General features: G+C 39.1%; 71 protein-coding genes, 2 pseudogenes and 2 other annotated features (1 of these 75 only partly in view). Of the genes and pseudogenes, 3 read left to right on the plus strand and 70 right to left on the minus strand.

Annotation, left to right across the window (positions count from 1 at the left end):
- Positions 1-273: 273 nt before the first annotated feature.
- Positions 274-930, plus strand: a complete 657-nt coding sequence (locus ACP3VS_RS12380; protein ID WP_036217758.1) for a hypothetical protein — start codon at positions 274-276, stop codon at positions 928-930.
- A 39-nt stretch (positions 931-969) separates the two neighbouring features.
- Here the strand turns inward: ACP3VS_RS12380 and ACP3VS_RS12385 are convergent, their stop codons facing one another.
- Positions 970-1,644 carry a KinB-signaling pathway activation protein gene (locus tag ACP3VS_RS12385; protein WP_012296040.1) on the minus strand — a complete coding sequence of 225 codons (675 nt, stop codon included), beginning with the start codon at positions 1,642-1,644 and terminating at the stop codon, positions 970-972.
- Between the two features lie 151 nt (positions 1,645-1,795).
- On the opposite strand from ACP3VS_RS12385, the gene gerD reads away from it, so the two are divergent.
- Positions 1,796-2,410: a spore germination lipoprotein GerD gene (gene gerD, locus ACP3VS_RS12390; RefSeq protein ID WP_031416707.1), complete on the plus strand. Its 615-nt coding sequence runs from the start codon at positions 1,796-1,798 to the stop codon at positions 2,408-2,410.
- A 55-nt stretch (positions 2,411-2,465) separates the two neighbouring features.
- Here gerD and ACP3VS_RS12395 read toward each other — a convergent pair whose 3' ends face one another.
- From ACP3VS_RS12395 to ACP3VS_RS12405, 3 genes are all read right to left on the minus strand, one after another.
- A complete protein-coding gene (locus ACP3VS_RS12395; RefSeq protein WP_012296042.1) occupies positions 2,466-3,521 on the minus strand; it encodes a P-loop NTPase in 1,056 nt (351 codons plus the stop codon).
- Positions 3,522-3,593: 72 nt separating this feature from the next.
- Positions 3,594-4,307, minus strand: a complete 714-nt coding sequence (locus tag ACP3VS_RS12400; protein ID WP_012296043.1) for an N-acetylmuramoyl-L-alanine amidase — start codon at positions 4,305-4,307, stop codon at positions 3,594-3,596.
- Between the two features lie 131 nt (positions 4,308-4,438).
- Complete coding sequence (locus tag ACP3VS_RS12405) at positions 4,439-5,386, minus strand: DUF4822 domain-containing protein (RefSeq protein ID WP_373561626.1); 948 nt, start codon at positions 5,384-5,386, stop codon at positions 4,439-4,441.
- Between the two features lie 446 nt (positions 5,387-5,832).
- Here ACP3VS_RS12405 and ACP3VS_RS12410 point away from each other — a divergent pair.
- Positions 5,833-6,116, plus strand: a pseudogene (locus ACP3VS_RS12410) (nucleoside deaminase); the annotation flags it as partial.
- A gap of 201 nt (positions 6,117-6,317) precedes the next feature.
- Here the strand turns inward: ACP3VS_RS12410 and rpsI are convergent.
- The 66 genes and pseudogenes from rpsI to ACP3VS_RS12740 form a co-directional block, all read right to left on the minus strand.
- A complete protein-coding gene (gene rpsI / locus ACP3VS_RS12415) occupies positions 6,318-6,710 on the minus strand; it encodes a 30S ribosomal protein S9 (RefSeq protein ID WP_004233744.1) in 393 nt (130 codons plus the stop codon).
- A gap of 25 nt (positions 6,711-6,735) precedes the next feature.
- Positions 6,736-7,173 (minus strand): 50S ribosomal protein L13, encoded by a 438-nt coding sequence (rplM, locus tag ACP3VS_RS12420; protein ID WP_004233742.1) that lies wholly within the window; start codon positions 7,171-7,173, stop codon positions 6,736-6,738.
- Between the two features lie 179 nt (positions 7,174-7,352).
- Entirely contained in the window at positions 7,353-8,093 is a 741-nt protein-coding gene (gene truA, locus ACP3VS_RS12425) for a tRNA pseudouridine(38-40) synthase TruA (RefSeq protein ID WP_012296047.1), read from the minus strand.
- A 13-nt stretch (positions 8,094-8,106) separates the two neighbouring features.
- Complete coding sequence (locus ACP3VS_RS12430; RefSeq protein WP_012296048.1) at positions 8,107-8,904, minus strand: energy-coupling factor transporter transmembrane component T family protein; 798 nt, start codon at positions 8,902-8,904, stop codon at positions 8,107-8,109.
- Positions 8,901-9,773 (minus strand): energy-coupling factor ABC transporter ATP-binding protein, encoded by an 873-nt coding sequence (locus ACP3VS_RS12435; protein ID WP_012296049.1) that lies wholly within the window; start codon positions 9,771-9,773, stop codon positions 8,901-8,903. Before ACP3VS_RS12435 ends, ACP3VS_RS12430 begins: the two co-directional genes overlap by 4 nt.
- The gene (locus tag ACP3VS_RS12440; protein WP_012296050.1) at positions 9,749-10,594 is read right to left on the minus strand and encodes an energy-coupling factor ABC transporter ATP-binding protein; all 846 of its coding nucleotides are present in this window, start codon (positions 10,592-10,594) and stop codon (positions 9,749-9,751) included. The genes ACP3VS_RS12435 and ACP3VS_RS12440 overlap by 25 nt, the downstream gene beginning before the upstream one ends.
- Before the next feature lie 424 nt (positions 10,595-11,018).
- Positions 11,019-11,399: a 50S ribosomal protein L17 gene (gene rplQ / locus ACP3VS_RS12445; RefSeq protein ID WP_012296051.1), complete on the minus strand. Its 381-nt coding sequence runs from the start codon at positions 11,397-11,399 to the stop codon at positions 11,019-11,021.
- A 56-nt stretch (positions 11,400-11,455) separates the two neighbouring features.
- A complete protein-coding gene (locus ACP3VS_RS12450) occupies positions 11,456-12,400 on the minus strand; it encodes a DNA-directed RNA polymerase subunit alpha (protein WP_004233733.1) in 945 nt (314 codons plus the stop codon).
- A gap of 139 nt (positions 12,401-12,539) precedes the next feature.
- A complete protein-coding gene (gene rpsK / locus ACP3VS_RS12455; protein WP_004233731.1) occupies positions 12,540-12,929 on the minus strand; it encodes a 30S ribosomal protein S11 in 390 nt (129 codons plus the stop codon).
- Positions 12,930-12,954: 25 nt separating this feature from the next.
- The gene (gene rpsM, locus ACP3VS_RS12460; RefSeq protein ID WP_004233729.1) at positions 12,955-13,320 is read right to left on the minus strand and encodes a 30S ribosomal protein S13; all 366 of its coding nucleotides are present in this window, start codon (positions 13,318-13,320) and stop codon (positions 12,955-12,957) included.
- A 24-nt stretch (positions 13,321-13,344) separates the two neighbouring features.
- Positions 13,345-13,458, minus strand: a complete 114-nt coding sequence (gene rpmJ / locus ACP3VS_RS12465; RefSeq protein ID WP_000868344.1) for a 50S ribosomal protein L36 — start codon at positions 13,456-13,458, stop codon at positions 13,345-13,347.
- Between the two features lie 37 nt (positions 13,459-13,495).
- Entirely contained in the window at positions 13,496-13,714 is a 219-nt protein-coding gene (gene infA / locus ACP3VS_RS12470) for a translation initiation factor IF-1 (RefSeq protein WP_004233690.1), read from the minus strand.
- A gap of 86 nt (positions 13,715-13,800) precedes the next feature.
- Positions 13,801-13,878, minus strand: a pseudogene (locus ACP3VS_RS12475) (type I methionyl aminopeptidase); the annotation flags it as partial.
- 249 nt (positions 13,879-14,127) lie between these two features.
- Positions 14,128-14,781 (minus strand): adenylate kinase, encoded by a 654-nt coding sequence (locus tag ACP3VS_RS12480; RefSeq protein ID WP_012296052.1) that lies wholly within the window; start codon positions 14,779-14,781, stop codon positions 14,128-14,130.
- A gap of 70 nt (positions 14,782-14,851) precedes the next feature.
- Positions 14,852-16,147: a preprotein translocase subunit SecY gene (secY, locus tag ACP3VS_RS12485; protein WP_031416715.1), complete on the minus strand. Its 1,296-nt coding sequence runs from the start codon at positions 16,145-16,147 to the stop codon at positions 14,852-14,854.
- Entirely contained in the window at positions 16,147-16,587 is a 441-nt protein-coding gene (gene rplO / locus ACP3VS_RS12490) for a 50S ribosomal protein L15 (protein WP_008181708.1), read from the minus strand. Before rplO ends, secY begins: the two co-directional genes overlap by 1 nt.
- A 34-nt stretch (positions 16,588-16,621) precedes the next feature.
- Complete coding sequence (gene rpmD / locus ACP3VS_RS12495; RefSeq protein ID WP_004233668.1) at positions 16,622-16,804, minus strand: 50S ribosomal protein L30; 183 nt, start codon at positions 16,802-16,804, stop codon at positions 16,622-16,624.
- A gap of 15 nt (positions 16,805-16,819) precedes the next feature.
- Positions 16,820-17,323: a 30S ribosomal protein S5 gene (rpsE, locus tag ACP3VS_RS12500; RefSeq protein ID WP_008181711.1), complete on the minus strand. Its 504-nt coding sequence runs from the start codon at positions 17,321-17,323 to the stop codon at positions 16,820-16,822.
- 21 nt (positions 17,324-17,344) lie between these two features.
- Positions 17,345-17,704 carry a 50S ribosomal protein L18 gene (rplR, locus tag ACP3VS_RS12505; RefSeq protein WP_012296055.1) on the minus strand — a complete coding sequence of 120 codons (360 nt, stop codon included), beginning with the start codon at positions 17,702-17,704 and terminating at the stop codon, positions 17,345-17,347.
- A gap of 32 nt (positions 17,705-17,736) precedes the next feature.
- The gene (rplF, locus tag ACP3VS_RS12510) at positions 17,737-18,276 is read right to left on the minus strand and encodes a 50S ribosomal protein L6 (protein ID WP_031416716.1); all 540 of its coding nucleotides are present in this window, start codon (positions 18,274-18,276) and stop codon (positions 17,737-17,739) included.
- A 30-nt stretch (positions 18,277-18,306) separates the two neighbouring features.
- Complete coding sequence (rpsH, locus tag ACP3VS_RS12515) at positions 18,307-18,705, minus strand: 30S ribosomal protein S8 (protein WP_008181717.1); 399 nt, start codon at positions 18,703-18,705, stop codon at positions 18,307-18,309.
- A 29-nt stretch (positions 18,706-18,734) separates the two neighbouring features.
- A complete protein-coding gene (locus tag ACP3VS_RS12520) occupies positions 18,735-18,920 on the minus strand; it encodes a type Z 30S ribosomal protein S14 (RefSeq protein WP_004233656.1) in 186 nt (61 codons plus the stop codon).
- Between the two features lie 21 nt (positions 18,921-18,941).
- Complete coding sequence (gene rplE, locus ACP3VS_RS12525; protein WP_004233654.1) at positions 18,942-19,481, minus strand: 50S ribosomal protein L5; 540 nt, start codon at positions 19,479-19,481, stop codon at positions 18,942-18,944.
- Between the two features lie 29 nt (positions 19,482-19,510).
- Positions 19,511-19,819 (minus strand): 50S ribosomal protein L24, encoded by a 309-nt coding sequence (gene rplX, locus ACP3VS_RS12530; protein WP_004233652.1) that lies wholly within the window; start codon positions 19,817-19,819, stop codon positions 19,511-19,513.
- Positions 19,820-19,854: 35 nt separating this feature from the next.
- Entirely contained in the window at positions 19,855-20,223 is a 369-nt protein-coding gene (gene rplN, locus ACP3VS_RS12535; RefSeq protein ID WP_004233650.1) for a 50S ribosomal protein L14, read from the minus strand.
- 42 nt (positions 20,224-20,265) lie between these two features.
- Positions 20,266-20,529, minus strand: coding sequence for a 30S ribosomal protein S17 (gene rpsQ, locus ACP3VS_RS12540; protein ID WP_008181723.1), 264 nt, complete (start codon positions 20,527-20,529; stop codon positions 20,266-20,268).
- Positions 20,530-20,547: 18 nt separating this feature from the next.
- Positions 20,548-20,748, minus strand: coding sequence for a 50S ribosomal protein L29 (gene rpmC / locus ACP3VS_RS12545; RefSeq protein WP_004233646.1), 201 nt, complete (start codon positions 20,746-20,748; stop codon positions 20,548-20,550).
- Positions 20,738-21,172 carry a 50S ribosomal protein L16 gene (gene rplP / locus ACP3VS_RS12550; protein WP_012296060.1) on the minus strand — a complete coding sequence of 145 codons (435 nt, stop codon included), beginning with the start codon at positions 21,170-21,172 and terminating at the stop codon, positions 20,738-20,740. The genes rpmC and rplP overlap by 11 nt, the downstream gene beginning before the upstream one ends.
- A gap of 1 nt (position 21,173) precedes the next feature.
- Positions 21,174-21,827: a 30S ribosomal protein S3 gene (rpsC, locus tag ACP3VS_RS12555; protein WP_025116438.1), complete on the minus strand. Its 654-nt coding sequence runs from the start codon at positions 21,825-21,827 to the stop codon at positions 21,174-21,176.
- 3 nt (positions 21,828-21,830) lie between these two features.
- Positions 21,831-22,175, minus strand: a complete 345-nt coding sequence (gene rplV / locus ACP3VS_RS12560) for a 50S ribosomal protein L22 (RefSeq protein ID WP_004233639.1) — start codon at positions 22,173-22,175, stop codon at positions 21,831-21,833.
- Positions 22,176-22,197: 22 nt separating this feature from the next.
- Positions 22,198-22,476 (minus strand): 30S ribosomal protein S19, encoded by a 279-nt coding sequence (gene rpsS / locus ACP3VS_RS12565; RefSeq protein WP_008181911.1) that lies wholly within the window; start codon positions 22,474-22,476, stop codon positions 22,198-22,200.
- A gap of 60 nt (positions 22,477-22,536) precedes the next feature.
- On the minus strand, positions 22,537-23,367 hold the full coding sequence (rplB, locus tag ACP3VS_RS12570) for a 50S ribosomal protein L2 (protein ID WP_008181913.1): 831 nt from the start codon (positions 23,365-23,367) through the stop codon (positions 22,537-22,539).
- A gap of 47 nt (positions 23,368-23,414) precedes the next feature.
- Positions 23,415-23,699 carry a 50S ribosomal protein L23 gene (gene rplW, locus ACP3VS_RS12575; RefSeq protein ID WP_004233628.1) on the minus strand — a complete coding sequence of 95 codons (285 nt, stop codon included), beginning with the start codon at positions 23,697-23,699 and terminating at the stop codon, positions 23,415-23,417.
- Positions 23,699-24,322, minus strand: coding sequence for a 50S ribosomal protein L4 (rplD, locus tag ACP3VS_RS12580; RefSeq protein WP_012296062.1), 624 nt, complete (start codon positions 24,320-24,322; stop codon positions 23,699-23,701). Before rplD ends, rplW begins: the two co-directional genes overlap by 1 nt.
- A gap of 26 nt (positions 24,323-24,348) precedes the next feature.
- A complete protein-coding gene (rplC, locus tag ACP3VS_RS12585) occupies positions 24,349-24,978 on the minus strand; it encodes a 50S ribosomal protein L3 (RefSeq protein ID WP_031416717.1) in 630 nt (209 codons plus the stop codon).
- Positions 24,979-25,024: 46 nt separating this feature from the next.
- A complete protein-coding gene (gene rpsJ / locus ACP3VS_RS12590) occupies positions 25,025-25,333 on the minus strand; it encodes a 30S ribosomal protein S10 (protein ID WP_004233624.1) in 309 nt (102 codons plus the stop codon).
- Positions 25,334-25,675: 342 nt separating this feature from the next.
- Positions 25,676-26,986: a Na+/H+ antiporter family protein gene (locus ACP3VS_RS12595; RefSeq protein ID WP_200990755.1), complete on the minus strand. Its 1,311-nt coding sequence runs from the start codon at positions 26,984-26,986 to the stop codon at positions 25,676-25,678.
- 153 nt (positions 26,987-27,139) lie between these two features.
- Positions 27,140-29,119 (minus strand): FtsX-like permease family protein, encoded by a 1,980-nt coding sequence (locus ACP3VS_RS12600; protein WP_200990756.1) that lies wholly within the window; start codon positions 29,117-29,119, stop codon positions 27,140-27,142.
- On the minus strand, positions 29,106-29,870 hold the full coding sequence (locus ACP3VS_RS12605) for an ABC transporter ATP-binding protein (RefSeq protein ID WP_012296070.1): 765 nt from the start codon (positions 29,868-29,870) through the stop codon (positions 29,106-29,108). The genes ACP3VS_RS12600 and ACP3VS_RS12605 overlap by 14 nt, the downstream gene beginning before the upstream one ends.
- Before the next feature lie 96 nt (positions 29,871-29,966).
- Positions 29,967-30,929: a sensor histidine kinase gene (locus ACP3VS_RS12610; protein WP_230586032.1), complete on the minus strand. Its 963-nt coding sequence runs from the start codon at positions 30,927-30,929 to the stop codon at positions 29,967-29,969.
- A 60-nt stretch (positions 30,930-30,989) separates the two neighbouring features.
- Positions 30,990-31,679 (minus strand): response regulator transcription factor, encoded by a 690-nt coding sequence (locus tag ACP3VS_RS12615; protein WP_031416722.1) that lies wholly within the window; start codon positions 31,677-31,679, stop codon positions 30,990-30,992.
- 158 nt (positions 31,680-31,837) lie between these two features.
- Positions 31,838-33,025 (minus strand): elongation factor Tu, encoded by a 1,188-nt coding sequence (gene tuf, locus ACP3VS_RS12620; RefSeq protein ID WP_004233614.1) that lies wholly within the window; start codon positions 33,023-33,025, stop codon positions 31,838-31,840.
- Positions 33,026-33,161: 136 nt separating this feature from the next.
- Positions 33,162-35,240, minus strand: a complete 2,079-nt coding sequence (gene fusA, locus ACP3VS_RS12625; RefSeq protein WP_012296073.1) for an elongation factor G — start codon at positions 35,238-35,240, stop codon at positions 33,162-33,164.
- A gap of 80 nt (positions 35,241-35,320) precedes the next feature.
- Positions 35,321-35,791, minus strand: coding sequence for a 30S ribosomal protein S7 (gene rpsG, locus ACP3VS_RS12630; protein ID WP_025116448.1), 471 nt, complete (start codon positions 35,789-35,791; stop codon positions 35,321-35,323).
- 147 nt (positions 35,792-35,938) lie between these two features.
- Entirely contained in the window at positions 35,939-36,358 is a 420-nt protein-coding gene (gene rpsL, locus ACP3VS_RS12635) for a 30S ribosomal protein S12 (protein ID WP_010860613.1), read from the minus strand.
- A gap of 98 nt (positions 36,359-36,456) precedes the next feature.
- Positions 36,457-36,705, minus strand: a complete 249-nt coding sequence (locus ACP3VS_RS12640) for a ribosomal L7Ae/L30e/S12e/Gadd45 family protein (RefSeq protein WP_036165052.1) — start codon at positions 36,703-36,705, stop codon at positions 36,457-36,459.
- A 138-nt stretch (positions 36,706-36,843) separates the two neighbouring features.
- Positions 36,844-40,527, minus strand: a complete 3,684-nt coding sequence (rpoC, locus tag ACP3VS_RS12645) for a DNA-directed RNA polymerase subunit beta' (protein ID WP_031416724.1) — start codon at positions 40,525-40,527, stop codon at positions 36,844-36,846.
- Between the two features lie 202 nt (positions 40,528-40,729).
- Positions 40,730-44,305: a DNA-directed RNA polymerase subunit beta gene (rpoB, locus tag ACP3VS_RS12650; RefSeq protein ID WP_012296077.1), complete on the minus strand. Its 3,576-nt coding sequence runs from the start codon at positions 44,303-44,305 to the stop codon at positions 40,730-40,732.
- A gap of 242 nt (positions 44,306-44,547) precedes the next feature.
- Positions 44,548-45,150 (minus strand): class I SAM-dependent methyltransferase, encoded by a 603-nt coding sequence (locus ACP3VS_RS12655; protein ID WP_031416726.1) that lies wholly within the window; start codon positions 45,148-45,150, stop codon positions 44,548-44,550.
- Positions 45,151-45,226: 76 nt separating this feature from the next.
- A complete protein-coding gene (gene rplL, locus ACP3VS_RS12660; protein ID WP_012296079.1) occupies positions 45,227-45,586 on the minus strand; it encodes a 50S ribosomal protein L7/L12 in 360 nt (119 codons plus the stop codon).
- A gap of 73 nt (positions 45,587-45,659) precedes the next feature.
- Positions 45,660-46,160 (minus strand): 50S ribosomal protein L10, encoded by a 501-nt coding sequence (gene rplJ, locus ACP3VS_RS12665; protein ID WP_012296080.1) that lies wholly within the window; start codon positions 46,158-46,160, stop codon positions 45,660-45,662.
- A gap of 32 nt (positions 46,161-46,192) precedes the next feature.
- Positions 46,193-46,338 (minus strand) — a sequence feature (ribosomal protein L10 leader region).
- A 54-nt stretch (positions 46,339-46,392) separates the two neighbouring features.
- Positions 46,393-47,091 carry a 50S ribosomal protein L1 gene (gene rplA / locus ACP3VS_RS12670; RefSeq protein WP_031416727.1) on the minus strand — a complete coding sequence of 233 codons (699 nt, stop codon included), beginning with the start codon at positions 47,089-47,091 and terminating at the stop codon, positions 46,393-46,395.
- Positions 47,092-47,207: 116 nt separating this feature from the next.
- Entirely contained in the window at positions 47,208-47,633 is a 426-nt protein-coding gene (gene rplK / locus ACP3VS_RS12675) for a 50S ribosomal protein L11 (RefSeq protein ID WP_004233593.1), read from the minus strand.
- A 230-nt stretch (positions 47,634-47,863) separates the two neighbouring features.
- The gene (gene nusG / locus ACP3VS_RS12680; RefSeq protein WP_031416728.1) at positions 47,864-48,397 is read right to left on the minus strand and encodes a transcription termination/antitermination protein NusG; all 534 of its coding nucleotides are present in this window, start codon (positions 48,395-48,397) and stop codon (positions 47,864-47,866) included.
- Positions 48,398-48,732: 335 nt separating this feature from the next.
- Positions 48,733-48,918 (minus strand): preprotein translocase subunit SecE, encoded by a 186-nt coding sequence (secE, locus tag ACP3VS_RS12685; protein ID WP_025116455.1) that lies wholly within the window; start codon positions 48,916-48,918, stop codon positions 48,733-48,735.
- A gap of 49 nt (positions 48,919-48,967) precedes the next feature.
- Complete coding sequence (gene rpmG / locus ACP3VS_RS12690) at positions 48,968-49,114, minus strand: 50S ribosomal protein L33 (protein WP_075807303.1); 147 nt, start codon at positions 49,112-49,114, stop codon at positions 48,968-48,970.
- A 76-nt stretch (positions 49,115-49,190) separates the two neighbouring features.
- The gene (gene sigH / locus ACP3VS_RS12695; protein WP_031416729.1) at positions 49,191-49,838 is read right to left on the minus strand and encodes an RNA polymerase sporulation sigma factor SigH; all 648 of its coding nucleotides are present in this window, start codon (positions 49,836-49,838) and stop codon (positions 49,191-49,193) included.
- Positions 49,839-49,906: 68 nt separating this feature from the next.
- Complete coding sequence (locus tag ACP3VS_RS12700; protein ID WP_012296085.1) at positions 49,907-50,419, minus strand: NYN domain-containing protein; 513 nt, start codon at positions 50,417-50,419, stop codon at positions 49,907-49,909.
- Positions 50,420-50,421: 2 nt separating this feature from the next.
- On the minus strand, positions 50,422-51,174 hold the full coding sequence (rlmB, locus tag ACP3VS_RS12705) for a 23S rRNA (guanosine(2251)-2'-O)-methyltransferase RlmB (RefSeq protein ID WP_012296086.1): 753 nt from the start codon (positions 51,172-51,174) through the stop codon (positions 50,422-50,424).
- A gap of 5 nt (positions 51,175-51,179) precedes the next feature.
- The gene (locus ACP3VS_RS12710; RefSeq protein WP_012296087.1) at positions 51,180-51,593 is read right to left on the minus strand and encodes a Mini-ribonuclease 3; all 414 of its coding nucleotides are present in this window, start codon (positions 51,591-51,593) and stop codon (positions 51,180-51,182) included.
- 5 nt (positions 51,594-51,598) lie between these two features.
- The gene (gene cysS / locus ACP3VS_RS12715; RefSeq protein WP_012296088.1) at positions 51,599-52,999 is read right to left on the minus strand and encodes a cysteine--tRNA ligase; all 1,401 of its coding nucleotides are present in this window, start codon (positions 52,997-52,999) and stop codon (positions 51,599-51,601) included.
- Positions 52,996-53,646, minus strand: coding sequence for a serine O-acetyltransferase EpsC (gene epsC, locus ACP3VS_RS12720; protein WP_036162451.1), 651 nt, complete (start codon positions 53,644-53,646; stop codon positions 52,996-52,998). The genes cysS and epsC overlap by 4 nt, the downstream gene beginning before the upstream one ends.
- A 189-nt stretch (positions 53,647-53,835) precedes the next feature.
- Positions 53,836-54,055, minus strand: a binding site (T-box leader).
- Positions 54,056-54,105: 50 nt separating this feature from the next.
- Positions 54,106-55,566: a glutamate--tRNA ligase gene (gene gltX, locus ACP3VS_RS12725; RefSeq protein ID WP_012296090.1), complete on the minus strand. Its 1,461-nt coding sequence runs from the start codon at positions 55,564-55,566 to the stop codon at positions 54,106-54,108.
- An 89-nt stretch (positions 55,567-55,655) separates the two neighbouring features.
- Complete coding sequence (gene ispF / locus ACP3VS_RS12730) at positions 55,656-56,132, minus strand: 2-C-methyl-D-erythritol 2,4-cyclodiphosphate synthase (protein ID WP_008180601.1); 477 nt, start codon at positions 56,130-56,132, stop codon at positions 55,656-55,658.
- 342 nt (positions 56,133-56,474) lie between these two features.
- Positions 56,475-57,170 carry a 2-C-methyl-D-erythritol 4-phosphate cytidylyltransferase gene (ispD, locus tag ACP3VS_RS12735; protein WP_426388850.1) on the minus strand — a complete coding sequence of 232 codons (696 nt, stop codon included), beginning with the start codon at positions 57,168-57,170 and terminating at the stop codon, positions 56,475-56,477.
- An 11-nt stretch (positions 57,171-57,181) separates the two neighbouring features.
- Positions 57,182-57,384: the 3' end of a PIN/TRAM domain-containing protein gene (locus ACP3VS_RS12740; protein WP_012296092.1), read on the minus strand. It continues 883 nt past the right edge of the window; only the last 203 of its 1,086 coding nucleotides appear in the window; the start codon falls outside the window, past its right edge; its stop codon occupies positions 57,182-57,184.

The following is a 57,384-nucleotide window of genomic DNA, read 5'->3' on the forward strand; positions in this document are numbered from 1 at the left end:
CCATAAAAGAAATTTGATTAGCTCAAATTGTTTTGCTGGCATCATTTTGATGTCCAAAATTTTGTTTCGTTCACTAGTAAATCTAGCTACTTAAAACTTTATTGATTACGTTTTGCTTGTTCAGTTTTCAAGGTTCATGTTGTTTATTTCACTGTCACCTCTTGGCGACTTATACATAATAACATCGATTATTCATGAAAGTCAACACTAAATCATAAGTTTTTTTAAAGAGACTTATTTTTTATTTAAAATTATAGAAACGAGGTTGTTATTATGATCCGAAAAACGTTGATTTCACTGCTCCTAATCGGCATTCTCTTTGTTTTTCTAAAGCCTATAAATTCCACGATGATTTCTGTATTTAATATTGCTAACGCACCAGTTGTCGTTACAAAAGGTCATTACGGCACATCTCTGGTTGTAGAGATTTCATTCTCTGATGAGTCTCTAATGGAATGGCTTAAAACAGTGAAAGAACCTTATCCGCTTCTTCTTCTAGATACCGAATGGATCAAGCGTTCACCTGACCATATAAAAATTATTCAAGAGCGAAAATTACCTACAGGACTACTTGGACCAAAGGATTCAGTAGAAGAGCCTGTTAACATTAAGCTTGTACAAAAGGATATTGATATTTATGAACAATATTTGAAGGAAAAGCCACTCTGGTTTGCTACTCAGAATCATCAGTATTCACAAGACTTGCAAAAATCTTTGTTTCAGCAACAAATGAATTTGCTATCTCCTTCTCTTATTTGGCAGGGTGAGAAAACACCTAAACTCCAAAAAGGGGACTTTGTATTTGTTCCACTACACCAAGATAGCTCTTTTACTTTGAAAGAACTTAATACTTTAATACGACAAAATAAGTTTATGTCAATTGAGGAAAATATATTTGGCTATAAAGTGCAAACTAAAAAATCTCCATAAAAAAATTGCCTCTATTTTGTAGGAGGCAATTTTTTTCATTTAAGCATTTTTTGCTTGTTCTTGGCGCGCTTTACGACGTGCTTCTAATTTTTGACGATCTTCATCGGATTTTGCATTATATTTAGGCAATACTAATAATTGATATGCATTAACCGCTAATAACGGGAATAATAACAATGCGACATATTCATTAATATTTTCATCACGACCCATTAACGCAATTGTCCATTCCAAAGTTGTAATGACAATCATGAAGAAAAGAGCAGAAATGAATACATGTTTTTTCCCTGTTAATTTTACTTTTTGAACAGCTGTAGCTATGGCTCCAAAAATGAGAACAATTAATAATCCAACATAGAATAACCAGCTTTGCCCATCCTTTACACCAGGTACAAAACGGAAGAAAATAATATCAAAAATTGTAATTGCAATGAGTAAAAGCTGTACCCAATTCCATAATGTAAGTGTTCTAAAGATATTTACACCTACTTGATGGAGTGTTAAATAAGCGAAAAAACCAGCTTGTGCAATAACACTCATTGTAAATCCTAAGAAGACCATCCATAATAGTCCAGCGAAAAATTCTCCCCAATGACCGTTTGCTATGTATGGTTGGAAGAAATCCCAGCGAATAAATAAACTAAAAGCTCCGTTGACTACCCCACCAACGAGCATTGCAAAGAAGAAAAACTTTGCCCAATTTCGTATCGTCACAACTAAAAGTCCCCCAATTTCTCAATATATCTGTCCTTATTTTATCAATGCATTGTTAAAAAAGCTATTTCTCATCTTTCCCAATACATAAAGTCATCAGAAATGTGAACAATAATTGAAAGAGTCTATCTATAGAAAGGACTGATTGTCGATGCGAAAATTCACCATATTACTGATTCTAATGCTATTTCTTTCTGCCTGTTCACAAGATAAAACCTCTACTATGTCCTATGATGAAATAAAAAAAATTATGATTGACTCTTTACAAACAGAGGACGGTAAAAAGGCATTGCGACAGCTTTTAGAAGAGCCCAGTTTCCGTGAGCTGTTGATTTTAGAGCATGATGAAGTGAAAAAAGCTACTGAGGAAACATTACTTTCCAAGGAAGCAGAAGACTTTTGGAAGAAAACCTTTGAAGATCCAAAGTTTAAGGAAACAGTTGCGAAAAGTATGCAAAAACAGCAACAGGATATTATGAAGGACTTAATAAAAGATCCAACTTTCCAAAAGGATATGGAAGCCTTTTTTGGACAGCCTGATATGCAGAAACAGCTAGAGACTATCCTTAAATCCTCCAATATGCGAAAGCAAATGGAGGAAGTAGTAAAGGAAACAATCGAAAGCCCTTTAATGCAATCTAAATGGCAAGAGCTAATTAAAAAGAGCGGTGAAACACCTTCATCTGGAAGTGGCGATAAGAAAGAAGCAAGTGGGCAAAGTGGTGGCAGTGGTGGCACTGATAAGGAGCAAAAAGGCACAGAATAATCGTGGATTATTAAAAAACGGATTTCCTCCAAAAAGGATGGAAATCCGTTTTTTATTATTTATTTAATTTATCAATAATTTTCGTCGCGACGTCTAAATAAATTTGTCCAGTAGTATGTTTTTCAGCATATACTGATGGTGCGAAATCCGCATCTGTCCAATCTGGTTGCCCAAGTGGTATTTGTCCAAGTAGCTCCGTACGAAGCTCCTCTGCTAGTTTAGGACCTCCGCCTTGCCCAAAGACAAACTCTTTCTCACCTGATTTCGATTCGAACCAAGCCATATTTTCAATTACACCTAAAATTTCATGGTCTGTTTGCAGAGCCATGGCACCTGCACGAGCTGCAACGAATGCTGCTGTTGGGTGAGGTGTTGTGACTACAATCTCTTTTGATGATGGTAACATTTGATGAATATCTAATGCAACATCACCTGTGCCTGGTGGTAAATCTAATAGTAAGTAGTCAAGCTCTCCCCATTCTACATCACGGAAGAATTGATCTAATACTTTACCTAACATTGGGCCACGCCATACAATTGGTGCATTATTTTCTACAAAGAAGCCCATTGAAATCATTTTTACACCAAAACGATCAACTGGGAAAATACGATTATCGACTACTTTAGGCATATCCGTTACACCCATCATATCGGGCACACTAAAACCATAAATATCTGCATCGATTAAGCCCACTTTTTTGCCTAGACGAGCTAGGGCAACCGCTAAGTTAACCGAAACTGTTGATTTACCTACTCCACCTTTACCCGAAGCAATTGAAATAACTTGAACTGTACTAAGTGGCGATAAAATATCCTGTGCTTCAGATTCTGTTGCTGTGCCACGGAAGCTTTGAAGCTTTTCAGCTGATAGCTCTTCAAAACGAATACCAACTGTGTTTACACCCGCTTCTTTTAACATCTCAACAATTTTCATTTGTAGTTGTAATTGTTCAGGTGTATTCAATTTAGCAATCGCAACTTTTACACTGACATGATTTTTTTCTTCTTTTATTGCTACGTTTGTAATACCATCTGTTTCTGCAAGCGATTTATGTAAAAATGGATCTTGTAGTTGTCCTAGTATTTCTCGTACTTGTTGTTCAGTAATCACGACGAACACTCCCCTTATATTGTCTCAATGTTAGTATATCATAAATGATTTAATTTACGTTGTGATGTTGCTCTACTCAACTTTCGCTAATAGATACTCTTCTATACCTTCAACAATAGCATCTGCCATTTTTTCTTGGTAATTCTTATCGGTAAGTAAAGCCCGTTCTTCATCATTACTAATAAACCCAGTCTCTACTAATGCCGCAGGCACTTCTGCTTTTTTCAGTAAATAAATCTGCTTAATAGACAATGCTTCTCGGTCTGTATTTTTTAAATTAGTACGAATGGACTCTTGAATACTTTTTGCAAGTATCTCACCGTCAGCATGTCCCTCCTTATGATAAAACACCTGTGCACCACGCCATTTTGTTTCTGGAATAGCATTGGCGTGTATGGTAATAAACACATCTGGTTTTTCTTTTTCTACAATATCCTTTCGTAAAAAGATATCCTGTTTTTTACGCTCTCTTAACGTTCCGTACTTTTCTGATGGCGCGTGTTCATCAATAACATCACCATTTTTTGTTCTTGTCATGATGACTGTTGCGCCTTTCTTCTTCAATTTCTTCTCCACGTGCTGAGAAATTGCAAGTGTAATATCCTTTTCAATGACTTCGCCCTTTGAAGCCCCTCCATCCTCCCCACCATGCCCTGCATCAATGACAATTTTTATGCCACCAAGTGGGTCTGGTAAAAAGAAGTTACGGTCCGAAGCATTTGTTTCATATGCCACGACCACTATACTCATAAGCATAATTACTCCTAGTGCCAGCCAGCGCTTCACCCATATCCACCACCCTTTTACATTTAGTGTACGAAGTTAGTGGAGAAACTATGCCAGAAAGAAAAAAAAACTCACAAGTATTCAACTTGAGAGTTTTTAACTTCTTCTATAGTAAGGGAGGAAGAACAATTTTATTGCAGTGTAAATTCTGGTTTAAATTCCCCTTCATAGGGTTCATGCTCAACAAACACAGTTATCTCATTTCCATTTTTATCTTTACCTGTTCTTTTATACGTAAACTTCTTATCATTCATTTCAGTAATTTCAAGAGCCACACCATATTTATTATCACCAAGTGAAACATGAGCTCTGATTTTATTGTCATGAATGACGTCAAAGTAGCCATAATCACCGCGGCTTTTGCCTGTTTCAGGGTTAAAGAATTCATATTTATTCGTTTCTGCATCGTATTTTGCAATACTAATGAAATTTGAATTAAATTCGGTTACATCATTACCATTTTCATCTAAAGCAACTGTGCCCTGCCATAATGTATTAGCTAAAATTTCATCGCCGTCTACATCTGTTACGATATCTCCTGTAGTCGCATTAAGAGTTTTATCTGGATCTGTAAATGTAAGCTCTTTTTCTTGATAAGGGATATGCTCCACAAAGACTTCTACATCGTTACCAGTAGCATCTTTCCCCATTCGTTTATAAGTGAAGATATCGCTATTTAATTCTGTGATCTCTACTAGTGCTTGATAATTTTTGGATTCAGAAATTAGAATCCTTTGTTTCCCATCATTTGTAATGAAGAATGTTCCTTTATCATCACGACTTTCGCCAGTAGTAGCATCAAAAAATTCATAATGACCTGTCTTCATATCATATTTAGCCAAGCCAATAAAGTTTGAGTTTTCCGCAGTTAAATCGTTGTTATCTTTATCATATACTTTTGTACCCTGCCAGTTTGTAGCACTTAGAATAGTTGCCATGGCTTGACCCTTTGTGAGTTGCTCTTGTGCTTGATCTTTCGTTGTATTTTCTGTAGCAACGCTTTCTGTTTTTGTTCCCTCACCATTCGTCGTATTGCCTTTCACAGGCTCCTTATCTTGACATGCTGCAAGTAGTGCCATTGCTGCAACAGATACCATCAATAATTTCTTCATACCTACTTACCTCCATTTTTTGCTTTATATTTTTTAGTTACACCAAACCCACTCTTGAAAGGCATGTTGTAGCTTTCATAATTCATAATAAAATGCATTGTTAAACTCCCTCTAAATAATTTCTTAAAAAAGCATAAACTTATCCGAAAATATTTTTAATATTTTTAAATTTGTGCAGAAATAACAATAATTATGCTAAGAAAACTATTTAAAGTTTGATAAATATACTAAAAGACGCGTTCTACTGGACGGTGAAGGTGATAAAAATGAGCGATCATTTAATTATTGCTGCCGGGAATAGAGAAACGGTTCAAGTCCTAACACTTCTACAAGAAGGGGGCGGCTGATATCAATGCCACCAATCAAACAGTAAGGGCTCTTATTCAGTAGATTTAATATATTGAGAAAAATGTATTGAGCTTGTCAAAGATGCATTGAAAGCAGGTGATGAGTCCTTTTTGTAGCTGGAAAATGGTGAGGGGTTAGCCGAAGATTGAAATCATATGTCTAACTGTGACAATACACAGCACATCCTGAATTCGCATTAGCACGTTGAGCAGCTGAAAGTAGGGTCGTTGAGGAAAGAAGAATAGCAGCCGTTTATACTTTCGGTGAACATTGCCCTATGTGCAGCAGCCCACGATTGGGTTGGTTTAGGGAGAATCTTTATGCTAGCTCGTCCAAACTGCTTACACAATGAAATAGACATCACTACTAACTAAGTGTTCGTCATTGATTTATTCAACAACAGGTACACCAGCTTCATCGACAATTTCATCAGAAATCATATTAAGCCATATTCGGGCAACTATAACGATTGCTTTTTATAATTATTCTATTCATACAAAAAGACCCTTTCCACAAAAGTAGAAAGAGTCTTTGATAGAAAAATTTGAAATTAACGTTTTGAGAACTGAGGTGCACGACGAGCGCCGCGTAGACCTGGTTTTTTACGTTCTTTCATGCGTGAATCACGAGTAAGTAATCCAGCTGATTTTAATGCAGCACGGAAATCTGGGTCTACTTGAAGTAGAGCACGAGCGATACCGTGACGAACAGCACCAGCTTGACCAGTGTATCCACCACCGTTAACGTTTACGTGGATGTCATAGCTTCCTGTAGTTTCAGTAGCTACTAATGGTTGTTTAATTACTTCACGTAATGCAGCGAATGGTACGTATTCTTCGATTTCACGTTTGTTGATAACAATTTTACCTGTACCTGGTACTAAACGTACGCGAGCTACAGAGCTTTTACGGCGACCAGTGCCGATGTATTGAACTTGTGCCAAAGTAATATCCTCCTCTTAATTTATATTATCCGCGAAGCTCGTATGCTTCTGGTTTTTGTGCAGCATGTGGATGCTCTGTTCCAGTGTAAACATTAAGTTTAGTGAACATTTTACGACCTAAAGAGTTTTTAGGAAGCATTCCTTTAACTGCTAGTTCGATCATTCTTGTTGGGTACTTGTCTAGCATTTCACCAGCAGTACGAGTTTTTAAACCACCTGCGAATTGAGTGTGGTGACGGTAAAGTTTACCTTCTAATTTGTTACCAGTTAAATGGATTTTGTCAGCGTTGATGATGATTACGTGATCACCTGTGTCAACGTTTGGTGTGAATGTTGGTTTATGTTTACCACGTAAGATTGCAGCTACTTCAGAAGCTAAACGTCCAAGAGTTTGGCCTTCTGCATCAACTACTAACCATTTACGGTCTACTTCGTGACCTTTAGCCATGAATGTTGTACGCATGTATATATCCTCCTAATCGATTCGATTACCGTTATTTTTCATTAAACTACACTATAAGTTTTCGGGGCTTATTTGTGGTGGTAATGAAAATACCATCTGTTATCATATAATGAATGACTTTTAAAGTCAAGCAATTTCATTAAACACCTGGTAAAGTTGTTTCGAGGTTGAAAGTGACACTAATAGAATACTTTTTCTAAGTACAAACCTTGTGGTGGCGCGGTTTTCCCAGCTTTATCCCGATCTTCTGAAGCGACCACCAGTGCTATATTTTCAATCGTCCGGCGATCTATACCTACTTCCCAAAGTGTACCTGCAATAATTCGAACCATATTATATAAGAAGCCATTGCCTTCAATAACCATATGAAGCTCTTCCCCATGCCATTCAAATTGTAGTGAAGTTACTGTTCTTACTTTATCCTGCACGCTTGTATTGGCTGCGCAGAAGCATGAAAAGTCATGTGTCCCTATGATAGCTTGAGCAGCCTTCTGCATTGCAACCACATCCGGTTTGACCCCGTTTGTATCAACTGTATAATGTCTCCGAAATGGATTTTGAATAGGCTCACAGGACCAAATATAACGGTATCGCTTCCCAGTTACACTATAACGTGCATGAAAGTCATGTGCTACTTCTTCTACAGACAATACGCGAATATCTCTAGGTAGCTGTACATTCAAAGCTTTACGATACTTGTCAGTTGGAATGGCTAGTGGTGTATCAAAATGCAACGTTTGCCCTGTAGCATGAACCCTAGCATCTGTACGTCCACTTGCGGTCACCTTCACCTTTTCCTCTTTATGCATAATGGCTAATACACGTTCTATTTCTGCCTGTACGGTGCGTTCCCCAGGTTGTACTTGATAGCCTGAGAAATGTGTACCGTCATAGCTAATAATTATTTTTAATCGTCGCATAAAGCATACTCCTTTAACTTCTATAGAAGAATAGCAATACACCTATTGCTACTAATAATACAAGCGCAAATGTATCGCCCATATCCCATTTTAGCTTACGATATCTAGTACGCCCTTCCCCTCCGCGGTAGCCTCTTACTTCCATCGCTGTGGCTAAATCTTCGGCCCTCTTAAATGCGCTCACAAAAAGAGGTACTAGTAATGGGACTACAGCTTTAATACGGTCTTTTATTGGACCCGAGGATAGATCAGAGCCTCGTGCCATTTGTGCTTTCATAATCTTATCTGTTTCATCCATTAAAGTTGGAATGAAGCGTAAAGAAATCGACATCATTAAAGCTAATTCATGGACAGGTACTTTCAACGTCTTCAAAGGATTTAAAAGGACTTCAATACCGTCTGTAATGGAAATCGGTGACGTCGTTAAAGTTAAGATAGATGTTATAAATACTAATACTAGAAAACGTATTGAAATATAAACCCCACGTCTAATCCCCTCATCGTATATGGTAATATACTTCGAGTCAAAAACGGGAACACCTTCCTTCGTCATAAAAATATGAAGCAAGAAGGTGAAGGCCATCAAAAAGAGAACTGGTTTAAGACCGTTTATCAAAAAATACAAGCGAATTCGTGATATTAATACAACAAGCAGTGTGAAGGCCAAAAGCATGGCATATGTTACTGTATTATTAGCCAAAAATACTATAATAATAAAGGCAAATACGAAGATTAGCTTAGAGCGTGGATCCAGTTTATGAACGGGAGAGTCTCCTGGCAAGAAGCGTCCAAAAATCATTTTTTCCATCATGATTCCGCACGCTCCTCTCTTAGTACTTGAGCAATTTCAGCTGCAAGTTCTTCTTCGGTTAAACAAACTTTTGATAAGGATTTCCCTAGCATTTGCTCCATCTTTTGCTGAAAGCGTACAATACGTGGCGGTTCTAAGCGAAAGCTCTTTAATGTATCAACATCCTTAAATATATTTCGCGGTGTTCCACTTAAAACATTTTTTCCTTCATGCATAATTACAATATTATCAGCATATCGGGCAGCGTCTTCCATGCTATGCGTCACAAGAATGGTTGTCAGGTGACGTTCCTGATGAAGTTGATAAAACATATCCATAATTTCTTTCTGACCACGTGGATCTAAGCCCGCGGTAGGTTCATCCAGCACAATTACTTCAGGGTCCATCGCTAAAACACCTGCTATTGCTACTCGACGCATTTGACCTCCCGACAAATCAAACGGAGATTTTTCTAGGACATCTTCTGGTAACCCTACTAAGCTGACAAGTTCCCTTGCACGATTTTCGGCTTCCTTTTCTGCTACGCCAAAGTTCATGGGACCAAACATAATATCCTTTAACACTGTTTCTTCAAATAACTGATGCTCAGGGAATTGAAAGACAATACCAACCTTTTGTCGTACAGCTTTTAAATCCTTTGCTTTTTTACCAGCTACCACTACACGATCCCCGATATGTACTTCTCCTGAAGTAGGTCTTAGAAGTGCATTAAAATGTTGGAGAATAGTTGATTTACCAGAACCAGTATGACCAATAATGGCTTGATACGTGTGTGATGGGATATTGAATTCTACATCGAATAATGCCCGTTTTTCAAAAGGCGTACCTTTTGCATAAGCATAGCTTACTTGTTGAAGTTTGATGTCCATAAATCATTCACCAACTCTTCTTCTGTCATATGTTGTCCCATTAATGGAACACCTTCCTTTTGCAATAGCTTTGATAACTTTAGCGCAAATGGCAAGTCTAGTCCAAATTCCACTAGCTTGTCCCCAAGAGCAAATATTTCAGCAGGGGTACCTTCTGCAAACTTCTTCCCATCATTCATAAAAAGTATACGATCTGCTAGCATCGCCTCCTCTAAATCATGGGTTATGGATAGGACAGTAAGTCCTGTTTCAGCTCGTAAAGTTTGAACAGTTTGTAATACCTCTCCACGTCCCTGTGGATCTAGCATCGAAGTAGCCTCATCTAATATAAGAAGCTTCGGCTTTAATGCAAGCGCTCCTGCAATAGCGACACGCTGCTTTTGCCCTCCTGATAAATGGTGTGGCTCATGATCTAAAAAGTGGCTCATTTTTACTTGTTCTAGTGCCGCATGAACACGATGTACCATTTCTTCAAAAGGCACGCCATTGTTTTCTAATGCAAACGCAACATCATCCTGTACGGTTGCACCTACAAATTGATTGTCGGGGTTTTGAAAAACCATTCCCATGAGAGAACGAGACTCCCAAAGGTTTTCTTCATTTAATGGTTCCCGCAGTATGCGTACATCTCCCTCTTGAGGGAATAGCAAACCATTCATCAACTTTGCAATGGTTGACTTTCCAGAACCATTGTGTCCTACGATGGCAATCCATTCTCCCTCTTCAACGGCGAAGCTAACATTTTCGACAGCATTACGATTATTTGGTTCTTCTGGTGTATATGAAAAAGTCACATTATTTAAAGATAAAATTTCAGGCATTTCTAGAACTCCTCTCTCCATGCTCAGCTCTACTAACTAACTTACACTTTTTTATGTATGAATTCTACTACAATCCCTATGTCTATAAAAGTAAAACATTAAAATAATTAAATGTTCTAGTACGGGTGTGATTCACGAAAATATTAAACCCATATATTAAAAAAAGCACCACAAATTGGCGCTATCCTTAGTAATAAAAAAGCGCGCACCTCATTCAATAGAAATGCGCTAGTCGTTACATTTTCAAGAAATAAGGGTGCTCAAGCCCTTATTTCTCCTGAATGAGGTGCGGAGAGCTAAACGAGACGCCACACCTTAGTGTCCGCTCATCATAACGCTCAGCTTAATTATTTGTCGTATAAATCATTTATAAAGAAAGAGGGTGGTGATTCCCACCCTCTTCACCACAAGTTTTCTATTATGATTAAACTAGTTCAATCACAACTACAGGTGCACCGTCACCACGACGAGGACCTACTTTAAGAATACGAGTGTAACCACCTTGACGCTCTGCATAACGTGGTGCAACATCATCAAATAACTTTTGAAGTGCAAATGATGTTGTTTCGTTACCTTCTGCATCAGTCGTTGTTACTAGTTCACGACGGATGAATGCAGCAGCTTGACGGCGTGCATGTAAATCTCCGCGCTTACCTAAAGTAATCATTTTTTCAACAGCTTTACGTACTTCTTTAGCGCGAGCCTCAGTAGTTTCGATACGCTCGTTGATGATTAAATCAGTAGCTAAGTCACGTAACATCGCTTTACGTTGAGAACTTGTACGACCAAGTTTTCTGTAACCCATGGATGTTTCCCTCCTTTATAGAAAAAATCTGACCTTGTTAGTTTTGTTTAAATCGCTTAGTCTTCTTTGCGTAATCCTAAACCAAGCTCTTCTAACTTCGCTTTTACTTCTTCTAGTGACTTACGTCCAAGGTTACGAACTTTCATCATGTCGTCTTCTGACTTATTCGCAAGTTCTAGTACTGTGTTAATACCAGCGCGTTTTAAGCAGTTGTAAGAACGAACAGAAAGATCAAGTTCTTCGATAGTCATCTCTAAAACTTTTTCTTTTTGATCTTCTTCTTTTTCGACCATGATTTCAGCAGTTTGTGCCTCATCTGTCATGCCAACGAAGATGTTAAGATGCTCGGTTAAAATTTTTGCTCCGAGCGAAATCGCCTCTTTCGGACCGATGCTGCCATCTGTCCACACATCAAGAGAAAGTTTATCGTAGTCAGAAGACTGACCTACACGAGTATTTTCCACTTGGAAATTAACGCGTGATACTGGAGTGTAAATAGAGTCGATCGGGATCACGCCGATAGGAAGATCCTCACGTTTGTTTTGATCAGCAGGAGTGTAACCACGGCCGCGTTGTGCGTACATACGCATACGTAAATGACCGTTTTTAGCGATTGTTGCAATATATAGATCTGGGTTTAAAATTTCTACATCACTGTCATGTGTAATGTCAGCAGCCGTAACTGTACCATCGCCTTTTACATCAATCTCAATAACTTTTTCTTCGTCAGAGTAGATTTTAAGAGCTAGTTTTTTCACGTTCAAAATGATTGAAGCTACATCTTCTACTACGCCTTCTACAGTTGAGAATTCGTGAAGAACGCCATCAATTTGAATGGACGTGACAGCAGCTCCTGGTAATGAAGACAGAAGGATACGACGTAAAGAATTACCCAAAGTGTTTCCATATCCGCGTTCAAGCGGTTCTACAACAAACTTTCCATACTTGGAATCTTCGCTGATCTCCACCGTTTCAATCTTTGGTTTTTCAATTTCGATCATTTCATTTACCCTCCTTCAAAACATCGAATGTATAGGTTCTTTCCATCATAGATTCGATCGTCAATGACGTATCGTTTATTATCTGCACAAGACAGTCTGTACAAAAAATGATGTTCTCATACAATATGAGACGCACCCATTACACGCGACGACGTTTTGGCGGACGGCAACCATTATGAGGAACTGGAGTAACGTCTTTAATAGCAGTTACTTCTAAACCAGCAGCTTGAAGCGCACGAATTGCAGCTTCACGACCAGCACCAGGACCTTTAACAGTTACTTCCAACGTTTTCAGACCATGTTCAAGGGATGTTTTAGCAGCAGTTTCTGCAGCCATTTGAGCAGCGAATGGTGTAGATTTACGTGAACCACGGAAACCAAGAGCACCAGCACTTGACCAAGATACAGCGTTACCTTGCATATCTGTAATCGTTACGATTGTATTGTTAAATGTAGAACGAATGTGTGCGATACCAGATTCGATATTCTTTTTCACACGACGTTTACGAGTTTGTTGTTTACGAGCCATGTTAAGAAGGAACCTCCTTTACCAATTATTTTTTCTTGTTCGCTACAGTTTTACGAGGACCTTTACGCGTACGCGCATTGTTCTTCGTATTTTGGCCACGAACAGGTAAACCACGACGGTGACGGATACCACGGAATGAACCGATTTCCATCAGACGTTTAATATTTAATGAAGTTTCGCGACGTAAGTCACCTTCAAGTTTGTAAGAATCTAATTGTTCACGGATTTTGTTTAACTCATCTTCAGTTAAGTCGCGTACGCGTGTATCTTCTGAAATACCTGCGTCAGCTAGTACTTTCTGAGCTGTAGTTTTACCAATACCGAAAATGTACGTTAATGAAATTACCACGCGTTTGTCGCGAGGAATATCAACACCAGCAATACGTGCCATGTACGTTGTGCACCTCCTTTAGAATTAACCTTGTTTTTGTTTATGTTTAGGATTTTCACAGATTACCATTACTTTACCGCGTCGGCGAATTACTTTACATTTTTCGCAGATCGGTTTCACAGATGGTCTCACTTTCATCTAACCTAACCTCCTTAGTAGTCCGGAGCGCAAAAGATTATTTAAAACGGTATGTGATACGACCGCGAGTTAAATCATAAGGAGATAACTCGATAGTAACCTTATCTCCAGGTAGAATACGGATAAAGTGCATACGAATCTTACCAGATACGTGTGCTAGAATCACATGTCCATTTTCTAATTCTACCTTAAACATCGCGTTTGGCAAAGTCTCAACAACTGTCCCTTCGACTTCAATTACATCATCTTTCGCCATCTACTCTGTCTCCTCTCTATATGCAAATTAAAGTTCTCATCGTTACATCAAACGGATATCTGCTGCAACTATAGAAGCAACCTCGTTTCAACATATGTTTGGATTGTATGAGAGATGTTTGAAAGACGCTCGTCTGGTTTCGCTTCACACAATCCACGGAATATCCAGAACCAATAAGGGCACTGAAACTCCCATGTTTACACGAATACCGGAATGTCTTGGATGAGATATTCATACCCGTTACACAGATGCTTCCACGAAACCCATTATACTCCTCCAAAAGCTATGTTGCACTTTTTAGAAGAAATATATACCGGGCACAATATGCTTTTGCAACTCTCAAAAAAATTATGTTTCGTTGTTGCTCCCGCATGCCTCCCGCGGAAGCAGTACTCTGCGCCCGGAGCCGGGTATCAGCTGCGGCTGCTCTGTAATAGAGCATCAAGATCAGCAAACACTTTGTTTATATCTTGCTGTCCATCTATATTAGTTAACACACCTTTTGCTTGATAGAAATCAAGTAAAGGTTGCGCTTGTTTCATATTAACTTCCAGACGGTTCGCAACCGTATCAGGATTATCATCGGCACGTGTGTAAAGCTCGCCACCATCTTTATCACATTTTCCTTCCTCGGCTGGAGGATTGAAAATTAAATGATAGGATGCTCCACAAGTTTTACAAATGCGTCGACCTGAAAGACGAGCAATTAACTCATCCTTTTCAACTTGAATGTTTAGAGTATGTTCAATTGCTTTGCCAAGATCAGCAAGAATGCTATCTAAAGCTTCAGCTTGAGGAACAGTACGTGGGAAACCATCTAATAGGAAGCCCTTTTCACAATCAGGTTTAGCCAGTCGCTCACGAACAATACCAATCGTTACTTCATCTGGTACAAGAGCACCTTGATCCATAAACGACTTAGCTTGTAAGCCAAGTTCTGTACCTTCTTTAATAGCAGCACGGAACATATCGCCTGTAGAAATATGAGGAATCGCGTACTTCTCAACAATTTTATCTGCCTGAGTACCTTTACCAGCACCTGGCAGACCCATTAAAACGATATTCATTAGGAAATATTCCTCCCACCAAAGGTTTGCTGATTTAAGGAAACGATAGAACGTTCCCTAAAAACCAACATTATTTCATAAAGCCTTTGTAGTGACGTTTAACAAGTTGAGATTCTAGCTGTTTCATCGTTTCGAGCGCTACGCCGACTACGATAATAATACTAGTACCACCGATTTGCACTGAGGCAGGTAAATTCATAAAGTTAATGAATAAAATCGGCATTACAGCAATAACAGTTAAGAATATCGCACCAACAAATGTTAGACGATATAACACGCTTGTTAAATACGCTTGAGTGTTTTCACCAGGACGAATACCCGGAATATAAGCACCTTGTTTTTTCAAGTTGTCTGCCACATTTTCAGGATTCACTTGTACGAATGCATAGAAATATGTGAACGCGACGATCAATGCAACGTAAATAATCATTCCAACAGGTTTCGTATAATCAAACGTGTTTTCAATGAAAGTAGTTACGTCATTTTGACCAAAGAACGTAGCTAACGTACGTGGTGTAACAATAAACGCTACTGAAAAGATTACCGGAATAACCCCTGCAGCATTTACTTTTAAAGGTAAATGAGTTTGTTGACCACCAGCTTGTTGATTACGTCCAGTAACTCGTTTTGCATATTGAATTGGAATTTTACGAAGTGCTTGTTGCACATAAATAACTCCAACTACAACTGCGAGTAAAACCAATACAAGCAATGCAAGGATTATGATGTTGATAAATAATTTATCCCCAGCACCCTCGATTTGCTGTGCAAAGATTTGGTTGATTCCTGTAGGCAATGCTGCAACGATACCTGCGAAGATTACAACAGAAATACCATTCCCAACACCGTGTGAAGTAATTTGCTCTGCAAGCCATACAAGGAAAGCTGTCCCCGCTGTCAATACAATGGCGATTGTAACATATGTTAGAATCCCTTCTTCTTTAATCAATGATCCGCCATACATTCTATTAAAACCAAATGACATTGCGAATGATTGGATGAAAGCAAGAATAATAGTAAAGTAGCGAGTAAATTGTGCAAGTTTACGTCTTCCGACTTCACCTTGCTTTGCCCATTCAGCAAACTTCGGTACTACGTCCATTTGCAATAACTGAACAATAATTGAGGCTGTGATGTAAGGCATAATCCCCATCGCAAAGATAGAGAAGTTCTTTAAAGCACCACCGCCAAAAGTATTCAGGAAACCAACGAGGTTAAACTCATCAGTTGCCTTTAATACATTTGCGTCAACGTTAGGTACTGGAATGAATGTTCCAATACGGAAAACGATTAACATTAAAAGAGTGAAAATGATTTTATTTCTTATATCTCGAACACGCATAAAGTTAGAGATTGTCTGAAACATTAAATCACCTCAGTAGTTCCGCCGGCATTCTCGATTGCTTCTTTAGCTGAAGCTGAGAATTTATGAGCTTTAACTGTAAGCTTTTTGTTAAGAGTTCCGTTGCCAAGAACTTTAATTCCAGCTTTTTCATTACTCACAAGACCAGTTTCAAGTAATAATGCAGTTGTAACCTCTGCACCGTCTTCGAAACGGTTTAAAGCGTCAAGGTTAACGATCGCGTATTCTTTACGGTTAATGTTCGTAAAGCCACGTTTTGGTAAACGACGGAATAATGGGTTTTGACCGCCTTCAAAGCCTGGGCGTACACCGCCACCAGAACGAGCGTTTTGACCTTTATGACCTTTACCTGCTGTTTTACCGTTACCAGAACCGATACCACGACCAACGCGGTTGCGTTGCTTACGAGAACCTTCTGCTGGTTTTAACTCATGCAGTTTCATAGTGGGTGGCACCTCCTTGTTCATTAATTGGAAATTAAATTTCTTTTACAGTAACTAAGTGAGCTACTTTATCAAGCATACCGCGAGTAGCTGCGTTATCAGCTTTCTCTACAGTTTGGTGTAATTTACGTAAACCTAAAGCTTCAACAGTTTTGCGTTGTGCAGGTTTAGTACCAATCACAGATTTAGTAAGGGTGATTTCTAATTTGTTAGCCATATTATCTTTCCCCCCTTATCCTAATATTTCTTCCACTGATTTACCACGTAATTTTGCTACGTCCTCTACGCGTTTTAATTCAGTTAAACCTTGAACAGTTGCACGCACCATGTTGATTGGTGTGTTAGATCCAAGAGATTTTGAAAGAATATCAGTAATACCAGCAAGTTCTAGTACTGCACGTACTGGACCACCAGCGATAACCCCTGTACCAGGAGCAGCAGGTTTAATTAGGATTTCTCCTGCACCGAAGCGACCAAGCACTAAGTGTGGAGTTGTTCCACCAACACGTGGCACTTCTACTAAGTTTTTCTTCGCATCTTCAACAGCTTTACGGATAGCATCTGGAACCTCTTGAGCTTTACCAGTACCGAAACCTACATGACCGTTTCTATCGCCAACAACAACTAGTGCTGTGAAGCGGAAGCGACGTCCACCTTTAACAACTTTAGCAACACGGTTAATAGTAACTACGCGTTCTTCAAGTTCTCCAAGTTTGTTTGCGTCAATTCGACTCATGAAATGTGTCCCTCCTTCTTATTAAAATTCTAAACCATTCTCACGTGCAGCTTCAGCTAAAGCTTTCACGCGTCCATGATATAAGTAACCACCACGGTCAAAAACTACAGCAGTAATATTTTTTTCCGCAGCGCGTTTCGCGATTGTTTCACCGATTTTTGATGCAGCTTCAACATTGCTACCAGCACCTTCAAAACCATTTTCTTGAGAAGATGCGCTAACAATTGTTACGCCTGCTACGTCATCGATAAGTTGAGCGTAGATGTTCTTGTTAGAACGGAATACATTTAAGCGTGGACGCTCAGCAGTACCCGAAATTTTAGAACGTACTCGTGCATGACGTTTTTTACGAACTTGATTTTTATCCTGTTTCGTAATCACAAGGGTCACTCCTTTCTAATGCTTAAGCAGCATTATTTACCTGTTTTACCTTCTTTACGACGAACGTATTCGCCTTCGTAACGGATACCTTTACCTTTATATGGCTCTGGTGGACGAACGTCACGGATGTTAGATGCTAGAGCACCAACGCGCTCTTTGCTGATACCTTTAATGATGATTTTAGTGTTAGAAGGAACTTCAATTTCTAGACCATCTTCAGGTGTGAACTCTACTGGATGAGAGTAACCTACGTTAAGTACAAGTTTTTTGCCTTGTAACTGCGCACGGTAACCAACACCGATAAGTTCTAAAGCTTTTTCGAAACCTGCAGAAACACCAGTAACCATGTTCGCTAGAAGCGCACGAGTAGTACCGTGGTTTGTGCGGTGTTCTTTTGAATCAGAAGGACGTGATACTGAGATTACGTTACCTTCTTGCTCAATTTTCATATCTTGGTGGAAAGAACGAACAAGTTCGCCTTTAGGACCTTTAACAGTAACAGTGTTGTCAGCTGCAACAGTAACAGTTACGTTAGCTGGTACCTCGATAATTTTTTTACCTACACGAGACATTTAGTTGCACCTCCATTCATTTATTGCTAATTACCAAACGTATGCTAGAACTTCGCCGCCAACTTGTTTAGCGCGAGCTTCTTTATCTGTTAATAAACCTTGTGAAGTTGACACTAAAGCGATACCAAGACCGTTCAGTACTTTAGGAACTTCATTTGTTTTTGCGTATACACGTAGACCAGGTTTAGAAATACGTTTTAAGCCAGTGATAACACGCTCGTTATCTTTACCGTATTTTAAGAAGATACGGATAATACCTTGCTTGTTGTCTTCCACGTATTCTACGTCACGTACGAAACCTTCACGCTTTAAAATTTCAGCGATTTCTTTTTTCACGTTGGAAGCTGGTACTTCTAACTTCTCGTGACGAACCATGTTCGCATTACGAATGCGAGTAAGCATATCTGCAATCGGATCAGTCATTGTCATTACATTTACCTCCTTCCCAAATTAGGGGATTACCAGCTGGCTTTTTTCACGCCAGGAATTTGTCCCTTATATGCAAGTTCTCGGAAACAAATACGGCAAAGTTTGAATTTGCGATATACAGAGTGTGGACGACCACAGCGTTCACAACGTGTATATTCTTGCACTTTAAACTTTTGCTTACGTTGTTGTTTAACGATCATAGATTTTTTAGCCACGTTTTCGCCCTCCTTGTTTGATTACTTTTGGAACGGCATACCGAATTGTGTCAATAACTCGCGAGCTTCTTCGTCAGAGTTCGCTGTCGTTACGATCACGATGTCCATACCGCGTACTTTTGAAACTTTATCGTAATCGATTTCTGGGAAAATTAATTGCTCTTTAACACCTAGAGTGTAGTTACCGCGACCATCGAATGCTTTTTTAGAAACACCACGGAAGTCACGTACACGAGGAAGTGAAATTGAGATTAATTTGTCCAAGAATTCATACATACGCTCACCGCGTAATGTAACTTTAGCACCGATAGGCATACCTTCACGTAAACGGAAACCTGCGATCGATTTTTTCGCTTTAGTTACAACTGGTTTTTGACCAGTGATAATTGTTAATTCTTCTACAGCTGCATCTAATGCTTTAGAGTTTTGAACAGCATCACCAACACCCATGTTGATAACGATTTTTTCAACTTTCGGCAATTGCATAACTGATTTATATCCAAATTTGCTCATAAGAGCAGGAGAAACTTCATTTAAATATTTTTCTTTTAGGCGGCTCATGTGTGTACCTCCCTTCTTTTATTTACTAATTAGTCGATTACTGCACCTGATTTTTTTGCAACACGAACTTTTTTACCGTTTTCGATTTTATAACCTACACGAGTCGGCTCGCCAGATTTAGGATCGATTAGCATTACGTTCGAAACGTGAATTGCAGCCTCTTGGCTTACAATCCCACCTTGTGGATTCAATTGGTTAGGTTTAACGTGTTTTTTCACGATATTAACACCTTCAACAAGAACGCGATCTTGTTTAGGGAAAGCAGCTAGGATTACTCCTTCTTTGCCTTTGTCCTTACCAGTGATAACCTTAACCTTGTCACCTTTTTTTACATGCATGCTGTCGCACCTCCTTGATTGGCACTATCATGAAATTAAAGAACTTCTGGAGCTAGAGAAACGATTTTCATGAAGTTGCTGTCACGTAATTCACGTGCAACAGGTCCGAAAATACGAGTTCCGCGTGGTGATTTATCATCACGAATAATTACACAAGCATTTTCATCAAATTTGATGTACGTACCGTCTTTACGACGAACGCCTGATTTAGTACGAACGATAACAGCTTTAACAACGTCACCCTTCTTGACAACGCCACCTGGTGTTGCTTTCTTAACTGTACAAACAACGATATCACCGATGTTAGCAGTTTTACGGCCAGAGCCACCAAGCACTTTAATTGTAAGAACTTCACGTGCACCTGAGTTGTCAGCAACTTTCATACGACTTTCTTGTTGGATCACTTAGGTTACCTCCCTTCGGAAATGGTTGTTCCGAAATAGTTATTAAATAATAACCGCTTTTTCTACAACTTCAACTAGACGGAAACGTTTAGTAGCTGATAGCGGGCGAGTCTCCATGATACGTACGATATCACCGATTTTCGCTTGGTTTTGCTCATCATGAGCTTTAAACTTTTTAGAGTATTTTACACGCTTACCGTAAAGCTTGTGCTTTTTGTGAGTTTCAACTAAAACAGTAACAGTTTTGTCCATTTTATCTGAAACAACGCGGCCCGTGTAAACTTTGCGTTGGTTACGCTCAGTCATACTTGAAAACCTCCTTTATCAGTTATTTGCACTGATTTCTCTTTCACGAATAACAGTTTTCATACGCGCGATTGCTTTACGCACTTCACGAATACGAGCTGTGTTTTCTAATTGACCAGTCGCCAATTGGAAGCGAAGGTTGAAAAGCTCTTCTTTCAGTGATTTCACTTTTAATTCAATTTCAGAAGTGGCAAGGTCACGGATTTCATTAGCTTTCATTAGATTCACCACCAGTTTCTTGACGTTTTACGATCTTACATTTAACAGGAAGCTTATGTGATGCTAAACGAAGTGCTTCACGTGCAACCTCTTCAGATACACCAGCAATTTCGAACATAATTTTTCCTGGTTTTACTACTGCTACCCAACCTTCAGGAGAACCTTTACCAGAACCCATGCGGACTTCTAGAGGTTTTTTAGTGTAAGGTTTGTGTGGGAAGATTTTAATCCAAACTTTACCGCCACGTTTCATGTAACGAGTCATCGCGATACGAGCAGATTCGATTTGACGGTTAGTAATCCAGCTAGCTGTTTGAGCTTGTAGGCCCCATTCGCCGAAAGATACTTCTTTACCGCCTTTCGCTTCGCCACGCATGTTTCCGCGGTGTTCACGACGGTATTTTACGCGTTTAGGCAATAACATATTATTTGCCTCCTTCCACAGATTTCTTCGTAGGAAGAACTTCACCACGGTAGATCCATACTTTAACGCCTAATTTACCGTAAGTAGTGTCAGCTTCTGCGTGTGCATAATCAATGTCAGCACGTAGAGTATGAAGTGGAACAGTTCCTTCACTATAGTGTTCAGCACGCGCGATATCAGCGCCACCTAAACGACCAGATACTTGTGTTTTAATTCCTTTTGCACCAGCACGGATTGTGCGTTGGATCGCTTGCTTTTGCGCACGACGGAATGATACACGGTTTTCTAATTGACGAGCGATGTTTTCAGCTACAAGACGAGCGTCAAGATCTGCACGTTTAATTTCAATGATGTTGATGTGTACGCGTTTACCAGTTAACTCGCTAAGGTATTTACGAAGATTTTCAACTTCAGTACCACCTTTACCGATTACCATACCTGGTTTCGCAGTGTGAATTGTAATGTTTACACGGTTTGCAGCACGTTCGATTTCTACTTTAGAAACAGAAGCGTCTTTAAGAGCCGTTTCAATATATTTACGCACTTTGATGTCTTCGTGAAGTAGAGTTGCATAGTCTTTTTCAGCGTACCATTTTGACTCCCAGTCACGAATAATACCAACGCGTAGTCCTATTGGATGTACTTTTTGACCCACGGATTAACCCTCCTTCTTCTCAGATACCACTAGAGTAATGTGGCTTGTGCGTTTGTTAATTGCGCTTGCACGTCCTTGCGCACGTGGACGGAAACGTTTTAAAGTTGGACCTTCATCAACGAACACTTCAGAAACTACTAAAGAGTTGATGTCAAGATCGTAGTTGTGCTCAGCATTAGCAACTGCAGATTTTAATACTTTCTCAACGACTGGAGACGCCGCTTTTGGAGTATGACGTAAAATTGCAACTGCTTCACCAACTTGCTTACCTCGGATTAAGTCTACAACTAGACGTACTTTGCGAGGAGCAATGCGTACTGTACGAGCGATAGCTTTAGCTTGTGTCATTAGGATTTACCTCCTCTCAAAATTAGCGTCTTGTTTTCTTGTCGTCTGCACCGTGACCTTTGTAAGTACGTGTCGGTGCGAACTCACCAAGTTTATGGCCTACCATATCTTCTGTTACGTATACAGGAACATGTTTACGTCCATCATATACAGCAATCGTTAAACCGATAAAGTTCGGGAAGATTGTAGAACGGCGTGACCAAGTTTTGATAACTTGTTTTTTCTCAGAAGCCTCTTGTACTTCCACTTTTTTCATTAAGTGGTCATCGACAAAAGGTCCTTTTTTCAAGCTGCGACCCATGTAGGAACCTCCCTCCGTGATTCCACCACGGCTCTCACATAGAACCGTAGTTTAACCACTTTATTTTTTACGACCACGGATGATAAATTTATCCGATTTGTTTTTCTTCTTGCGAGTTTTGTAACCAAGTGCTGGTTTACCCCAAGGAGTCATTGGTGATTTACGTCCGATTGGAGAACGTCCTTCACCACCACCGTGTGGGTGATCGTTAGGGTTCATTACAGAACCACGAACTTCTGGGCGTTTACCTAACCAACGGCTACGACCCGCTTTACCGATGTGTACAAGTTCGTGTTGTTCATTACCAACTTGACCGATTGTAGCGCGACAAGTAGCTAACACTAAACGTACTTCACCAGACTGAAGACGAACGATTACGTACTTTCCTTCACGACCAAGTACTTGAGCAGAAGTACCAGCAGAACGTACTAATTGTCCACCTTTACCAGGTTTTAACTCGATGTTATGGATTGTAGTACCCATTGGAATGTTTGCTAATGGTAAAGCGTTACCCACTTTAATGTCAGCATCTGGACCAGAAACGATTGTTTGACCAACCTCTAGACCTTTAGGTGCTAGGATGTAAGCTTTTGCTCCATCAGCGTAATTGATTAATGCGATATTCGCAGAACGGTTTGGATCATATTCAATAGTAGCAACTTTTGCCGGAATGCTATCTTTAACACGTTTGAAATCGATAACACGGTATTGCTTCTTATGACCACCACCATGATGACGAACAGTGATTTTACCTTGGTTGTTACGACCAGCTTTGCGTTTAGTTGGTTCAAGCAATGATTTCTCAGGCTTGTTAGTTGTAATTTCCGCAAAGTCTAATGACGTCATGTTACGACGACCATTAGAGGTAGGTTTATACTTTTTAATCGCCATTGTGTTTCCCTCCTTCTTGAGTGTTCAAATCATAAATCCACTAGGGATTACATTTCGAATAATTCAATTTCTTTGCTATCAGCAGTTAATTTAACAATCGCTTTACGACGTTTGTTAGTGTAACCACCGTAACGGCCAACACGCTTGAATTTACCTTTGTAGTTAAGAACGTTTACTTTCTCAACTTTTACACCAAAGATTTCTTCTACAGCGTCTTTTACTTGAGTTTTGTTAGCGCGAGTGTCTACTTCGAAAGTATACTTTTTCTCTGCCATAAGTTCTGAAGAACGCTCAGTAATGACCGGACGTTTTAAAATATCACGTGCTTCCATTATCCAAGCACCTCCTCAACTTTTTCTACTGCAGATTTAGTGAATACAACTTTTTCATGACCTAAAAGATCAAGAACGTTGATTCCATTTGCAGTTAAAACTGTTACACCAGGGATGTTACGAGCAGATAATGCTACGTTTTCATCTAGGTCAGCAGTTACGAATAAAGATTTTTTCTCTAAAGAAAGATCTTTAAGGATTTTTGTGAATTCTTTTGTTTTTGGTGCTGCTAGAGTTAGAGCATCAAGAACTAAGAAGTTTTGTTCTACTACTTTAGCTGATAAAGCAGATTTAAGAGCTAAACGACGAACTTTTTTAGGTAATTTATAAGAATAGCTACGTGGAGTAGGACCGAATACGATACCACCGCCGCGCCATTGTGGAGAACGGATAGAACCTTGACGAGCACGACCAGTTCCTTTTTGACGCCATGGCTTACGACCACCACCAGCAACTTCAGAACGGTTTTTAACCTTGTGATTACCTTGACGTAGAGAAGCACGTTGAGCTACTACTGCGTCGAATAATACTGCTTCATTTGGCTCGATTCCGAAGATCGCATCGTTTAATTCGATTTCACCAACTGAAGCACCTGTTTGACTAAGTACAGATACTTTTGTCATTCCTGTTTCCTCCTTTCCTTAAGTGATTACTTAGCTTTAATTGCAGTTTTTACTGTAACTAGAGCTTTTTTAGAACCAGGAACATTACCTTTAACAAGTAGTAAGTTACGATCTGTATCAACTTTCACGATTTCTAAGTTTTGGATTGTAACTACATTGCCACCCATTTGACCAGGTAATTTCTTTTGTTTGAATACGCGGTTCGGAGCAACTGGACCCATTGAACCAGGACGACGGTGGTAACGAGAACCGTGGGCCATAGGACCACGAGATTGTCCGTGGCGTTTAATTACACCTTGGAAACCTTTACCCTTAGTAACACCTGTTACATCGATTACATCGCCTTCTGCGAAAATTTCTACTTTGACTTCTTGACCAACTTCGTACTCTTCCACGTTCACGTTGCGGAATTCACGAATGAAGCGCTTAGGAGCAGTGTTCGCTTTTGCTACGTGACCTTGTTGTGGTTTGTTAGAAAGCTTAACGCGCTTATCTTCGAAACCAACTTGGATTGCTTCGTAGCCATCTGTTTCAACAGTTTTCTTTTGAAGTACTACGTTTGGAGTAGCTTCGATAACTGTTACCGGGATTAGATCGCCGTTTTCAGCGAAAACTTGTGTCATACCAATTTTTCTACCTAAGATTCCTTTAGCCATTTGTCACACCTCCTGTAAGTTTTAAAAAGTTATATTGTTTTTACCATTAAAGTTTGATTTCGATATCAACGCCAGATGGTAAATCAAGTTTCATTAACGCATCAACAGTTTGTGGTGTCGGGTTAACGATATCGATCAGACGTTTATGCGTACGCATTTCGAATTGTTCACGAGAATCTTTGTACTTGTGAACCGCACGAAGAATTGTGTACACAGACTTCTCAGTTGGAAGTGGAATCGGACCTGATACACTTGCACCTGAACGTTTTGCAGTTTCCACAATTTTCTCAGCAGATTGATCTAAAATACGGTGATCATACGCTTTTAAACGAATACGAATCTTTTGTTTTGCCATTATTTTCCCTCCTTCTCGCCTATTTTCTAGACATTCTCCACGAAAATTTTCCCACACACCGCCATGGCAAAGCGGCCGGGTGTGTCGGCAACCTCTCGCTTCATCGCAGTCAAAGACCAACATTCAACATTATATACAATAAAAAAAGAATAAGCAAGTCTTTTCGCTAAATTCTTTTAAATGTTGCAGATATTCTTAGTACTACTATCACTTCGCTTTATTAAGCCGTTTATTAGTATATAAAATTTCCATACATATTGCAACACCTAAGGTTTCCATACAACAATATCGAACATTTCAAATAACTTTGAAGTCTTTTTAAATAGTAGCTTCCTTTCTTCTTTATAGAAAGAACACACATGCAATCCAACCAAATAGAATTAATGGAATGTTAATAAAAATAAAAGTCGGCACACAGGTGTCCCAAATATGGTGATGTTGTCCGTCTACATTCAAACCTGCTGTCGGTCCTAGCGTAGAATCTGAAGCTGGAGATCCTGCATCACCTAATGCACCTGCCGTTCCTATTAGACAAAGGATTGCTAAAGGACTCATTCCTAACCCCTGTGCGAGAGGAACAAATAACGTCGCGATTATCGGCACTGTTGCAAAGGAAGAACCGATTCCCATTGTCACAACTAACCCTATGACTAACATAATAAATACCGCTAAACTTCTGTTTCCTTTTAAAATAGATATAGAGCTTGTAATTAAGCTATCCACATGTCCAGTAGCATTAATGACCGCAGCAAAGCCATTAGCGGCAATCATGACAAAGCCTATAAAGGCCATCATCTTCATTCCTTCAGAAAGAATGTCATCAGCTTCTTTCCATTTCAATGCACCTGTAAAATACATGATCATAATACCTGCAAAAGAACCTACTATCATCGAATCTGTAAACACTTGAGCACATAACGATACGATTAGTGCAAGAGCTGTGGAAACCATCACAACTTTGCTGACATTAACATGGAGAGAATCAGCCTCTATTTCATTATTTTTATAATGTCTTGGCTTGCGATATACAATAAAGGCTGTAATTAATCCTATCAGCATACCTAGCACTGGAATCGCCATTGCTACAGGTACATCACGTGAAGATACTACCATCCCAGCCTCTGATACTTGTGTAGCAACGATATCTTGAAAGATTGCCCCAAAGCCAGCTGGTACAAAGCTATAAGTACCTATTAAGCCCACTGCTATTAAGGTTGCCACTTGACGTCGATCGATCTCTAATAAATTTAAAATTTTTAAAACAGGAGGAATCAATAGTGGAATAAAAGCGATATGAATAGGTATGACATTCTGTGATAAAATTGACATCAAAAAAATAAGGAAAAAAATTAAAACCTTCACTAAACCTTTGCGATTACTTTCACTATTTAATATGTTTAACATCCCTGTAATCATCAATTCAGGTATCCCGGTTTTGGCAATGGCGATGGCAAAGCCGCCAAGTAGGCCATAACTTAATGCAATCGTTGCACCTGCCCCTAACCCTTCTGTAAATGATTCTACTGTTGCTTCAATGCTCATACCGCTTGTAAGGCCACCTACAAACGCCCCTAACACTAAAGATAGGACGACATTGATGCGAAGTAAGCTTAATATTAACATAACGGCTACCGCCACTATTACTGCATTCATCGTTACACTCACTTTCATACGCTAAATTACTAACATGTTAAACATTATTATTCTGATAATTGAAAGTCAAGGGTTTTCATCATTCAAGGCAATAAAAAAACAGTATGATCTATTACTCATCACACTGCTTTTGGGTTCCTACTTATTTAATTGTTACAATGATTCTCGAACGACTTTTTTATAGTAGCCTACCGATAGTAGAGCAAAAATTGTATACAATGCTATATAACAGCACATCGCAATCCACAAGGGTGCTGTTAACTCTGTTCCAAATAAAAACCATCCTGATTTAACAGCAAAGTAGCTATGCAATAATCCAATAATTAATGGAACTCCAAAATTAAAGGCTTGTTTCATATAAATGCCTCTCATAATATCTCTTTCTGCAAAGCCAATCTTTCTGAGGATTGTATAGGAGCCACGCTCTTCCTCTGCCTCAGACATTTGTTTGAAGTACAGAATGCTACCAGTTGTCATTAAGAAAGCTAATCCTAAAAATGCAGTTGTAAATATAGTAAGACCCAATGATTCAATATTATCTTTACGCTTCTCTTCATAAGAAGATTGATTATACTGCTCTGTTTTACCCTCATGATCTTTAGTTGTAATGACCCCAGCATTTGTCTGTAAATATAATTTCTCTGCCACCACTAAGTTTTCTTTTGAATTTATAGTAATAGAAGACTGTCGATGCCAAGGGTAATGCTCTGATTGTGTAGTTAGACTTTTAAACATATCATCTGTTACAACAAAGATGGGCCCACCACCTCCAGCTGTAACGATACCACTTATAATACTTTTATCGTGTACATCCACAACATGAAAAGTCTCTTCGAGTTCTCCTGCAGATACTACTACATCACGATCTTTCTCTAATGGGAACATCTCAGCCATATACCCACCATAGTTTGTTAAAATCACATCATTTCCTGATATCGAGGCTTCAGGCACACTCTGCTTATAATCAGAAAGTGGAATTGTATAGATGGTTCCTTCCATACTATATAGAGGATTATCCTGCTGTTTTTTAGACATGAGTTGTCCTACAGAGGCTGTTACTCCTTGCAAACGATAATCTACCCTTTCATACGCTATGTTATTTTTCTCTAATTCATTTAAGAAAGACATTCCCTGCTCTTCTAGCAAGATAAAATCACCCGGTACTTGGCTATATGCAGATGCTTCTGAAGAATAGTAGGAGATATAAGATAAAGTCGTCACACCTAGAGAGACACCCGTTAATACGGTTATGAGCGTTAATGACTTAGCGTTGCTCTTCATCCGATGCATGATAGGTGTTAATGCTAAAACATCATGGATGGAAAGATGTCCTTTTTTCTTTAAGCGAATCGTATTCATAATAAATGCTACAGAAAAACGAAAGACAAGAAATGTTCCACCAATTGTAGTAACTAGAATAATGATCATATTAATAAATAAGTTTCCGGCTGATTCAATATCAAATAGCTTTGTTGAAGCATAGTAACCATAAACAATTAAAACTAGCCCCATAAAGCCAATCACCATTTGTAAGGCACTAAAACGTCTTACACGTTCATCTGCTTGTTTAGCAGCGGTAAATAGTGATAGTAAAGAAACACGATGGATCATCCAGGCCATTTGTACAAGGACAATCATCAACAGTATAGTAAATACAATTATGGATTGCTGTAATGCCTGCGTACTAAATGTCATGGTTACAAGAGCTTCTTTCTCAAGTACACGCAATAGTATCATTGCAAATACACGTGAACTAAAGAAACCGGCCAGCATACCTAAAATAACAGCTCCAACAAATAATAGAATGCTTTCGATCGCTAATAAGCGTACAATTAATCCCTTGGTCATACCAATCAATTGGTACAAGCCTATCTCTTTACTACGACGCTTCATAAATAAATGATTGGCGTACAAGACGAAGAACAAAACGATAAAATATAAAATATAAGTGGCTGCTTTAAATCCAGCAGTAGCCGTTCCACTCATCTGAACAGCATCCCATACTGCAGAGTTATTTTGTAATGTTACAAAGGAAAAATATAAAGTAACGCTAAAAATCAGGGCGAAGAAGTATAAATAGTAGTGCTTCATATTTTTCTTCATGCTTCTTAATACTAACTTACTTAGACTCATAACCATCACCGCCTAGCACACTTTGCGTATGCATGATTTCCTGGAAAAAAGCCTGTCTTGTTTTATCCCCTTTATAAAGCTCACTATAAATAAGTCCATCCTTTAGAAATAAAACACGTGTGCAGAAACTTGCAGCTACTGCATCATGCGTAACCATCATTATTGTCGCTTCTTTTGTCTCATTAATATTTTGGAGATTTTGGAGCAAAGCTGTAGCTGATTTAGAATCTAATGCACCTGTAGGCTCATCTGCAAATACTAATGATGGATTTGTAATCAGTGCACGCGCAGCAGATGTACGTTGTTTTTGTCCCCCGGATATTTCATTGGGATATTTATTTAAAATTTCTGATATGCCTAGTAAGGATGTTAGCTCCTTTACACGACTTTCAGCAACTGTCTTGGGTAGATTACTGATCGCTAAGGGGAGAAGAATATTTTCCTTTACGGTTAATGTATCTAGTAAATTATAATCCTGGAATATGAAACCTAACTGCTCTCTACGGAAATTGGCCAAAGCCTTTTCCTTCATTCCCCGTAAATTATGACCATTTATTTCTATTACTCCTTCTGTTGCAAAATCGATTGAACATAAGACATTTAAAAGTGTTGTTTTACCTGATCCAGAAGGTCCCATAATACCTACGAATTCACCCTTACTCACTTCCAAATCAATGCCCTTTAATACTTCCTGAGCCGTAGATTTCTTTCCATAAACTTTTTTTATTTTACGACCAATTAACACTGTCACTTATAAACGCCCCTTTCTATATTCCCAGTGTACCCTGTCGCATCTATTCATTCGTGCGTTTTAGATGACAATATAAAAAGGTAGGTGACAATTTCGTCATCTACCTGTTAGTTTGACATATTCATTTTGTAATGGGAACCGTAGCGTAAATAATGAACCCTCTCCTACAGTCGATTGTACATTTATACGGATACCTATTTTTTTTGCTACATTATATGCTAGATAAAGACCCATACCTGTAGATTGACTTGACTCCCGCCCCACGTTTCCTGTATACGATTTTTGAAAAATCCTAGGTAAATCCTCCGAAGGTATCCCAATGCCCACATCTTTAATATGTAATAATGTAGCACCTGTTGGGTCAAGTTCAGTAAAAATCGCTACCTCTGAATTGGCTGAACTATATTTTATGGCGTTAGAGAGAATTTGTCGTACAATAAACGATAGCCATTTTCCATCTGTCATAACCTTTTCAGTCAGTTCATCTACTTCAAAACCGATTCCCTTTTCTATACACCAGGCTTGCATAGCTCGAATCTCTTTATTAACAACTGGTTTTAGCTCAATCTCAGTTAAATAATTGTCCTTTTCTATAGAAGTAAGTCGTGTTTGGTGTAGCTGTTGATCGACTAACAGATGGAGTCTCAACCATTCTTTTTCTAATTTTCGACGTGTTGATAAATCCTCCACATGGTCTAACATTAAATTAATGGTTGTTAAAGGCCCTTTTACTTCATGAACCCATGCCAGCAACTCATCTGAATACTCTTGCAGCTGTACTTTGGCCTGATTTAATTCCATATTCTTTTCATGAAAGACATCCTCCATTTTTCGAAAGCTAACTTCTTGAAAAGGTGACAATGATAAGCTACTTCTATGGGCTTCATCAAGGTGGCTATCCATATTTCCCAGGAAATCATTTAATTTCCCAACTTCGAGGAAGAAACGCCATAAGAAGAAGAGTATGAAACTAACAAGCATACTTACATTTACATACCAAATAGAAACACTATTTAAACCAACATCTAAAGAAAATAGCACGTTTAACAGTATCATCATAAATGTAAAAAACCCTATCCATGCAAAGCGCTCTCTTATAAACAATAGTATCAATATAATTCACGTCCCTTGAGTTACTGCTATATATCCAAGTCCCTTTTTTGTTAGAATCACTTCATGTAAGCCAATATCCTCTAGCTTTGCACGTAACCTGTTAACATTCACCGATAACGTATTATCGTTTACAAAACGTTCATCATCCCACAGTTTTCTCATTAGTTCATCTCTTGAAACGATATGATTAGCCTGTTCCACTAAAATGCGCAAAATAAAGAGTTCATTTTTTGTTAAAGAAGCTATAGCTCCATCACAAATAATTTCACTCCTTGCATAATCAATAACAGCATCATTAAATCGTGTAACATCCATTTTCGCTTCAACATAGTCATAGGTTCTTCGTAAAATAGCCTGTGCTTTAGCGAGCAATACTTCCATATGAAAGGGTTTCTGTATAAAATCATCTGCCCCCATTTGCATTGCCATCACCATATCCATTGGATGATCTCGAGAAGATAGAAAAAGGATTGGCACATTGGATAGATGACGAATTTCTCGACACCAATGAAAGCCATCATAGGCTGGCAATTGAATATCGATTAGTACAAGATGTGGCTTTACTTCTATAAAGTCATCCATCACCTTTTGAAAATTTTTGGGTCCTACAACTTGTAATGACCATTGTGCAAAACGTTCTTCAATCATACTATATATCGATGGATCATCTTCAATCAGTAAAATTTTCATCTCCATATTCAAATCCCTTTCCACTTAAATAGTTTACCTAGATGACATGCTGGCTGATATGTATTCATACACTAATTAAAACTTTAAATTACTTATATTTTAACATAAAAAACCAATCTGTAAGCGTCCCTACAGATTGGTTTGAACATTAGCAAAAGCTAAAATTATTTTTGGATAGAAGCAACTACGCCAGCGCCTACAGTACGGCCACCCTCACGGATAGAGAATTTAGTACCTTCTTCAAGAGCGATTGGAGCGATAAGTTCAACTGTCATTTCGATGTTATCACCAGGCATTACCATTTCAACGCCTTCTGGTAAGTTACAGATACCTGTTACGTCAGTTGTACGGAAGTAGAACTGAGGACGGTAGTTAGAGAAGAATGGAGTATGACGGCCACCCTCTTCTTTTGATAAAACATAAACTTCAGCTTTGAAGTTAGTGTGTGGAGTAATTGAACCTGGTTTAGCTAATACTTGACCACGTTGGATTTCTTCACGAGCTACACCACGAAGTAATGCACCGATGTTGTCACCAGCTTCAGCATAGTCTAATAATTTACGGAACATTTCTACACCAGTTACAGTAGTAGATTTAGCTTCTTCAGCGATACCGATGATTTCAACTACGTCACCAACTTTAACTTGACCACGTTCAACACGGCCAGTTGCAACTGTACCACGACCAGTGATAGAGAATACGTCCTCTACTGGCATCATGAATGGTTTGTCAGTTTGACGTTCTGGAGTTGGAATGTAAGAATCTACAGCGTCCATTAATTCAACGATTTTTTCTTCCCATTCTGGTTCACCTTCAAGAGCTTTAAGAGCAGAACCTTTGATTACAGGAATATCGTCACCTGGGAAGTCATATTCAGATAGTAGGTCACGGATTTCCATTTCTACTAATTCTAATAATTCTTCGTCATCAACCATATCACATTTGTTCATGAATACTACTAAGTATGGAACACCTACTTGACGAGATAAAAGGATGTGTTCACGAGTTTGTGGCATTGGGCCATCAGCAGCAGATACTACTAAGATACCGCCGTCCATTTGTGCAGCACCAGTGATCATGTTTTTAACATAGTCAGCGTGTCCTGGGCAGTCAACGTGTGCATAGTGACGAGTTTCTGTTTCATATTCTACGTGAGAAGTATTGATTGTGATACCACGCTCTTTTTCTTCAGGAGCGTTATCGATGTCAGCGTATGATTTAGCTGTACCACCCATTTTTTTAGAAAGAACTGTAGCGATAGCAGCAGTTAAAGTAGTTTTACCATGGTCAACGTGTCCGATTGTACCAATGTTAGCATGCGTTTTAGAACGGTCAAATTTTTCTTTAGCCATTAGAGATTGCCTCCTCAAAATTATATGTTTTATTTTTGAAATTTATAGAATGAATGCTGATAGAGAACGGGCCCATCCCCTATCCTGCAATCATAGCTTACAAATTAGTTATACTTTATGCAAGATGAAAATTCAATTATTCACCTTTATTTTTTTTGATGATTTCAGCAGCAATTGATTTTGGTACTTCTTCATAATGATCAAATGTCATTGAGAATACACCACGACCTTGCGTTGCAGAACGAAGAGTCGTTGCATAACCAAACATTTCTGCTAAAGGAACCATAGCACGAACAACTTGTGAGTTACCGCGAGCATCCATACCCTCAACGCGTCCGCGACGAGAAGTAATGTTACCCATGATATCACCAAGGTATTCTTCTGGAATTACAACTTCTACTTTCATCATTGGTTCTAAGATAACAGCATCACATTGTTTAGATGCTTCTTTAAGAGCCATAGATGCAGCGATTTTGAACGCCATCTCATTCGAGTCAACGTCATGGTAAGAACCGAATACTAATTTCGCTTTAATATCGATTAGAGGGTAACCAGCTACTACACCGCGGTCAAGAGAGTCACGAAGACCTGCTTCAACTGCAGGAATGTATTCACGAGGAATTACACCACCAACGATAGCGTTTTCGAATTCAAAGCCTTTACCTTCTTCATTTGGAGAGAACTCAATCGTTACGTCACCATATTGTCCACGACCACCAGATTGGCGAGTGAATTTACCTTGAACTTTTGCAGAGCTACGGAATGTTTCACGGTAAGATACCATTGGAGCACCTACGTTAGCTTCTACTTTAAATTCACGGCGCATACGGTCAACTAAGATATCAAGGTGAAGTTCACCCATACCTGAGATGATTGTTTGTCCAGTTTCTGTGTCAGTATGAGCACGGAAAGTTGGATCCTCTTCTTGAAGTTTTTGTAAAGCTTGACCCATTTTATCTTGGTCAGCTTTTGATTTTGGTTCTACAGAAAGAGAAATTACTGGCTCAGGGAATTCCATTGATTCAAGAATAACTAGGTTTTTCTCGTCACAAAGAGTATCACCAGTAGTAGTATCTTTAAGACCTACTGCTGCTGCGATGTCCCCAGCGAATACTTTAGAAATCTCTTCACGAGAGTTAGCGTGCATTTGTAGGATACGACCTACACGCTCACGTTTACCTTTAGAAGAGTTTTGTACGTATGAACCTGAATCTAATGTTCCAGAGTACACACGGAAGAACGTTAATTTACCTACGAACGGGTCAGTCATAACTTTGAATGCAAGAGCTGAGAATGGCTCATCATCAGAAGATTTACGTTCTAACTCTTCGTCACCATCAACAGAAGTACCTTTGATTGCTGGTACATCTACTGGAGATGGTAAGTAATCGATAACAGCATTTAACATTGGGCGTACACCTTTGTGTTTGAACGCTGTACCACAGATTACTGGGTAGAATTCTACTGCGATTGTAGCACGACGGATTGCCGCTTTAAGTTCCGCAACAGTAATTTCTTCGCCTTCTAAATATTTTTCCATGATATCTTCATCAACACTTGCAACAGCATCGATTAATTTTTCACGGTACTCTTCAGCTTGTGCGCGGTATTCTTCAGGAATTTCTCCCTCAGTTACTGCTGTACCTTTTTCGTCACCATAGAAAGTAGCTTTCATTTCAACCAAGTCAATGATTGCTGAGAACTGATCTTCAGCTCCGATTGGTAATTGAATAGGGTGAGCGTTTGCTTGTAAACGATCATGTAGAGTTCCTACAGAATATAAGAAGTCTGCTCCTGTTTTATCCATTTTATTAATGAATACAATACGTGGAACACCATAAGTTGTAGCTTGACGCCATACAGTTTCAGTTTGAGGCTCAACACCAGATTGAGCATCTAGTACTGTTACAGCACCGTCAAGTACGCGTAATGAACGTTCTACTTCTACAGTGAAGTCTACGTGTCCAGGAGTATCGATGATGTTTACACGATGGCCTGCCCATTGGGCTGTTGTTGCTGCAGAAGTGATTGTAATACCACGTTCTTGCTCTTGCTCCATCCAGTCCATTTGAGAAGCGCCTTCATGAGTTTCACCGATTTTGTGAATCTTACCAGTGTAATAAAGGATACGCTCAGTTGTTGTTGTTTTACCAGCATCAATGTGAGCCATGATCCCAATATTACGAGTATTCTCAAGTGAGAATTCGCGTTTCATAGGAAATTTCTCCTTCCATATTGGGGTAAAGACTGTATAAGAGACCTTGTGCTAGCCAATTTGCTAACACATAGGTTAAATTACCAGCGGTAGTGAGCGAATGCTTTGTTCGCTTCTGCCATTTTGTGCATATCTTCACGTTTCTTAACTGATGCACCAGTATTGTTAGAAGCATCAAGAATTTCGTTAGCTAAACGTTCTTCCATAGTTTTTTCACCACGAAGACGAGCATAGTTAACTAGGTAACGAAGACCTAAAGTTGTACGACGTTCTGGACGTACTTCAACCGGTACTTGGTAGTTAGAACCACCAACACGGCGAGCGCGTACTTCAAGAACTGGCATTACGTTATTTAGAGCAGCTTCGAATACTTCAATTGGATTTTCACCAGAACGTTCTTTAACAATTTCGAACGCACCGTATAAAATCTTTTGAGAAGTACCTCTTTTACCATCAACCATCATTTTATTGATTAAACGAGTTACTAGTTTTGAACTATAAATTGGATCTGGTAACACGTCACGTTTGGAAACAGGACCTTTACGAGGCATGTGTTTTCCTCCTTTCGAATAAATATCGATTATTTTATAAGTTGGCCTTTTATATGCGTCCATCAAATATCAAATCTGCTAGCAAGATTCGATATTTGTGACAACTAGTATAAGGCTCAGTTTTAAATAACGTTATTGAACGTTAAATTATTTTTTTTCTTTAGGGCGTTTTGTTCCGTATTTAGAACGTGATTGTAAACGACCGTTTACACCAGCTGTATCAAGAGCACCACGTACGATATGGTAACGAACACCCGCTAAGTCTTTTACGCGTCCGCCACGGATAAGAACAACGCTGTGCTCTTGTAAGTTGTGGCCTTCACCTGGGATATAAGCTGTAACCTCAATTTGGTTAGTTAAACGTACACGAGCGTATTTACGTAACGCTGAGTTTGGTTTACGAGGTGTCATTGTACCAACACGAGTACAAACACCGCGTTTTTGAGGAGACTTAACATCAGTTAAAGATTTTTTAAATGAGTTATATCCTTTGTTTAACGCTGGTGATTTTGATTTCGTGATTTTAGATTGACGAGGCTTACGTACTAATTGGTTAATTGTAGGCATCGGTATTTCCTCCCTTCATTTATTCCTTGTTAATACCACACATCCAGGTGGTTCATTTTTTGGGTAAAAACAAAGTCTTTGTGCTTAACACACAAAAACTACTCTACAGTAATCGCAACTACCGCAGCTCCAACATGGATTCCACAGGCCTTGCCCAGTTCCTTTTTGGACTCAACAAGAATAACTGGTATACCGATTTCTCTCGCGAAAGATATGGCCAAATCGGTTACCCAATTGTCTGCATCAAGTGCCACAAGGAGTTCTTTCACTGAACCGGCTCGCATTGCTTTTACTGCTTGCTTTGTACCTATGATTGTTTGACTAGCCCTTACTTTATCATAAGACATTTTCATATCCTCCGAAGTACAGACAGTTAACTATCAACCTTCAATATATTATCATTACCATTTTATACTGTCAACTAATATCTTTAAAAAGTCCGAAGAGACGGTGGAATTCCATCTCTTCGGCGCTATTTTTACTATCTATTCAGCAGAAACGACTTCTGTGTCAAGCTCATCTTTTTCGATGCGGATTTGACGGTAACGTTGCATACCAGTACCTGCAGGAACAAGTTTACCGATAATTACGTTCTCTTTTAATCCAAGAAGCTCGTCACGTTTACCCTTAATTGCTGCATCTGTTAACACACGTGTTGTTTCTTGGAATGATGCTGCAGATAAGAATGATTCTGTTTCAAGAGAAGCTTTTGTAATACCTAGGATTACAGGACGACAAGTTGCAGGGTTTTTGCCATCCATAACAGCATCTGCGTTTGCCTCTGCGAACTGGTGGATATCTAGTAATGAACCTGGTAATAAATCTGTATCTCCAGCTTCAATTACACGTACTTTACGAAGCATTTGGCGAACCATTACCTCGATATGTTTATCTCCAATTTCTACCCCTTGCATACGGTATACTTTTTGAACTTCTTTTAATAAATATTCTTGAACAGTTGAAACGTCTTTGACTTTTAATAATTGTTTTGGATCGATAGAACCCTCTGTTAAAACTTGACCACGCTCCACATTATCACCTTCGATAACTTTAAGACGTGCATTATAAGGCGCTTGGTACTTACGAGTTTCTACGTCACCTTGAATCGTAATTTCTTTTAAGCCTTCACGGATTTCTGTGATATCTGAAACAGTACCTGCGATCTCTGAAATAACAGATTGACCTTTTGGATTACGTGCTTCAAAGATCTCCTGGATACGTGGAAGACCTTGTGTAATATCGTCCCCGGCAACCCCACCTGTATGGAATGTACGCATTGTTAACTGTGTACCTGGTTCACCGATTGATTGAGCGGCAATAATACCAACTGCCTCTCCAACCTCAACCTTTTCACCTGTTGCTAAGTTCATGCCGTAACATTTTTTACATACGCCATGTTTTGTATTACATGTAAATGCTGAACGGATAGTCACTTCTTCGATACCAGCTTCGATAATTGCACGAGCCACATCTTGATCGATTAAACCGTCTTTATTTAGAATCACTTCACCAGTTTCAGGATGTACGATTGTTTTCTTCGTATGACGACCAACAATACGCTCATCTAGAGCCTCGATTAGCTCTGTGCCTTCCATTAATGCACCAATTGTTAAACCACGGTCAGTACCACAGTCATCTTCGCGCACAATAACATCCTGTGCAACGTCAACAAGACGACGAGTTAAGTAACCTGAATCGGCAGTTTTTAGGGCTGTATCGGCAAGACCTTTACGAGCACCGTGAGTTGAGATGAAGTACTCTAATACTGTTAAACCTTCACGGAATGAAGATTTAATTGGTAGTTCGATGATACGACCAGCCGGGTTGGCCATCAGACCACGCATACCTGCTAACTGTGTAAAGTTAGATGCGTTACCACGGGCACCTGAGTCAGACATCATGAAGATTGGGTTTGTTTTCTCAAGAGACTTCATCAGCTTGGCTTGGATTTCATCTTTCGCAGCACTCCAGCTTGAGATAACACGGTCATAACGTTCATCCTCTGTGATGAAACCACGGCGGAATTGCGCTTGAACTTTATCAACCTTTTCTTGAGCTACTGCTAAAATTTCACCTTTGTCAGGTAATACCACGATATCAGATACACCAACAGTAATACCGGCACGAGTTGAATATTTGAATCCTAGGTTTTTCATGCGGTCAAGCATTTTAGATGTTTCAGTAATGTGGAAACGTTTAAATACTTCAGCAATGATATTTCCTAAGAACTTTTTACGGAATGGATTTACAACTGGTACAGATTCAAAATGCTTGCGCAATACAGCTGTACGTTGTGCATCAATTTTCCCTTTTTCATCAAGGCTATTATAAGCACTATCTGATTCAAGCTCTTTTAGTGTTTCTTCGTCAATTGTTAAATTCACAAAGTATTTTTCTGGTGTTACTTGCTCTAAGTTAAAATCAGTCGGCTCATTGATATAAGGGAATGATTCAGGCAAGATTTCGTTAAAGATCACTTTACCAACAGTCGTTAATAGGAACATGTTATTTTGTTCCTCTGTGAAGGTTGGATTATTTAACGAACCAGCTTTAATAGCAATACGTGTATGCAAATGCACATGACCTGTATCATATGCGATTAATACTTCGTTTGGACCGTAGAAAATAGTACCTTCTCCACGTGCACTTTCACGTTCAAGCGTTAAGTAGTAGTTTCCTAATACCATATCTTGTGAAGGTGTTACAACAGGTTTACCGTCTTTAGGGTTCAGAATGTTTTGCGCAGCAAGCATTAGAAGACGAGCCTCAGCTTGAGCTTCTGCAGACAATGGTACGTGAACGGCCATTTGGTCACCATCGAAGTCAGCGTTATATGCTGTACATACTAATGGGTGAAGACGAATAGCACGACCTTCTACTAGTGTTGGTTCAAATGCTTGAATACCAAGACGGTGTAGCGTTGGTGCACGGTTTAGTAATACTGGATGCTCACGAATAACATCTTCTAGTACGTCCCAAACGTCGTTGTTTAAACGTTCGATTTTACGCTTAGCAGATTTAATATTATGAGCTAGGCCACGTTCTACTAATTCCTTCATAACGAAAGGCTTGAATAACTCAATAGCCATTTCTTTAGGTAGACCACATTGGTACATTTTTAAGTTTGGACCTACTACGATAACGGAACGACCGGAATAGTCAACACGTTTACCAAGTAGATTTTGACGGAAACGACCTTGTTTACCTTTCAACATATGTGAAAGTGATTTTAGTGGACGGTTACCAGGACCTGTTACAGGGCGTCCGCGACGACCATTATCAATTAATGCGTCAACAGCTTCTTGTAACATACGTTTTTCGTTTTGTACGATGATGCTTGGAGCACCTAAATCTAATAAACGTTTTAATCGGTTATTACGGTTGATAACACGACGGTATAGATCGTTTAAATCTGAAGTTGCAAAACGTCCACCATCTAATTGCACCATTGGGCGAAGCTCGGGTGGAATTACAGGTAGTACATCTAAAATCATCCATTCAGGTGAGTTACCTGAGTTACGGAATGATTCAACAACTTCTAAACGTTTGATAGCACGCGTACGTCTTTGACCTTGTGCAGATTTTAACTCCTCTTTTAAAGAATGAGTTTCATCTTCTAGGTCAATTTTGCCTAATAATTTTTTAATTGCTTCTGCACCCATTGAAGCTTCGAATGTATTTCCGAACTTTTCACGGTATGCGCGGTACTCTTTTTCAGAAAGTAATTGTTTGCTTTCTAAATTTGTAGCACCAGCATCAATCACAACGTATGAAGCGAAATAAATCACTTCTTCAAGTGCACGCGGTGACATATCTAAAATTAGACCCATACGGCTAGGAATACCTTTGAAGTACCAGATATGAGAAACTGGTGCAGCTAATTCGATATGACCCATACGTTCACGACGAACTTTAGCACGCGTTACTTCAACACCACAGCGGTCACAAACTACGCCTTTATAGCGGACACGTTTATACTTACCACAATGACATTCCCAATCCTTAGTTGGCCCAAAAATACGTTCACAGAATAAACCATCTTTTTCTGGTTTTAACGTACGGTAGTTAATTGTTTCAGGTTTTTTAACCTCACCATATGACCAAGAGCGAATCTTGTCAGGGGATGCTAAACCGATTTTCATATATTCAAATTCATTAACGTCTATCAAGGAGCCTACCTCCCTCTAGTATAGGTCTTTATAAAGACTCTTTTACGCAGCTCGATAATCGTTTGCAAAGAATTTCCTCTTTGACAAAGGATTAGAAATAGAATGATTTATTAAAAGAAAAAGCCAGGCAGGGCGTTAAATCCTGCCCGGCTAATTTGAAAATAAGTTTGACCTTCTTCACCATTGTGAATTTTGGTTTCCATTATTCAAAAGACTCTACTGGCTCTTCTTCAGTATCTGGCTGTGGTGCGATGTTAAGTGCATCAGCTGGTTGAAGATCTTCTTCTTCGTCTAAATCACGAAGCTCTACTTCTTCATCATTAACTGTTAACATCTTAACGTCCATACCAAGAGATTGAAGTTCTTTAATCAATACTTTGAATGATTCAGGAACCCCTGGCTCTGGTACACTTTCACCCTTAACGATGGCTTCATACGTTTTCACACGACCAACAACGTCATCGGATTTAACTGTTAAGATTTCTTGAAGTGTATAAGCGGCACCATATGCTTCAAGTGCCCATACTTCCATCTCACCAAAACGTTGTCCACCAAATTGCGCTTTACCACCAAGTGGTTGCTGCGTAACAAGTGAGTAAGGACCCGTTGAACGCGCGTGAAGTTTATCGTCAACCATGTGAGCAAGTTTGATCATATACATGATACCAACAGATACACGGTTATCAAATGGTTCACCAGAACGGCCATCATACAGGATAGTTTTACCGTCACGGTTCATCCCCGCTTCTTCCATTGTTTCCCAAACGTCTTCTTCATTCGCACCATCAAATACTGGTGTTGCCATGTGGACGCCTAGGTAGCGAGAAGCCATACCTAAGTGTAATTCTAAAACTTGTCCGATATTCATACGAGAAGGTACACCAAGTGGATTTAACATGATATCAACAGGCGTGCCATCTGGCATGAACGGCATATCTTCTTCTGGCAAGATACGAGAGATAACCCCTTTGTTACCATGACGTCCGGCCATTTTGTCCCCAACGCGAATTTTACGTTTTTGAACAATGTAAGCACGAACTAATTGGTTAACACCTGGTGGTAATTCATCGCCATCTTCACGGTTAAATACTTTAACATCCAGAATGATACCGCCAGCACCATGAGGGACACGTAATGATGTATCACGAACCTCACGAGCTTTTTCACCGAAAATAGCATGTAATAAACGCTCTTCAGCAGTTAATTCTGTAACTCCTTTAGGCGTTACTTTCCCTACAAGAATATCACCGTCACGTACTTCCGCACCAATACGGATAATACCACGTTCGTCTAGGTTACGAAGTGCATCTTCCCCGACATTCGGAATATCACGAGTGATTTCTTCAGGTCCAAGTTTTGTATCACGAGACTCTGATTCATATTCTTCAATATGAACAGATGTATAAACATCGTCTTTTACAAGGCGCTCACTCATAATAACAGCATCCTCATAGTTAAAGCCGTTCCAAGTCATGAATGCAACAAGTACGTTACGTCCAAGAGCTAATTCGCCTTTTTCCATTGATGGACCATCTGCTAAAATATCGCGAGGCTTCACACGTTCACCTACTTTTACAAGCGGACGTTGGTTATATGAAGTACCTTGGTTTGAACGAATGAATTTTTGTAATTTATATTTTGTTAAATCGCCTTTAACCTCTTTGCCGTCAACAACTTCAATGCGGCGAACATGGATAGAGCGAGCTTCAACATGCTCAACAATACCATCATACTTCGCTACTACAGCTGCACCTGAATCACGTGCATCCACGTGTTCCATACCCGTACCAACGAATGGTGCCTCTGGGTTAAGAAGTGGAACTGCTTGACGTTGCATGTTTGCACCCATAAGTGCACGGTTAGAGTCATCGTTTTCTAAGAATGGGATACACGCAGTCGCTGCAGAAACTACTTGTTTAGGAGATACGTCCATGTAGTCCATTTGAGCTTTATTAAATACTGTGTTATCTCCGCGGAAACGACCTACTACTTCGTCATTTGCAAAGCTACCATCTGGATTTAATGGTGAGTTTGCTTGTGCTACGTAGTAGTTATCTTCTTCATCAGCTGTTAGATAATCAATTTGATCCGTTACTTGACCTGTTTCATGGTCAATACGACGGTAAGGCGTTTCGATGAAACCAAATTTATTTACTTTAGCGAAAGAAGATAATGAGTTGATTAAACCAATGTTTGGCCCCTCTGGTGTCTCGATTGGACACATACGACCATAGTGAGAGTAGTGAACGTCACGTACTTCGAAACCAGCACGCTCACGTGTTAAACCACCAGGCCCTAATGCAGATAATCGGCGTTTATGCGTTAACTCTGCTAACGGGTTTGTTTGGTCCATGAATTGTGATAATTGAGAGCTTCCGAAGAACTCTTTAATTGACGCAATGACTGGACGAATATTAATTAATTGTTGTGGTACGATAGCCGCTGTGTCGTTAATAGACATACGTTCACGTACTACACGTTCCATACGAGATAATCCAATACGGAACTGGTTTTGTAGTAACTCACCTACAGAACGTAGACGACGGTTACCTAAATGGTCAATATCATCTGTTGCACCTACTTGATAAAGCAAGTTGAAGAAATAGCTTACTGAAGACAATACGTCAGCAGGAGTGATATTTTTTACTTCTTCATCAATATAGGCATTACTAATGATATTAATTTCTTTTTGTGCTTCATCTTTCGGTGCATAAATTTTAATAGATTGGATTGTTACATCGTCCTCAAGTACTCCACCAACTTGTGATAAAGTACGGAAACCAATACCCTTCGAAGAATCTTCTAGGTAAGGTAGGATTTTATCTAAAGTACGGCGATCAAGCACTGTACCTTTCTCTACTAAAATTTCGCCTGTTTCTGGGTCTACAAGCGTTTCAGCAATCGTTTGGTTGAATAAACGATTTTTAATATGAAGCTTTTTATTCATTTTGTAGCGTCCAACATTCGCTAAATCATAGCGTTTTGCGTCGAAGAAACGAGAGTATAATAAACTTTTCGCACTTTCAACTGTTGGTGGTTCACCTGGACGTAAACGCTCGTAGATTTCTAAAAGTGCTTTTTCAGTGCTTTCAGAGTTATCTTTTTCTAACGTATTACGTAAATACTCGTTATCACCGATAATATCGATAATTTCTTGGTCTGAGCCAAAACCTAATGCACGAAGTAATACGGTTACTGGTAGTTTACGAGTACGATCGATACGTACATATACCACATCTTTTGCATCCGTTTCATACTCTAACCAAGCACCACGGTTTGGAATCACTGTAGCTCCAAAACCTTTTTTACCATTCTTATCCGTTTTATCATGGAAATACACACTTGGTGAACGAACTAATTGTGAAACGATAACACGTTCAGCACCATTGATAATGAATGTACCCGTTTCTGTCATTAATGGGAAATCACCCATGAAGACATCCTGTTCTTTCACTTCGTCTGTTTCTTTGTTGTAAAGACGTACTTTCACACGTAATGGAGCTGCGTAAGTAACATCTCGCTCTTTACACTCATCAACATCATATTTAGGATCACCTAATGAATAATCGATGAATTCTAATGAAAGATTGCCTGTAAAGTCCTCGATCGGCGAAATGTCACGGAACATTTCACGTAAACCTTCTTCAAGGAACCACTCGTAAGACGCCGTTTGAATCTCAATCAGATTTGGAAGCTCAAGCACCTCTTTAATACGCGCAAAGCTTCTACGCTGGCGGTGTTGTCCGTACTGAACTAGTTGACCTGTCAACTCATTCACCCCTCAATAAAGCGATATTAGGTCTTTGCAAAATCATACAAATAGTGTATGATTTCGAAAGACAAAAAGAAAACGAGTCTTCAAAAAGATCTCATTTTCGGTTAACTAAACTTATCTTGGCAAGTATACCCATATTAAAACAATTCTATACAAAAAGGGCATACGACCTCAAAATAATATTTTTGCATTGTATCATATTATCATAGCCGATTTGTCAAGTCAATAAATTATACATATTTCATTTATTTTTTTGCTCGTATTATCCAGTATCCTTTTTTCTTCTCGACAACATCGACTTCGGAAAATTTACCCTCTAGGTAACTTACTGTCGATGGCGCTCCTTGTTTCTTCTGAATTACTACCCAAAGCTCTCCAGATGACACTAGTCTATCATAAGCTCCATCGTAAAAGCGGAAAATCGTTTCCTTCCCTGCACGAATTGGCGGATTCGTTAAGATAGCTGCTGCTTCTATATCTTTATCAACCATCGATAGGCCGTCACTCACAAATATTCGTACATTTTGAACACCGTTCACTTGCGCATTTTTTTGCGAAAGCGCAACTGCACGTTCATTTATATCCATCATACAAACGGTACGGTCTGGATTCGCTTTGGCGATGGATAATCCTATCGGCCCATATCCACACCCTATATCAAAAATTGCACCATCAATATTAGGCATTTGAAAAGCGTCTATTAAAACACGGGATCCAAAATCTACTTCGCTTTTACTAAATACACCTGCATCCGTTTCAAATGAAAACGAATGCCCTAGTAATTGAAATGTCCAATGACGAGGTTTACTCTCAGTTTGAGGATTACTTGTATAATAGTGATCTGACATTTTCACGCCTCCTCAGAATGAAGAAAAAAGCTCGCCAATATGACGAGCTTTCCTTTTGTTTAAAAGTAACGCGAGATTACTTAACTTCTACAGATGCGCCAACTTCTTCAAGTTTAGTTTTGATTTCTTCAGCTTCATCTTTAGAAACGCCTTCTTTAAGAGCTTTAGGAGCGTTATCTACTACTTCTTTAGCTTCTTTAAGACCTAAACCAGTGATTTCGCGAACCACTTTGATTACTTTAATTTTTTCTGCACCAGCAGATGCTAATACTACGTCGAATTCTGTTTTCTCTTCAGCTGCAGCAGCACCACCAGCAACTACTGCTACAGGAGCAGCAGCTGTTACACCGAATTCTTCTTCGATAGCTTTTACTAAATCGTTTAATTCAAGAACTGTCATAGCTTTGATAGCTTCTAAGATTTGCTCTTTGTTCATTATAATTTCCTCCTAATTGGATAATGTTTTATTTTTTTGCGGTCAAGCCGCGGAAGTTTTTGGACGTATTAAATTACGCGCCTTGTTCTTCTTTTTGATCTGCAACAGCTTTTGTTGCAAGTGCGAAGTTACGCACTGGAGCTTGAAGTACAGATAAAAGCATAGAAAGTAGACCTTCGCGTGATGGAAGTTCTGCAAGTGCTTTAACATCTTCAACAGAAGAGATTGTACCTTCGATAATACCTGCTTTAATTTCTAAAGCTTCGTTTTTCTTAGCGAACTCGTTGATGATTTTAGCAGGCGCTACAACATCTTCATTTGAGAACGCAATTGCGTTAGGACCAACTAATACGTCGTTGATTCCTTCAAGACCAGCAGCTTCAGCAGCACGACGAGTTAAAGTGTTTTTGTATACTTTGAACTCAACGCCAGCTTCACGAAGTTGTTTACGAAGCTCTGTTACTTGTGCAACATTAAGACCACGGTAATCCACTACTACTACAGAAGAAGCGTTTTGGAATTTCTCAGTAATCTCTTGAACTTGTACTTGTTTGTTTTCGATTGCTTTGCTCATGATGACACCTCCTATTAGAATGGGTCATTTATACCGACAAAAGAAAAGCCCCTACGTCAAATAGACACAGAGGCTGAAAGTCATCATCTTTAAATAAGAATCTGAATTCCGATGTCCTCGGTAGGAACATTAAGTGACATGTCACTCCTACTGTCTACGGTACAAATGGATAATTCACAACAGCAATGATTATATCATGTAATCATTGCTGTTGTCAATATATATATTTAAATTATTTTACTACTACGTTAGCAGCGTCAATTTTAACAGCTGGACCCATTGTAGTTGTAATATTTACAGATTTCATGTAAGTACCTTTAGCTGCAGCAGGTTTCGCTTTTTGAACTACATCAAATACAGCTAAGAAGTTTTCTACTAATTTTTCTGCAGAGAAAGAAACTTTACCGATAGGAGCGTGGATGATACCAGCTTTATCAGCACGGTATTCTACTTTACCAGCTTTGATTTCTTCGATAGCTTTTGTTACATCGAAAGTAACTGTACCAGTTTTAGGGTTTGGCATTAAGCCTTTAGGTCCTAATACACGACCAAGTTTACCAACTTCACCCATCATGTCAGGAGTTGCTACGATTACATCGAAATCAAACCAACCTTGTTGGATTTTTTGGATGTACTCTGCATCACCTACATAATCAGCACCAGCTGCTTCTGCTTCTTTAAGTTTTTCACCTTTCGCGAATACTAATACGCGTTGAGTTTTACCAGTACCGTTTGGTAGTACTACTGCACCACGGATTTGTTGGTCGTTTTTACGAGTATCAATACCTAAGCGGAAAGCAACTTCTACAGTAGCGTCGAAGTTTACTGTGCTAGTTTTTTGAGCAAGTTCGATTGCTTCTTGTGCACTGTATAGTGAGTTACGATCAATTAATTTAGCTGCATCTTGCAGTTTTTTACCTTTTTTAGCCATTATATATTTCCTCCTTGATTGTGGTTATAACGGATTTTACCTCCCACGAATAAAGGTTGCGTGTTCACAAAGAAACTTCGCAACCTTCCAAAAAACAAAACATCAAGTAACTGGGATTAGTCTTCGATAACAATACCCATGCTTCGTGCAGTACCTTCTACCATTAACATAGCAGCTTCTACTGAAGCAGCGTTAAGGTCTGGCATTTTAGTTTCAGCGATTTCGCGAACTTTATCACGTTTAACCGTTGCCACTTTTTTACGATTTGGTTCACCAGATCCAGATTGGATACCAGCTGCTACTTTAAGTAGAACTGCTGCAGGTGGAGTTTTTGTAATGAAAGTGAAAGAACGATCCTCGAATACTGAAATTTCAACTGGAATAATAAGACCAGCTTGATCAGCAGTACGCGCGTTGAATTCTTTACAGAATCCCATGATGTTCACACCTGCTTGACCTAATGCAGGACCAACCGGTGGAGCTGGATTAGCTTTACCAGCAGGGATTTGAAGTTTTACAACTTTAATAACTTTTTTAGCCACGAGACACACCTCCTTAAGTCCGTGATGTGGTAATTGGGTTGCCCCTCCCACTCAATATCTGTCTGTCAGCTAAGTGCCGATAACATTAAAATTATCATTACAGACGTCAAACAAAAGTATGACAGTCTGACCTATGAAATGATACCACTTTTAATTTTTTTAAGCAAGTAGTAATTAACAAAATCTGCGAAACGTCTACCAATTGGCATGTCACAGTTCTAGAAATTGTACTATAATTTTTGAATTTGTTCGAAGTCTAGCTCCATAATTGTTTCGCGACCAAACATATCAACTGACACTTTTATTTTTCCTTTTTCTGTGTCAATTTCTTCAACACGTCCTTGGAAATGAGCGAACGGCCCTTCTAATACTTCAACTGCCTCACCAATAGAGATGTCCACTTCAACAATCTTATCAGTCATACCCATTTGTTGTAATAGACGATCCGCTTCTTCAGGTAGTAAAGGTGTTGGTTTTGCTCCTCCACCAGAGGACCCGATAAAGCCTGTTACACCCGGCGTATTACGCACTACATACCAAGAATCATCTGTCATAATAAGCTCTACTAATACATAACCTGGGAAAACTTTACGCATCATCGTACGCTTTTTCCCATCCTTCATTTCTGTTTCCTCATGCTCAGGAACAATCACTCGGAAGATTTTATCTTGCATTCCCATTGTTTCTACACGTTTTTCTAGGTTTGCTTTTACTCGGTTCTCATACCCTGAATACGTATGAACAACATACCAATTTTTCTCCATAACTACTAGGACTCCTCGTCCGTCCCTCCCTTACAAATAAAAGTGAAAATGAATCGCGATATGCTAGATGCAATCCTTACCCTTTTCACAAACATCTCATATAAACATAGCCTTTTCCTATAAAGAAAGCCTGAAGATATGTATCGAAACTAGCATAGTCATCTATCGCTACTATCATACTTATCATAATGAGATTAACTTACTGCCATTCACTTCATCCATATCACTTGCACATAAAGATAGAATTACCTGCTGAATGAAGATAAAACAAACGAAAAAACCCGTTATTGCAATGGACGGGCTATTTCATAAGTATTAACATGCTATTTACTAAATTATAAATCTAAGTACCAGCGGAATAATGATGAAATACCTAAGTCAACTAACACAAAAAATAAAGCCATAACGACAACAGTTGAAATTACAACGACTGTATATTTAGTCAGCTCTTTACTTTTCGGCCAGCTTGTTTTGCGCATTTCTGACATTACATCACTGAAAAAGCCTTTGATCTTGCCCATTCTAGCTTAACCTCCGAATCAATCAAAATCTGTCTATTTACATATCATTTTATAACGTTTGTTTATGCACTGTATGTTCATTGCAATGCGAGCAAAATTTCTTTAATTCGAGGCGTACAGTGGAGCCTTCTTTAGCCGGGAACGTGTAATTTCTCGATCCACATTTCTCGCAATTTAGCACGACTTTTTTTGCCATACACTCACCTTTTTCGGCACTTTATCTTTTTAAGACTAACACCTATATTTGTCAATGTCAATAAAGCCTATGACCTCTAAGACATTTCCTCAAGGACTAAATGTCGCTCTAATTTGCGCTTCACCCGCTGCAAAGCATTATCAATGGATTTCACATGACGATTTAATTTTGCAGAAATTTCATGATATGATCGGCCATCTAGATATAGAGCTAAAACCTGTAACTCTAGTTCACTTAAAATCTCACTCATCTTTTCTTCTAAATATCCAAATTCTTCTCTATGAATTATTAATTCTTCTGGATCATCCATGATAGCGCCTGTTAAAACATCCATTAGCGTTCGGTCTGATTCTTCATCAAAAATGGGCTTGTCCAAAGAAACATAGGAGTTGAGAGGTATATGCTTTTGCCTAGTAGCCGTTTTAATAGCGGTAATAATTTGCCTTGTAATACATAGCTCAGCAAATGCCCGGAAAGAAGCAAGCTTATCCCCTTTAAAATCACGAATCGCTTTATACAAACCAATCATGCCCTCTTGCACAATATCTTCCTTATCAGCACCAATTAAGAAATAGGATCTTGCCTTCGCCCTAACTAACAAACGGTATTTCGTAATTAAATAATCCAACGCATCTGTATTACCTTGATGCACCATTTCAATAAGCTCTTCATCATTGAATCGTTCAAAATCTTGTGTCACTTGTACAATGCTATTTTTAAACATGGTATCACCTCAGCCACAACAGATAATTAGGAACAGTATAACGGAAATGGAAAATATGCGTCAATCAATCATTTCAATCCACGTCTCCATTTTTCGAATGCTATCGCCACATCCGGCTTTAATTCTATACGTGAAGGTGGTCTACTTTCATGTTTCCTTTTTACAGCATGAGATATTTTATGCTGGATAATGCTTGTATCTATTTCTAGTTCTCTCGCTGATTTTCTCAAAGCTCCATTACCAAAGATCACACTTTGCTCTGCCATATCGGAAGTTGCTACGTGTATTTGTACATTTCTAGCCTTAAGTTCATGCGTCATTTTTTCAATACGTTCATCTGCTGTTTCATTTTTCCGAGTATAAATGACTTCAACATCACTTTCTAAATAAGATTGCTCTACGCCTGGTACTAGATGTGCGTCAAAAACAATAATTACGCGCCACCCCATAGCTGCTTTATATTCAGCCATAAGTTCTATCAACCTTTTGCGAGCATCCTCAAAATTTGTATCCCGCAATGGTCGAAGCTCTTTCCAGGACCCAATCATATTATAGCCATCAACTAGCAAAATGTTTTTCATTGTTACTCATTCGCTTCTTGACGCTTACGATACACTTCGTACATTAATAATGCTGCTGCCACTGAAGCATTCAGTGATGTCACATGCCCTACCATCGGTAAATGATACAAGAAGTCACATTTCTCTTTTAATAAGCGACCCATTCCCTTACCCTCACTACCGATAATGATAGCCAATGGTAATGTTGCATCCATTTTCCGATAGTCTACAGAGCCCTTCGCGTCTGTACCAGCAATCCATATACCTCGTTCTTTTAGTTCATCCACTGTTTGAGCCAGATTGTTTACACGTACTACAGGGACATGTTCAATAGCGCCTGTTGAAGACTTCGCCACGACAGCTGTTAAACTTACTGAACGGCGCTTTGGAATAATAATACCATGCGCTCCTATTGCATCAGCTGTTCTCATAATAGAACCTAGGTTATGTGGATCTTCAAGCTCGTCTAAGATTAAGAAAAAGGGATCTTCTTGTTTTTTTGCGGCTGCAGCAAATAAATCCTCCAGTTCAGCATACTTATATGCTGCAACAGAAGCAACAATACCTTGATGATTTGCACTTGATAATTGGTCGACCTTCTTTTTCGGAACAAACTGAACGATCACTCCACGTTCTCGAGCTAGATCTAGCAGTTCATTGACACCCGATTTTTTTACCCCCTCTGCAATCCATACTTTATTCATATCGCGTCCTGAACGAAGTGCTTCTAACACTGGGTTTTTACCGGCAATAATTTCTCCATTTTGTTCTGTCATTCTTTCTACACTCCTTTCGATTCCTCGATTATTTGAATAGCATATGCAATGATTTCATACACGCGTTCAAGTTCATTTAATAAATATAAACTACCAAGTACCGCCTCAAAGCCAGAGCTATTTCGATAAGTTTGGACATCTGTATTCTTTGGTACAGAGCCGGACTTGGCATTACGTCCACGACGGAACACTGCCAACTCCTCCTCTGTTAAATAATTCTCATCCATCATACGATGAACAATCATAGATTGTGCCTTTGCCGAAACGTAACGCGTTGCCTCTCGATGAAGTGTATTCGGTTTAACTCGACCTGAACGAAGCAAGTGTTCTCGTATCTTTTGCTCCAATACGGCGTCACCCATATAGGCTAACGCCAACGCATTTAATTGCTTAACATCTTCATTGCGAAGTTTATCCAACTTAATTACCCTCGTTTCCATCTAGTTCCTTGTCGCGTATCTTCTAAAATGATACCTTGGGCTTGCAAATGGTCACGAATCTCATCAGAACGAGCAAAATCACGATTCTTACGTGCCTCTACACGCTCTTGTAGTAGTGCTTCAATTTCTTCGTCTAATAATTCTTCTTCTTTTGCAAATTCGATACCTAAGACGTCACCTAGTACTTCAAAAGTTTCAATAAATGTTTCTAACACTTTTTTGCAAGTATTCGTTTCATTTAAATAAATATTAGCAATACGAGCTAACTCAAATAATACCGAAATCCCGTTAGCTGTATTAAAATCATCATCCATGGCCTCTTCAAACTGTGCCTTTTGCTCAGTAATTTTATTCAGCCACTCATCTGAGTGATCGCCTAAGCTTACAGTAGTCGTAAGACGATGCTTCACATTGTTGTAGGCTGTACGAATGCGCTCTAAGCCAGCTGAAGCTGCCTCTACTAAATCCTTCGCAAAATTAATTGGATGACGATAATGAACAGATAGCATAAAGAAGCGAAGCACCTGTGGATCAATTTGTTTACGAATATCATTCACCAAAATAAAATTCCCAAGAGATTTAGACATCTTTTCATTATCAATATTAATATAACCATTATGCATCCAATAACGTGCAAATGTTTTATCATTGTGAGCTTCTGACTGTGCAATTTCATTTTCGTGGTGTGGGAAAGTTAAATCCTGCCCACCAGCGTGAATATCAATAGTATCTCCTAAATGCTCACGAGCCATTACTGAACATTCAATATGCCAACCAGGACGACCATTGCCCCAAGGACTTTCCCAGAAAATTTCACCTGGCTTCGCTGCTTTCCATAAAGCAAAATCTAATGCATCATCTTTTTTCTCACCAGCTTCTATACGTGCACCAATTTTTAAATCATCTACGGATTGATGTGATAATTTACCATAGCCATTAAACTTGCGCGTGCGGTAATACACATCACCTGCTGACTCATAAGCATAGCCTTTTTCAATTAAAACTTGGATAAATTGAATAATATCAGCCATATGCTCTGTTACACGTGGATGAACATCGGCTTTTTTGCACCCTAATGCAGTAACATCTTCAAAGTACGCAGCTATAAAGCGCTCTGTTAACTCATGAACTTCTTCACCAAGCTCATTGGCAGCCTTAATAATTTTATCGTCTACATCCGTAAAATTGGAAACAAACTTTACATCATAGCCTTTATATTGGAAATAGCGACGGACTGTGTCGTAAACTATAACAGGACGTGAATTCCCGATATGGATATAGTTATAAACGGTAGGCCCGCAGACATACATTTTTACTTTGCCTTCTTCTAGCGGAACAAAGGTTTCTTTTTGTCTTGATAATGAGTTGAAAATTTGAATACTCATTGTGTCTCTCTCTCCTTTTGTAAGCGTTCAATTTCCTGTCTTAATATAACAATTTGCTTCTCAAAAGCTTGACAACGTTCTTCTACAGGATCAGGAATATTTTGATGATCTAGTTTTTTCTCTAGACGAACTCCATCTTTAATTACTATTTTACCAGGTATACCGACCACAGTGGCATTTGGAGGCACCTCTTTTAAAACAACTGACCCCGCACCAATTTTACTATTCTCGCCAATTGTAATAGAACCTAAAACTTTAGCGCCTGTTGCTACAAGGACATTATCCTCTAATGTAGGGTGTCGTTTTCCTTTTTCTTTCCCTGTACCACCTAGAGTTACCCCCTGGTACAAAGTCACATTATCACCGATTTCACATGTTTCACCAATCACAACACCCATACCATGGTCTATAAAAAAGCGGCGGCCGATTTTCGCACCAGGATGAATTTCAATACCAGTAAAAAAGCGGCTTATTTGTGAAATGGCACGAGCCATAAAATAAAAGCGTTTTTTAAAGAACCAATGAGCCACTCGATGAGCCCATGTGGCATGCAAACCGGAATATGTTAATACCACTTCCAATACACTTCGCGCAGCTGGATCATTCTCAAAAATTGTTTCCACATCTTCTTTCATCCTTTTAAACACAAAAAACTCCCCCTTTTTATGTTGTTCTTGCTCAAATTCCTAGAAACCCTTTACACAGAACCGACACTGTCGTCAACTTTCTTTAGAATTCTCTGCCTAAGATGATGTGGTATGTTTGTTTGAATGCCTCCCTCTTCATCAAAGAATGAAGATAAAATAAAAAACGCCCCTATCATCCCAAAAAGGAATGACAGAGACGCTTAAATTTGCGTGGTTCCACTCTGATTGAAGGCAAAAAGCCTCCCACTCTGGTCGTTCTTTAACGAGAACGAATCGATAAAGCCTACTATAGTTCAGCTTTATGCTCAAAGGTGCATTTCAGTTTTGCCTAGACTCAGACCACTTTCAGCCGGTGATGGTCCTCTCTTTAGAGCGTGCGCCACTTACTTCTCCTTATCAACGCTTTTTCAATGTAAATACATTTTACAACGCAAGAATCAATTGTCAATGGATTTCTATTTATTGCGCAAATTTTTCTACACGATCAATTGCTTTCTCTTTGCCAATTAAGCAGATAGCATTGGGAAGCTCCGGTCCATGTGTTTCACCCGTTGTGACAACACGGATTGGCATAAATAAATTTTTACCTTTATGACCTGTTGCCTTTTGCACAGCTTTAATAGCTGCTTTTACCGCATCTGGCGTAAATTCTTCTAATTCTTCGAGCTGTGCTTTGAATGCAGCCATTACCTCTGGTACTTGCTCTCCTGCTAAAACAGCTTTGGCTTCTTCATCATATTCAATATGGTCTTTAAAGAATAGGCTAGATAATTCAACAATCTCTGCACCAAAGCTCATTTGGTCATGGTAAAGCCCAATTAAATCTGTTGCCCATGCATGTTGCACTGCTGAAAGTTCATCTGGTAAAAGTCCAGCTTTTTGTAAATGTGGTAATGATAAAGCTACTACTTCTTCTAAAGATAGTTTTTTAATATATTGATTATTCATCCATGTCAACTTTTGTTTATCGAACATAGATGGTGATTTAGAAAGACGTTTTTCATCAAAGATCTTGATAAATTCTTCTTTAGAGAAAATTTCCTCTTCCCCTTCTGGAGACCAGCCAAGTAAAGCAAAGAAGTTGAACATTGCTTCAGGAAGATACCCTAAATCCTTATATTGAGTGACAAATTGAATAATGGACTCATCACGTTTTGATAGCTTTTTACGGTTCTCATTAATAATTAACGTCATATGACCGAAGCGCGGATACTCCCAACCAAATGCATCAAAAATCATCATTTGTTTTGGCGTATTAGATAAATGCTCTTCACCACGGAAAACGTGAGAAATCTCCATGAAGTGATCATCTAGAACTACAGCATAGTTATACGTTGGAATACCGTTTGCTTTTACAATTACCCAGTCGCCAATGTCTTTAGATTCAAATGTAACTTGTCCACGAACTAAATCTTCAAAATCATATGTTACATTTTCTGGTACACGCATACGAATTGTGTATGGCTCACCCGCTGCTTCTTTAGCTGCAACTTCCTCAGCTGAGAGATGACGGCATGTACCATCATAAGTAGGAGCTGCTACACCTCTTGCTTTTTGTTCCTCACGAGATGCTTCCAGTTTTTCTGAAGAACAGAAGCATTTGTAGGCTGCACCTTGCGCTAATAGTTTTTCAGCGTGCTCTTTATAAATATCAAGACGCTCCATTTGACGATAAGGCGCATAAGGTCCACCAATATCAATGGACTCATCATATTCAATACCTAACCATTTTAGGTTATCTAACTGAGATGCTTCTCCACCCTCTACATTACGTTCAATATCCGTATCTTCAATACGTACAATGAATTTACCGTTATGATGTTTTGCATATAAATAATTGAATAATGCTGTACGCGCCCCACCGATATGTAAAAAACCTGTTGGAGATGGCGCGTAACGAACGCGAACTTCTTTCGTCATATTAAAAGCCTCCTAAATTTTCGATCAAAAATTGACTTTGTTCATTTTACCACTCTGTAACTGGAAATAAAAGCAGAGTTCACTCACATTTATTTCTTCATCAAAAGAATTGTTGCCATCGCTGCTATACCTTCTTCACGTCCAGTAAAACCTAGACGTTCAGTTGTTGTCGCTTTGACATTTACCTGTGACGGCTCAGCATGTAACAATTCTGCAATACGATTTTGCATTTGCTCAATATATGGTGCCATTTTTGGTCGTTGAGCCATAATTGTACAATCGACATTACCTAGAATATATCCTTTATCCTCAACAATTTTCCAAATGTATTCTAATAATTTTGCTGAATCTGCGTCTTTAAAAGCTGGATCTGTGTCTGGAAAATGACGTCCAATATCTCCTTCTCCAATTGCTCCTAGCGCTGCATCTGTAACTGTGTGTAATAATACATCTGCATCTGAGTGTCCAACTAACCCTTTTTCATGTGGAATAGTAATACCACCGATAATTAACGGACGCCCTTCTTCAAATGCATGTACATCAAAACCTTGTCCAATTCGAAACATATGATAGAGAGACTACGTTAGCCATACATATGGATAATTCTCCTAGTTTGCCTAAAATGCAGTCTCATTCACCTTCCTTCACTTTTATCTATTTAGTCACTATTATACCCTCACATTTTAACATATTTCCTAGGAAATTGAGCTGATAGCAAATAGTCAGCATTTTCTTATACCAACAGATCCATTACTCCTTGGTGTACTGGCTTATAGTTTTTCCAAGCTAACCAATCATTATTACAACAGGCGTTAGGACGACCACTGAAAAATAAACATGTCCCATTCTTAAGCATCAATATAAAATCCCATTAGCAACTATCACTAATGAGATTTTTAAACTAGTCACTATTCATTTAATTGCAATGCTCGTTTTCGTAAAATAGCTTCTCCAAATAGCAAATCCTCTTGTGTCGTCATTTTTACATTCTCGTAGCTGCTTTCCACAATATGCACTATGTGACCAAGACGCTCAACTAGCATTGCTTCATCGGTACCAAGAAAACCTACTTTTTCAGCAACATCCTCTGCCTCAACAATTAAGTCAAAACGGAAGGCTTGAGGCGTTTGAATCATCCATAAGCTGTCGCGATCTACTGTTTCCTCAATGACACCATTACGAACTTTTTTCATTGTGTCCTTTGCTCGGACACCTGCAATGGCTGCACCAAAGTCGTGGGCACTTTGCACAAGATTGGCGATAATAGCATGTGTAATAAAAGGTCTTGCCGCATCATGAACAAGCACGATGTCTACCTGTTCCATTTCCTTCATACATGAATGTACAGAATGCTGTCGTTCAGCACCACCATCAGGTAAACCTTTGACTTTCGTAATACGATATTCATCGAGCAATTCTTGTATATAAATACGCTCCTCTGGTTTTACTGCTAGCCAAATACCTGTGCAAAAAGGGTCCTGTTGAAAGACCTCTAACGTGTGTATCAGGATAGGCTTCTTTAAAAGTTTTAAAAACAATTTATTTTGTCCTGCCCCCATACGTTTTCCACTTCCTGCGGCAGGTAAAACTACTTCATACTGCATGTTTTCACTTCCTAATCGTCCTTCGGCTTTGCAAATATCATACGACCTGCTGACGTCTGCAGCACACTTGTTACTGTTACCGTTATTGCCTGTCCTATATAGCTACGACCGCCTTCCACAACAATCATTGTACCATCGTCTAAATAGGCTACTCCTTGATTATGCTCTTTGCCATCTTTAATGACTACCACCTGCATATCTTCACCTGGAATAA

This window comes from Lysinibacillus sp. VIII_CA, assembly GCF_049943995.1.
Lineage (GTDB): Bacteria > Bacillota > Bacilli > Bacillales_A > Planococcaceae > Lysinibacillus > Lysinibacillus pinottii.

Coding starts and splice junctions, on each gene's coding strand:
- ACP3VS_RS12380 (WP_036217758.1), top strand. CDS start 274: ATGATCCGAAAAACGTTGATTTCACTGCTCCTAATCGGCATTCTCTTT.
- gerD (WP_031416707.1), top strand. CDS start 1,796: ATGCGAAAATTCACCATATTACTGATTCTAATGCTATTTCTTTCTGCC.
- ACP3VS_RS12405 (WP_373561626.1), bottom strand. CDS start 5,386: ATGGCACTACTTGCAGCATGTCAAGATAAGGAGCCTGTGAAAGGCAAT.
- rplM (WP_004233742.1), bottom strand. CDS start 7,173: ATGCGTACAACATTCATGGCTAAAGGTCACGAAGTAGACCGTAAATGG.
- truA (WP_012296047.1), bottom strand. CDS start 8,093: ATGCGACGATTAAAAATAATTATTAGCTATGACGGTACACATTTCTCA.
- ACP3VS_RS12430 (WP_012296048.1), bottom strand. CDS start 8,904: ATGATGGAAAAAATGATTTTTGGACGCTTCTTGCCAGGAGACTCTCCC.
- ACP3VS_RS12435 (WP_012296049.1), bottom strand. CDS start 9,773: ATGGACATCAAACTTCAACAAGTAAGCTATGCTTATGCAAAAGGTACG.
- ACP3VS_RS12440 (WP_012296050.1), bottom strand. CDS start 10,594: ATGCCTGAAATTTTATCTTTAAATAATGTGACTTTTTCATATACACCA.
- rplQ (WP_012296051.1), bottom strand. CDS start 11,399: ATGGGTTACAGAAAACTTGGTCGTACAAGTTCTCAACGTAAAGCGATG.
- ACP3VS_RS12450 (WP_004233733.1), bottom strand. CDS start 12,400: ATGATCGAAATTGAAAAACCAAAGATTGAAACGGTGGAGATCAGCGAA.
- rpsK (WP_004233731.1), bottom strand. CDS start 12,929: ATGGCTCGTAAACAACAAACTCGTAAACGTCGTGTGAAAAAGAATATC.
- rpsM (WP_004233729.1), bottom strand. CDS start 13,320: ATGGCACGTATTGCTGGTGTTGATATTCCTCGCGACAAACGCGTGGTA.
- rpmJ (WP_000868344.1), bottom strand. CDS start 13,458: ATGAAAGTGAGACCATCTGTGAAACCGATCTGCGAAAAATGTAAAGTA.
- infA (WP_004233690.1), bottom strand. CDS start 13,714: ATGGCGAAAGATGATGTAATTGAAGTCGAAGGGACAGTTGTTGAGACT.
- ACP3VS_RS12480 (WP_012296052.1), bottom strand. CDS start 14,781: ATGAATATCGTTTTAATGGGTCTGCCAGGTGCTGGTAAAGGTACTCAG.
- secY (WP_031416715.1), bottom strand. CDS start 16,147: ATGTTTCAGACAATCTCTAACTTTATGCGTGTTCGAGATATAAGAAAT.
- rplO (WP_008181708.1), bottom strand. CDS start 16,587: ATGAAACTGCATGAGTTAAAACCAGCAGAAGGTTCTCGTAAGCAACGC.
- rpmD (WP_004233668.1), bottom strand. CDS start 16,804: ATGGCTAACAAATTAGAAATCACCCTTACTAAATCTGTGATTGGTACT.
- rpsE (WP_008181711.1), bottom strand. CDS start 17,323: ATGAGTCGAATTGACGCAAACAAACTTGGAGAACTTGAAGAACGCGTA.
- rplF (WP_031416716.1), bottom strand. CDS start 18,276: ATGTCTCGTGTAGGTAAAAAAATTATCGAGGTACCAGCTAACGTAACT.
- rpsH (WP_008181717.1), bottom strand. CDS start 18,705: ATGACAATGACTGATCCGATTGCAGATATGCTTACTCGCATTCGTAAT.
- rplE (WP_004233654.1), bottom strand. CDS start 19,481: ATGAGCCGCCTAAAAGAAAAATATTTAAATGAAGTTTCTCCTGCTCTT.
- rplX (WP_004233652.1), bottom strand. CDS start 19,819: ATGCATGTAAAAAAAGGTGACAAGGTTAAGGTTATCACTGGTAAGGAC.
- rpsQ (WP_008181723.1), bottom strand. CDS start 20,529: ATGACTGAGCGTAACCAACGCAAAGTTTACACGGGCCGCGTTGTTTCA.
- rpmC (WP_004233646.1), bottom strand. CDS start 20,748: ATGAAAGCTAATGAAATCCGTGACCTTGCCACTTCTGAAATTGAATTA.
- rplP (WP_012296060.1), bottom strand. CDS start 21,172: ATGTTATTGCCTAAACGCGTAAAATACCGTCGTGAACACCGCGGAAAC.
- rplV (WP_004233639.1), bottom strand. CDS start 22,175: ATGACACAAGCTAAAGCTATCGCTCGTACAGTACGCATTGCTCCTCGC.
- rpsS (WP_008181911.1), bottom strand. CDS start 22,476: ATGGGTCGCAGCTTGAAAAAAGGACCTTTTGTCGATGACCACTTAATG.
- rplB (WP_008181913.1), bottom strand. CDS start 23,367: ATGGCGATTAAAAAGTATAAACCTACCTCTAATGGTCGTCGTAACATG.
- rplW (WP_004233628.1), bottom strand. CDS start 23,699: ATGGAAGCACGTGATATTTTAAAACGTCCGGTCATTACTGAGCGTTCT.
- rplD (WP_012296062.1), bottom strand. CDS start 24,322: ATGACAAAAGTATCTGTACTTAGTCAAACAGGTGCTTCAGTTGGTGAA.
- rplC (WP_031416717.1), bottom strand. CDS start 24,978: ATGGCTAAAGGAATCTTAGGTAGAAAAATTGGTATGACACAAGTTTTC.
- rpsJ (WP_004233624.1), bottom strand. CDS start 25,333: ATGGCAAAACAAAAGATTCGTATTCGTTTAAAAGCGTATGATCACCGT.
- ACP3VS_RS12595 (WP_200990755.1), bottom strand. CDS start 26,986: ATGAATGCAGTAATAGTGGCGGTAGCCGTTATGTTAATATTAAGCTTA.
- ACP3VS_RS12600 (WP_200990756.1), bottom strand. CDS start 29,119: ATGAGTCTAAGTAAGTTAGTATTAAGAAGCATGAAGAAAAATATGAAG.
- ACP3VS_RS12610 (WP_230586032.1), bottom strand. CDS start 30,929: ATGATGATACTGTTAAACGTGCTATTTTCTTTAGATGTTGGTTTAAAT.
- ACP3VS_RS12615 (WP_031416722.1), bottom strand. CDS start 31,679: ATGGAGATGAAAATTTTACTGATTGAAGATGATCCATCGATATATAGT.
- tuf (WP_004233614.1), bottom strand. CDS start 33,025: ATGGCTAAAGAAAAATTTGACCGTTCTAAAACGCATGCTAACATTGGT.
- fusA (WP_012296073.1), bottom strand. CDS start 35,240: ATGAAACGCGAATTCTCACTTGAGAATACTCGTAATATTGGGATCATG.
- rpsG (WP_025116448.1), bottom strand. CDS start 35,791: ATGCCTCGTAAAGGTCCTGTTTCCAAACGTGACGTGTTACCAGATCCA.
- rpsL (WP_010860613.1), bottom strand. CDS start 36,358: ATGCCTACAATTAACCAATTAGTACGTAAGCCTCGTCAATCTAAAATC.
- ACP3VS_RS12640 (WP_036165052.1), bottom strand. CDS start 36,705: ATGTCTTATGATAAAGTAAGGGCTAGTCAAACAATCATAGGTACAAAG.
- ACP3VS_RS12655 (WP_031416726.1), bottom strand. CDS start 45,150: ATGTCAGATCACTATTATACAAGTAATCCTCAAACTGAGAGTAAACCT.
- rplL (WP_012296079.1), bottom strand. CDS start 45,586: ATGAACAAAGAGCAAATCTTAGAAGCTATCAAAGCTATGACAGTTCTT.
- rplJ (WP_012296080.1), bottom strand. CDS start 46,160: ATGAGCAAAGCAATCGAAAACAAACAAGTACAAGTTCAAGAGATTACT.
- rplA (WP_031416727.1), bottom strand. CDS start 47,091: ATGGCTAAAAAAGGTAAAAAACTGCAAGATGCAGCTAAATTAATTGAT.
- nusG (WP_031416728.1), bottom strand. CDS start 48,397: ATGGAGAAAAATTGGTATGTTGTTCATACGTATTCAGGGTATGAGAAC.
- secE (WP_025116455.1), bottom strand. CDS start 48,918: ATGGGCAAGATCAAAGGCTTTTTCAGTGATGTAATGTCAGAAATGCGC.
- rpmG (WP_075807303.1), bottom strand. CDS start 49,114: ATGGCAAAAAAAGTCGTGCTAAATTGCGAGAAATGTGGATCGAGAAAT.
- sigH (WP_031416729.1), bottom strand. CDS start 49,838: ATGTTTAAAAATAGCATTGTACAAGTGACACAAGATTTTGAACGATTC.
- ACP3VS_RS12700 (WP_012296085.1), bottom strand. CDS start 50,419: ATGAAAAACATTTTGCTAGTTGATGGCTATAATATGATTGGGTCCTGG.
- rlmB (WP_012296086.1), bottom strand. CDS start 51,174: ATGACAGAACAAAATGGAGAAATTATTGCCGGTAAAAACCCAGTGTTA.
- cysS (WP_012296088.1), bottom strand. CDS start 52,999: ATGAGTATTCAAATTTTCAACTCATTATCAAGACAAAAAGAAACCTTT.
- gltX (WP_012296090.1), bottom strand. CDS start 55,566: ATGACGAAAGAAGTTCGCGTTCGTTACGCGCCATCTCCAACAGGTTTT.
- ispF (WP_008180601.1), bottom strand. CDS start 56,132: ATGTTTCGAATTGGACAAGGTTTTGATGTACATGCATTTGAAGAAGGG.
- ispD (WP_426388850.1), bottom strand. CDS start 57,170: ATGCAGTATGAAGTAGTTTTACCTGCCGCAGGAAGTGGAAAACGTATG.